Below are 55,108 nucleotides of genomic sequence, written 5' to 3' on the forward strand. Positions count from 1 at the left end.
TGGGCGAGCTGTTTGAGCAACTCGACATCATTGTCGACAACCCGCATGTGGCCGGGCAGGCAGCGTTGAGTGGCGGGCCGGTGCAGGCTGAGCAGGGTTTCGTGCTGCACGACGGTGGGCGTAACTGGGATAGTACCCTGCGCATTAGCGACGATCTGGCACTGACCTCCTCACGCGACATCCTGCAAGACATCGCGGATGGCAATGGGCCGCGCCATTTCCTGCTGGTACTGGGCTGCGCGGGCTGGAGCCCTGGCCAGCTGGAACATGAGATCAAGGAAAACACTTGGCTGACCTGCCCCTCTGTCACGCCGATCCTGTTCGACATGCCTTACGCCGAGCGTTGGCGGGGCGCTGCCATGACCCTCGGCATTGATGTCAACCTGCTGGGAATTGCAGCAGGCCACGCATGAGTAGCCTGACTGTTTTAGGGTTCGACTACGGCAAGGCGCGTATTGGCGTTGCGGTCATCAACACGCTGGCTGGCGTGGCCACCCCGCAGTCAACTATACAGGCACGCGATGGAACGCCGGATTGGGATGCCATCAGCCGCTGTCTTCAAGAGTGGAAACCCGCTCGTCTGGTGGTGGGGATGCCGCGCAAACTGGATGGTTCCGACAGCGCCATGCAGGAACCCATTGAACGCTTTATCCGCCAACTGCAAGGCCGTTACAACCTGCCGGTGGATGTGGTCAACGAACAACTTTCATCCCGCGAAGCCGAACAACGCCTCAAATTGGCACGGCAAGCGGGCCGCAAGCGCAAGATAAGCAAACAAGAGATCGACCAGATGGCCGCCGCCATCATTCTCGAAAGCTGGATGCAGGAATATGCCCATGGACAACAAGAACTACTATAATGTCAACGACTTGATCAGCCAACTTGAGCAGCAAACTCGCCAATGGATGCAGGACAAGGGCATTACCGAGCCGGTTATGGTCGGTATCCATACCTCTGGCGTGTGGATCGCGCAGGAGCTGCACAAACGCCTGCAACTGCCGGAGCCATTGGGCGAATTAAACGCCACTTTTTACCGTGATGATTTTGACCAGGTTGGCTTGCACCACCAAAACAAACCCTCCCATCTGCCGTTTGACATCAGGGGGCGTCATGTCCTGCTGGTAGATGATGTCATCTATACGGGGCGCACCATACGTGGTGCCATGAACGAACTGTTCGACTTTGGCCGCCCGGCTAGCATTACCTTGCTGGTGCTGATTGCACGTGGTGGGCGTGAGCTGCCTATTGAACCGCAAGTAGCTGTCCTGCACGAAGAGCCCGGCCCTGGGTTCCGCTATGAGCTTTCCGGCCCTGAACTCCTCACCCTGACACTGATGGCGCAGGCATAGCGGCCATACCTGATGCTGTTCAGGGAAGGCATTCAAATGGTGCTTTTCCCTTATCATCTATGGGGCTTTCGCCTTTTTATGGTGCACTGTCGTCTATCGTCAGGTTTGGCACGTCTATTGCTACAACTAATCCGACTCTAACCGGGCTTTCGCCAGCCCGTTTAGCCCGTTTAGTACGTTTTATCAATTGTTAGCGAATATAGAGGTGTCATATGCACAAGACCAATAAGATCCTTGCCAGCAGCCTTGCGACTGCTTTGTTCATGGCTCTGGCTGCTCCAGCCGTTCATGCCGAGGCAAAAGTGTCTGCTTCCGCTGCCGTTTCCAATATGTACCTGTGGCGTGGTTACAACCTCGGCGATGGTGACGCGGCCGTTTCAGCTGACTTGAAAGTGTCTGGTGACTCGGGCGCATACGCGGGTATCTGGGGTTCTTCCGGGGATGCGGCCAACGGGACTGAATACGATTTGTATGCGGGTTACGGCAAGCAAGTTGGCGACCTGACGCTGGACGCCAGCCTGTGGACGTATGCTTACCCCGAGTCTGGCACTTCACCGGGCGAACTGGCTGATCTGGTGCTGTCTGTTGGCTATGGCCCGGTCACAGGTACTTTGTACGAAGCCATCGAGGGCGACGATGACAACGAATACCGTTACTACACCCTGGGCTACAAAAAGGACAAGTTTTCTGCGCTTTATGGCCAGCACGACTATGAAACCGGCGACAACCCAGGCCATATCCAGCTGGGCTACCAATACAACGACAACCTGAGCTTCGCCGTCAGCAAGTTCGTCAAGGATACCGACGCGGTGGAAGACGATGCGCTGTTCCAGGCGACCTACAGCCTGGACATCAAGTAATCGACACATGACAGCGGGCGGGGCGCTTTGCGTTGCCCGCCTGCTTTCCCCTCGGTAGCAGTGTGTTCCGTTTTTCCCTATTGTGGTTCATTTGCAACAATTTTTGCGCCCATATGGTGCGAAAACGCAACAACCCAATGTTGGCATGAATCCTGCTCCCTCTCTGGCGATTTAACATCCCATTCCATAACTTCAAGGAGCAATCCGAATGTCGTTAACGAGCACTTTCAAACAAACCCTGCTGTCAGCCAGCGTAGCCCTGCTGCTGGGGCTGTCCAGCCTGAGCGCTTCCGCTGAAGAAACCAAGGATGCTGCCAAAGATGCCGCTGCATCCGGCGACACCATCAAGGTTGGTGTACTGCATTCCCTGTCCGGCACCATGGCGATTAGCGAAACCACGCTGAAAGACACCATGCTGATGCTGATCGACGAACAGAATAAGAAAGGCGGCCTGCTGGGCAAAAAGCTGGAAGCTGTTGTGGTTGACCCGGCCTCCGACTGGCCACTGTTTGCCGAAAAGGCACGTGAGCTGCTGGAAAAGGATAAGGTCGCGGCGACTTTTGGTTGCTGGACATCCGTTTCCCGCAAATCCGTGCTGCCGGTTTTCGAGGAAGACAATGGCCTGCTGTTCTACCCGGTACAGTACGAAGGTGAAGAATCTTCCAAGAACGTGTTCTATACCGGCGCTGCGCCGAACCAGCAGGCAATCCCGGCGGTTGACTACCTGATGAACGATCTGGGCGTGAAACGCTGGGTATTGGCAGGTACCGACTACGTGTACCCACGCACCACCAACAAGATTCTGGAAGCCTACTTGAAAGGCAAGGGTGTGGATGAAAAGGACATCATGATCAATTACACCCCGTTCGGCCATTCCGACTGGCAGTCCATCGTGGCCGACATCAAGAAGTTCGGTTCCGAAGGCAAGAAAACCGCCGTGGTTTCCACCATCAACGGCGATGCCAACGTGCCGTTCTACAAGGAACTGGGCAATCAGGGCATTTCTGCTGAAGACATTCCAGTGGTCGCTTTCTCCGTAGGTGAGGAAGAGCTTTCCGGCATCGACACCAAGCCACTGGTTGGCCATCTGGCAGCGTGGAACTACTTCATGAGCGTGGATACACCTGAAAACAAAGCATTCATTGACCAATGGCACAAGTTCATCAAGGATGACAAGCGTGTAACCAATGACCCGATGGAAGCACACGTCATTGGCTTCAACCTGTGGGCCAAAGCGGTTGAGAAAGCCGGTTCCACCGACACCGATAAGGTTGCTGAAGCCATCATCGGTCTGGAAACCCCCAACATGACCGGCGGCACGGCCAAAATGCTGCCTAACCACCACATCACCAAGCCGGTGCTGATCGGTGAAATCCAGGAAGACGGCCAGTTTGAAACAGTCTGGAAAACCGAGAAAGAAGTACCGGGTGACGCATGGTCTGACTTCCTGCCATCCTCCAAGGTGGTCGAAGCTGACTGGACGGGCGAGAAAACCGGCGGCACGCCGTGCGGCAACTACAACACTGAAACCAAGAAGTGTTCCGGCCAGAACTACGAGTAATCCGCTCGTGACAAGACCGGTTTAAAACACCGTTGGGTATCTGCCCACCACAGAACTAACCATGGGCAGATACCCCTTTCTTCACCAGAACAGACTGGTAACTTATGGCACTGAATATCAAGACAGGATTCACCGTTTTCCTGGCCAGCTTGCTGTTGATCATTGCATCAGCGGTGCAGGCTGATCAGGAAAGCCCCCCGCCCGCTGAACCCGCTGTTACCGAGCCTGTGGAAACAGCAGAAACAGCCCCTGCCGCCGCCTTGCCGCCGCTGGAACAGGCCGCTGTCTGGTTGCAGGATTCCGCTTTCACCCAGAAAGCCAAGGCGATTGATTTACTGGCCAGCAGTGGCAATGAACGTGCACAAGACTGGCTGCAAGGCTTGCTCGACGGTAAGCTGTATGCGCACAAGCAGGACGCTTTCCTCGCTTTCGTGAAGGGCAGCAAAATTACCAACGCACTGACCGGTGAAGACGTGGCTGACGCCAACAAGGCCGATTTCAGCAAAATCACCATCAACAACAGCCTGCGCAAACAGTTGCGTGCGGGCATCGCCAAATTGAGCCTTGCCAGCCCCGATGCCAAGGTGCGGTTGGAGGCGGTCAACACCATGCTGGATAGCATCGACCCCGACACCGCCGCCTTGTTGCAACAGCTTGCCGACAAGGAAACCGATGCCGAAGTCCGCGAAGCCATGCAACTGGGCGTGGCCATGTCAGCGCTGAAAAACGGTAGTGAGGCTGAGCAACTGGTGGCGATTGAAACCGTTTCCGGCAGTTTGCACCCCAAAGTCCGCAGCCGCCTGAATGACCTGACCGTCAACACAGACCCCAAAGTGGCAGAGGCTGCCAAAAATGCTTTGAAAAGCATTGAAGACCGTATTGCCCTGTACGGCCACGCCGAAACCCTGTTTTTCGGCCTCAGCCTCGGGTCGGTGCTGGTGCTGGCGGCGATTGGGCTGGCGATTACTTTCGGCGTCATGGGCGTGATCAACATGGCGCATGGCGAGCTGATCATGTTGGGGGCGTATACCACATGGATGATCCAGCAGTTGCTGCCAAAATACATTGATTACTCCCTGTTCATCGCTATTCCGGCTGCATTTATTGTCTCGGGCGCGGTTGGCATCCTGATTGAACGCACCGTGATCCGCCATTTGTATGGGCGTCCGCTGGAAACCCTGCTGGCTACCTTCGGCATCAGCCTAGTCCTGCAACAACTGGTGCGCACGGTGATTTCGCCGCAAAACGTGCCGGTTTCCAACCCTTCGTGGATGTCGGGTACGCTGGACATCAACAACGTGTTTTCCCTGACACTGAATCGGCTGTACATCATCCTGTTCTGCCTGATCGTGTTTGCGGCGCTGTTTGCCATTTTGCGCAAGACCAATCTCGGCTTGCAGGTACGCGCCGTGTCGCAGAACCGGGCGATGGCGCGGGCGATGGGGGTGCGTTCCGCACGGGTGGATGCGCTGACCTTCGGGCTAGGTTCCGGCATTGCGGGTGTGGCGGGTGTGGCGCTCAGCCAGCTGACCAACGTGGGGCCGAACCTGGGGCAGGCTTACATCATCGACTCTTTCATGGTGGTGGTGTTCGGCGGCGTCGGCAACCTGTGGGGAACGCTACTGGCAGGCATGTCGCTGGGCGTCATCAACAAGGTGTTGGAACCATGGGCGGGCGCGGTGCTGGCCAAGATACTGGTGCTGGTGTTCATTATCCTGTTTATCCAGAAACGGCCACGCGGGTTGTTCCCGCAGAAAGGCCGCGCAGCGGGGGATTAAGCGATGGGAATCCTGAACGTGTTACACAACGACCGGGGTGGCAAGGTCATGCTGGTGGTGCTGACTTTGGCGATGATTCTGGTTCCGGTGCTGAATTTACTGGTTCCGGAAGGCAGTTTCCTGCACATGCCGACCTATCTGGTGACGCTGATGGGCAAATACCTGACCTATGCGTTGCTGGCAGTGGCGGTGGATCTGGTTTGGGGGTATCTGGGCATCCTCAGTCTCGGCCATGGCGCTTTCTTCGCCCTTGGCGGTTACGCGATGGGCATGTACCTGATGCGCCAGATTGGCGACCGGGGCGTATACGGCAACCCGGAATTGCCGGATTTCATGGTGTTCCTCAACTGGACGGAGCTGCCGTGGTTCTGGCATGGCTTCGACATGTTCTGGTTTGCGATGCTGATGGTGGTGTTGGTGCCGGGGCTGCTGGCGTTTGTGTTCGGGTATCTGGCGTTCCGTTCGCGGGTGACGGGTGTGTACCTGTCGATCATTACCCAGGCGCTGACCTATGCGTTACTGCTGGCGTTTTTCCGCAATGAAATGGGTTTCGGTGGCAATAACGGGCTGACCGATTTCAAGGATATTCTCGGTTTCAGCCTGCAATCTGACGGCACGCGGGTGGCGTTATTCGTGTTGTCAGGGCTGGCGCTGGCGGGTGGGTATCTGCTGTGCCGTTACATCATCAACTCCAAGCTGGGGCGCATTGTGGTCGCTATCCGCGATGCGGAAAGCCGCGCGCGGTTCGTCGGCTACCGGGTTGAGCATTACAAGGTGTGGGTGTTTACGGTATCGGCCATGCTGGCTGGTGTCGCGGGGGCGCTGTACGTGCCGCAGGTGGGCATCATCAACCCCGGCGAATTTTCCCCGCTGAACTCGATTGAGGTGGTGATCTGGGTGGCCATTGGTGGGCGTGCTACCCTGTATGGTGCGATTATCGGCGCAATTCTGGTCAACTACGCCAAAACCGTGTTCACCGGGCTGATGCCGGATTCGTGGCTGTTCATGCTGGGGGCGCTATTCGTGCTGGTGACGCTGTATTTGCCGCAAGGTTTGGCCGGGCTGGCGCAAAATCTTAAATCAAACCGCTGGCTGAGCAGGAGGGCTGAAGCATGAGCGAAGGTGAAGGCGCACATCTGCGCACCCTCGAAGCCGGAAAGCCGGACGCCAGCCACACGGCGATCCTGTACCTGGAAGACCTCAACGTCAGTTTCGACGGTTTCAAGGCCATCAACAACCTGAGTCTGTACATCGACAAGGGCGAATTGCGTTGCATCATCGGCCCCAACGGCGCGGGCAAGACCACCATGATGGACATCATCACCGGCAAGACCCGCCCCAATAGCGGCAAGGCATTTTTCGGTCAGACCATCGACCTGTTGCGCATGTCTGAGCCGGAAATCGCCAACGCAGGCATAGGCCGCAAGTTCCAGAAACCCACCGTGTTTGAATCGCACAGCGTGGCCGAAAACCTGGAACTGGCCATGCACGGCAACAAAAAGGTCTGGCACAGCCTGTGGGCAAAACTGAGCGGCGAACAGCAGGATCTGATTGACGCAACCCTGCAAACCATCGGCCTGACCGACCAATACCACCAGCAGGCTGGGGCGCTTTCCCACGGCCAGAAACAATGGCTGGAAATCGGCATGTTGCTGGTGCAAAAGCCCTACCTACTGCTGGTCGATGAGCCGGTCGCAGGCATGACCCACCAGGAAATGGATCGTACCGCCGAACTGCTCACCTCGCTGGCGGGCAAGCATTCCGTAGTCGTGGTGGAACACGACATGGATTTCGTGCGCTCCATCGCCCGCAAGGTGACGGTGTTGCACCAGGGCAGCGTGCTGGCCGAAGGCAGCATGGACGAAGTGCAGAATGACCAGCGCGTGGTCGAAGTGTATCTGGGGGAATAAATGCTCAAGGTCGAACAACTCAACCAGTATTACGGCGAAAGCCACACCCTGTGGGATCTCAACATGCGGGTGCCGGAAGGGCAGTGCACTGTGCTGATGGGGCGCAACGGCGTCGGCAAGACCACGTTGCTCCAGTGCATCATGGGGCTGCTCAAGGCACGCGATGGCGCGATCCACTACCAGGGGCAAAACCTGTTGGGCGTGGACGCCGAAAAACGTGCCAACCTCGGCATTGGCTACGTGCCGCAAGGGCGGCAGATTTTCCCGTTGCTGACGGTGGAGGAAAACCTGCTGATCGGCTTGCCCGCGCGGCGTGACAAGGTGCGCAGCATTCCGCCGTTCATTTTCGAGCTATTCCCGGTGCTGAAGGAAATGTTGGGGCGGCGCGGCGGCGACCTCTCCGGCGGCCAGCAGCAGCAACTGGCGATAGGCCGCGCGCTGGTGCTCGACCCGAAACTACTGATTCTCGACGAGCCTACCGAAGGCATCCAACCCAATATCGTGGCAGAAATCGGCGACATCATCCGCAAGCTCAACAAGGAGATTGGATTGACCGTGCTGCTGGTGGAACAGAAACTGCCGTTTGCGCGCAGGGTTGGCGATCGGTTCTGCATCCTCGACCGGGGGCGGCAGGTGGCTGAAGGGGAGATGGGCAAGCTGGATGACGGGCTGGTGCAGCGGTATCTGACAGTGTGAGGATGAAGAGGGCGTATTGCATACGCCCTTGTGACAGCATGGCAAGATACCCCGCTGGTTTTCTGCGTCGTGCTAAACTCCTCTCATGAGCAGCAACCCGGCCAGCACCATGCAGCGTAAATCCTTGCCTATCGGCATCCAGACTTTCAGTGAAATCCGCTGCAACAACCACTATTACGTGGATAAAAGCCATTTGGCGGCGAAGTTGGCCAAGGAGGCCAAGCACTATTTCCTTTCCCGCCCACGCCGTTTCGGCAAAAGCCTGTTCCTCGACACCCTGAAAGAACTGTTTGAAGGCAATGAACCGTTATTTGCAGGGCTGGCGGCGCACGACCAATGGGACTGGTCTGTAAAATACCCAGTGTTGCGTTTCAGCTTCGGTGGCGAAAATTTCCGGGAAACCCAACGTCTCGCCGACACCCTGGATGCACAACTACGCTTGTTTGAAGAGCAGTACCAATTACCCCCGCAAGTGGACAGTATTAGCGGCCGTTTTGCTCACCTGATAGTGAAACTGCATCAGCAGGCCGGGCAGCCTGTCGTAGTCCTGATTGACGAATACGACAAGCCGATCCTGGACGCTTTGCTATACCCGGAAGTTGCCCGCGCCAACCGGGATTTCCTGCGCGGTTTCTACGGTAACATCAAGGATTACGACGCACATATCAAGTTCAGCTTCCTGACTGGGGTCAGCAATTTTTCCAAGGTCAGCCTGTTTTCCGGCTTGAACAACCTGAATGACATCACGTTGGACAAGCGTTATTCGACCGTGTGCGGTTACACCGACAATGATCTTGATAGTGTGTTTTCGCCAGAGTTGCAAGGGCTGGATCGGGATCAAATCCGCAGTTGGTACAACGGCTATCACTGGCTGGGAGAGGGAGTATATAACCCGTTCGACATCCTGCAATTGTTCGACAAACGTGAGTTCAAGAGCTATTGGTTTGAAACCGGTACGCCGACCTTTCTGCTGGATTTGTTGTTCCAGCGGCAAGTTCCCAGCCTGCAACTGGGGGAAATGATCAGCAGCAGCAGTATGTTGTCGAGTTTTGATGTGGACGACATCACCATCGAGGCGTTGTTGTTCCAGACCGGCTACCTGACCATCCACAAGGAGGAAAACCTCGGTGGGCAGTATTTCTACACGCTGGGCTACCCCAACCGCGAGGTTTACCAAAGCCTGAATGAATCGCTGCTGTCGGTGCTGGTGAAAGACAAGTCCAAGCAGGCAGTGCAAAGCCTGCAATTGTATCGTTTGCTGGAGGCCAATGATTTTGAGGGCTTGAAACGGCTTTTCCATGCTTTTTTCGCCAGTATTCCCTATCACTGGTACAGCAATAACGATATCCAGAATTACGAAGGCTATTACGCCTCGGTGTTTTATTCCTACTTCGCCTCACTGGGTCTGAAAGTCACGCTGGAAGACATCACCAATCTGGGGCGGATCGACATGACCCTGCAATTCAATGGGCAAGTCTATATCTTCGAGTTCAAGGTGGTGGAAATGGCTCCGGAAGGTAACGCGTTGCAGCAAATCAAGGACAGGGCATATGCCGACAAATACCAGGGTTTGCAGCAGCCCATCCATTTGCTGGGGGTCGAATTCAGCAAGGCATCGCGCAATATCGTCAGCTTTGAAGTGGAGCACCTGTGAATAACCTCCCCCCCAGTTGGCAGGCCGCCATCGGTACAGAATTCACCCAGACCTACATGCAATCACTGGCTACTTTCCTGCAAGCCGAAGAGGCGGCTGGCAAGCTGATCCTGCCACCGGCGGAAAAACGTTTCAACGCGCTGCAAAGTACGCCGCTGGATCAGGTGCGGGTGGTGGTTCTCGGTCAAGACCCCTACCCAACCCCCGGCCACGCGCATGGCTTATCCTTTTCAGTGCAGCCGGGAGTCAGCCCGCTGCCGCGTTCGCTGCTCAACATCAACCGCGAACTGCTGGATGACCTCAGCATCGACAACAGCCATACTGGCCACTTGCAAGCCTGGGCGGAGCAGGGCGTGTTGCTACTGAACACGGTACTGACAGTGGCGGCAGGCAACGCAGGCAGCCACCAGAAACGTGGCTGGGAAACCTTCACGGATAAGGTGATCCGCGCCATCAGTGCCCAATCACAGCCGGTGGTGTTCATCCTGTGGGGCAATCACGCGCAAAAGAAAGCGGAGTTGATCGACGGTCAGCGCCATCACGTTATTGCCAGCGCGCACCCTTCGCCCCTGTCAGCGCGGCGCGGCTTTTTTGGCAGCAAGCCATTTTCACGCGCCAATGCCTTCTTGCAGGCTAATGGTAGAAGCCCGGTTAACTGGTCGCTGCCTCGCCCATAATCCACACCTTGCTGACCACACGGTCATCGCCCAGCATCATCAGCACGAACAGCAATTCGGCAATATCCTGGCAGTGTTGGCTGCGCCGCTCCAGCAGTGGCGTAGCCTGCGGGTTGAGCAGCACAAAATCCGCTTCCTTGCCCGGCGTGAAGTTACCAATCTTGTCATCCAGATACAGCGCTTTTGCCCCGCCCAGCGTCGCCAGATACAGCAACTGGAAAGGCGACAGCTTGTCACCGCGCAACTGGCCGACCTTGTAGGCTTCATTGGCGGTCTGCAACAGGCTGAAACTACTGCCGCCGCCCACATCCGTGCCCATGCCTACCCGGATGCCGTGCCCATGCATCGCCATCAGGTCAAACAGGCCGCTGCCGATAAACAGGTTGGAAGTCGGGCAGAAGGAGGCCGCCGCGCCGCTTTCCGCCATGCATTGTCGGTCGGCCTCATCCAGATGGATACAATGCGCGAGCACCGAACGTGGTTTCAGTAAACCATGCTGATGATACACGTCCAGATAGCTACGGGTGTCGGGAAACAGTTCGTGTACCCAGGCGACTTCAGCACGGTTTTCTGCCACATGGGTGTGCAGGTAGACATCGGGGAATTCTTCCAGCAATTGCCCCGCTTTAGCCAACTGTTCAGGGGTGGAAGTCGGCGCGAAACGCGGTGTAACAGCGTAAGACAAACGCCCGCGTCCGTGCCACTTTTCGATCAGCGCCTTGCTCTCCCGGTAGCCGCTTTCCGGCGTATCCCGCAGGTATTCCGGGCAGTTACGATCCATCATCACCTTGCCCGCAATCATGCGCAGGTTGCGGGACTCGGCGGCGGCAAAGAAAGCTTCCACCGACTCCGGATGCACCGTGCCGAATACGCAGGCAGTGGTAGTGCCGTTGCGCAGCAGTTCATCCAGAAAGAATTCCGTCACCTCGCGCGCATGTTGCGGGTCGGAAAACTGCCGCTCGGTGGGGAAGGTATAAGTTTCCAGCCATTGCAGTAGTTGCTCGCCGTAGGCGGCGATCATGTCGGTTTGTGGGTAGTGGATGTGGGTGTCGATCATGCCGGGAATGATGAGCTGGCCGGGAAATTCCAGCAGCTCGCAATCATCCGGCAGGTTGGCCAGCATCTCGTCGGCAGGCCCAATTGCGGCAACATGGCCGTTTTCCACCACCAGCACGCCGTCGGCAAAATAGTCGACGGTGGTGGGGATGGGGCGAATGTCATGACCGGGATCATCCAGTAAATGAATGATCCCGGCGCGGAAGGCTTGTTTGCCCGTTGTTCCTGTCTGGTTCATTCGTATTTCCTACGGTTTGGGTATACTGCAAGGTTTCTATGCACGTTATGCTACAAGTAAATGGCCTGAAACCTGCATATCATTTGGTAGATCATCCTCAGGAGAATTGTATACATGCAACAGCGCCTCATTTTAGTGCTTTCCAGCCTGATCCTGCTGCTTTCCAACAACGCATTCGCCCACAATGGCCTGTTCGCCCATCCGCATACCGGCAATGAGATGCTGCATTTGTTCGTGCACATGCTGATGGTGTTGCCGGTAGCGGCTGGGGCATTTTTCCTGGGGCGTTGGCTGTTCCGCCGCAAGCTGCGGGAAGTAAGCATTCGTTCTGTCAGCAAGCGCTGAGTGCAGGAGCAGTGACGGCTCCCGTTCCAGTCATGGCGGCATCCGGTTGGCAGGCTGAATTGTCATTGGGGTTTGCCTGTCGTGGCGGTAAAACTGTGTTGGCCGAACGCCGTCAACGCGGCCCGTTGGCGGTGCAGCGCCCGTTTTATCCGGAAGGCGATGTGTGCCACGCCTACGTGCTGCATCCGCCCGGCGGCGTGGTGGGCGGCGATGCATTGCATCTGCATTTCAACGTGGATGCCGCCGCCCACGCCCTGCTGACCACCCCCGGCGCAACCAAATTCTACCGCTCTGCCGGGATGCAGGCCGCGCAGCACCAGCAATTCCACATCAGCGATGGTTGCCTGGAATGGTTGCCGCAGGAAAACATCTTTTTCCCCAGCGCCAATGCCTTGCTCAGTAGCGAAGTGCATCTGCACGGCACGGCGCAATACCTCGGCTGGGAAATACACTGTCTTGGCCGCCCGGTGATTGGCGAAACCTTCGCCGCAGGCAGGGCGTTATTCAAAACCGCCCTTTACCGTGATGGCAAACCGTTATTGCTGGATCGGCTACTGATCCAGGGCGAACGCGACCTGCAACTGGCCGCCGGACTGCGCGGCAACCCGGTCTTCGCTACCCTGCTGGCAACGCCGGCCACCCCGGAGCTGCTGGAACAGGCACGTTCCCTGTGCGCGGAAGCTGGCATGGGTACGGCAGGCGCAACCCTGTTCAACGGCGTGCTGGTGGTACGCTATCTGGGCGACAGCACCGCGCAGGCGCATCGCCTGTTCCGCAGCCTCTGGCAGGCCATCCGCCCGCTACTGACAGGCCGCGCCGCCACCCCGCCCCGCATCTGGAATACCTAGGAGGAGCAAACACACCATGGAACTGACCCCCCGCGAAAAAGACAAGCTGCTGCTGTTCACCGCCGGATTGCTGGCGGAACGGCGCAAGGCGCGCGGCCTGAAGCTCAACTACCCCGAAGCCATTGCCCTGATCAGTTGCGCCATCATGGAAGGCGCGCGCGATGGCAAATCCGTCGCCGAAATGATGGACTATGGCCGCACCCTGCTGACCCGCGACGACGTGATGGACGGCATCGCCGAGATGATCCACGAAGTGCAGGTGGAAGCGACTTTCCCCGACGGTACCAAGCTGGTGACTGTGCATGACCCGATTGTTTAAAAGAAACCCCTCCCCAACCCCTCCCCTTATCAGGGGAGGGGCTTTCTCTTCTCCTCCCCTGACAAGGGGAGGTTGGGAAGGGTTTCTTCTTCAGGAGCAAAACCCATGATTCCCGGACAACTCTTCCCCGCCGACGGCGAAATCGAACTCAATGCCGGTCGTGAAACCGTCACCGTTACGGTAGCCAACACCGGCGACCGCCCGATCCAGGTCGGTTCCCACTACCATTTCTTTGAAACCAACAACGCGCTGGATTTTGAACGCGACAAGAGCCGTGGTTTCCGCCTCAATATCCCGGCGGGCACGGCAGTACGTTTCGAGCCGGGGCAAACCCGCGAAGTGGAACTGGTGGCGTTGGCGGGCAACCGTGAAGTGTACGGTTTCCAGGGCAAAATCATGGGCAAACTGTAAGGAGGCAGGCAAATGGCGCGGATCAGCAGACAGGCATATGCGGAAATGTACGGCCCCACCACCGGCGACCGGGTGCGGCTGGGCGACACCGAACTGATTATCGAAGTGGAACACGACCACACCGTCTACGGCGATGAAGTCAAATTTGGCGGCGGCAAGGTTATCCGCGACGGCATGGGGCAATGCCAACGTCATGATACGGAAGTCGTCGATGTGGTGATTACCAACGCCCTGATCCTCGATCACTGGGGTATCGTCAAGGCAGACATCGGCATCAAACATGGGCGCATTACCGGCATCGGTAAAGCAGGTAACCCGGATACGCAGGCAGGTGTCAACATCCTGGTCGGCCCCGGCACCGAAGCCATCGCGGGCGAAGGCCACATCCTCACAGCGGGCGGGATCGATTCCCACATCCATTTCATCTGCCCGCAGCAAGTGGAAGACGCGCTGATGTCAGGCGTGACCACCATGCTAGGCGGCGGTACTGGTCCGGCGACCGGCACCAATGCCACCACTTGCACCCCCGGCATCTGGAATTTGCACCGGATGCTGGAAGCCGCCGACAGCCTGCCGATGAACCTCGGTTTCCTCGGCAAAGGCAACGCCAGCCTGCCCGACCCATTGCGCGAACAGGTCGCCGCTGGAGCCATCGGCCTGAAACTGCACGAAGACTGGGGAACCACCCCCGCCGCCATCGACAACTGCCTGACGGTGGCGGAGGAAATGGATGTGCAGGTCGCCATCCACACCGACACGCTCAACGAATCCGGTTTCGTCGAAGACACGCTGGCAGCAATGAAAGGCCGCGTGATCCACACCTACCACACCGAAGGCGCGGGCGGCGGCCATGCCCCCGACATTATCAAGGCGGCGGGGCAGGCCAATATCCTGCCATCCTCCACCAACCCGACCCGCCCTTACACCATCAATACGGTGGATGAGCATCTCGATATGCTGATGGTTTGCCACCATCTTTCCCCGGCGATTGCCGAGGATGTGGCGTTTGCTGAAAGCCGCATCCGCCGTGAAACCATTGCGGCGGAAGACATCCTGCACGATCTGGGCGCATTTTCGATGATTTCTTCCGACTCGCAGGCGATGGGGCGGGTGGGTGAAGTGATTACCCGTACTTGGCAGACCGCGCACAAGATGAAGGTGCAACGCGGCAGTCTGGCTTCCGACCCCGCTACACACGACAACTTCCGTGCCAAGCGTTATGTGGCGAAGTACACCATCAACCCGGCGATTACCCACGGCATTGCTCACGAAGTCGGCTCGGTGGAAGTCGGCAAGCTGGCCGATCTGGTGTTGTGGAAACCGGCCTTTTTCGGCGCAAAACCTGCCCTGATCATCAAGGGTGGCATGATTATCGCCGCGCCGATGGGCGACCCGAACGCCTCCATCCCGACCCCGCAGCCGGTGCATTACCGCAAAATGTTCGGCGGCTTCGGCAAGGCTTGCCACAGCACCACGCTGACCTTCCTGTCGCAGTCAGGTTTTGCGGCGGGCGTGCATGAACAGTTGGGGCTGCAAAGCGGCATTGGTGTGGTGAAAAACTGCCGTTCCATCAGCAAGGCCAGCATGATCCACAACGCCTACCAGCCCGTGATCGAAGTCGATTCGCAAACCTATCAGGTACGGGCGGATGGCGAATTGTTGGTGTGCGAACCAGCGAGCGAACTGCCACTGGCACAACGTTATTTCTTGTTCTGATTCTTTCCTCCTTGGGTGGTAGGCAGAATCATTGCCTATCACCTATTCACTACATCATTGGCGTTTACGCAAAAAAATATATTGCCGCATCTCCCTTGGCTTGCTATTGTTGCTACGTCATCATTGAGGATGTAGAAAATGTGGCTTAAAGACATTGCATCGGCGAAAGCGGGTTATCCGTTTCGAGGGGCAATCATGGCAATACCCAACGCAGCCGTGCGGGTGGTGCAAATGAAAGATACCTTTGTGGATCAAGTCATTGAGTGGTCGGCTTGTCTTTGCACAGAGTTGCCTAGTCAACGTTCAGCGGATTTTTTATCAGCAAACGATATTTTGTTTTCAGCACGCGGCACGAAAAACTATGCCGTGTTGGTCGATGAGGCTGTTAGCCACTATCAAGCTGTAGCAGCTCCCCATTTTTTCATCTTGCGCCTTGCGACACCTGATGTATTACCCGCGTTCTTGGTGTGGTGGCTCAACCAATACCCCTGTCAACAATACTTTCAGCGTGAAGCCGAAGGCAGTGTGACCAAAAGCATCCGTCGCAGTGTGCTGGAAAATACCCCTATCGTTGCACCACCGTTGAGTAAACAACACGCCATTATCCAACTTGCCAATACGCTTGCACGGGAACAACAAGTGCTTGCACAACTACAGCGTAACGGCGAACACCTGATGAATACCATTGCCAGTGACTTGTCACGTCATTAAGGAGGTTTAATTATGGATCAGGAACATCAACTGTTTGAACAGTATAAACACCTAGATAACGACGGTATTGAATACTGGTCTGCACGTGAACTTTCAAAGTTGATTGGATACTCAGAATATCGCCACTTTCTGCCAGTTCTCAGCAAAGCCCAAGAATCGTGCCTAAATAGTGGACATGCCATCAATGACCATTTCGAGGACATCCTCGTAATGGTCAAAATTGGATCAGGAGCACAACGTAAGCTCGATGATGTGAAGTTGTCCCGTTACGCCTGCTATTTGGTAGTACAAAATGGCGAGCCATCCAAGCCTGTCATCGCCGCAGGACAAACATACTTTGCGGTGCAAACACGGCGGCAAGAGCTAGCGGACGATGACGCATTCAAGCAGCTTAAGGAGGATGAAAAACGCCTGTTTTTACGCAATGAACTCAGGGAACATAATAAGCAATTAGTTGAAGCAGCCCAACAGGCAGGCGTTGCGACCAACTTGGACTTCGCCATTTTTCAGAATCACGGTTACAAAGGGCTGTACGGTGGGCTTGATCAAAAAGGTATTCATACCCGCAAAGGGCTGAAAAAAAGCCAAAAAATCCTTGATCACATGGGGTCAACCGAACTCGCAGCCAACCTGTTCAGAGCCACGCAAACAGAAGAAAAGCTCAAGCGTGACAATGTGCAAGGCAAGCATCAGGCTAACCAAACCCATTTTGCAGTGGGTCGGAAAGTCAGGCAAACCATTGAAGAACTGGGCGGAACAATGCCAGAAAACCTGCCTACGCCAGAGAAGGCGATTAAACAATTGGAAACTGGCACAAAAGTATTAGGCAAAAAGGATCAATAAGCGCATGACCGACACCATCAGCCAAGACAGCATCAACAAAGCCCTGTGGGCAGCTTGTGATACCTTTCGCGGCACGATCAGTGCTGATACCTACAAGGATTTCATCCTCACCATGCTGTTCCTCAAGTACATCTCGGATGTGTGGCAAGATCACTACGAACGCTATCAGGTGGAATACGGTGACGAGCCAGAACTGATTACCGAGATGATGAAAAGCGAACGCTTTGTGTTGCCGCCCATCGCCAGTTTCTATGCTTTGTATGAACGTCGCCATGAACCGGGCAACGGCGAGCGCATTGACCAAGCCTTGCACGCGATTGAGGAAGCCAACGGCACGAAACTCAAGGATGCGGGCAAAAGCGTGTTCCAAGACATTTCGTTTAACACCGACAAGCTGGGCGAGGAAAAGCAGAAAAACACCATCTTGCGCCACTTGCTGGAAGATTTCGCCAAGCCGGAACTCAACCTCAAACCCAGCCGCGTAGGGGCGCTGGATGTGATTGGCAACGCCTACGAGTACATGATCAAGAACTTTGCTGCCAGTGGCGGGCAAAAGGCGGGCGAGTTTTATACCCCGCCGGAAGTTTCCGATTTGATGGCGGAGCTATTAGAGCCACAACCGGGCGACAGCATTTGTGACCCGGCGTGTGGTTCGGGGTCATTGCTGATGAAGTGTGGGCGCAAGATCGTCGCCAACTTCGGCAGCAAGCAATACGCGCTGTACGGGCAGGAGGCGATTGGTTCTACCTGGTCGCTGGCGAAGATGAATATGTTCCTGCACGGCGAAGACAACCACAAGATCGAATGGGGCGACACCATCCGCAACCCCAAATTGCTGGATAAAAACGGCAACCTGATGCTGTTTGACATCGTGACTGCCAACCCGCCGTTTTCACTGGATAAATGGGGGCATGACGACGCGGAAAATGACAAGTTCAGCCGTTTCCGGCGCGGCATTCCGCCCAAAACCAAGGGTGACTATGCCTTCATCCTGCACATGATCGAAACGCTGAAGCCGGATACCGGGCGCATGGGTGTGGTGGTGCCGCATGGGGTGTTGTTTCGGGGGTCATCCGAGGGGCAAATCCGCCAGAAGCTGATTGAGGAAAACTTGCTGGATGCGGTGATTGGTTTGCCGGAAAAGCTGTTTTACGGCACGGGCATTCCAGCGGCGATCCTGATTTTCAGAAAGGGAAGAGACCCCACCCCAGCCCTCCCCTTGCCAGGGGAGGGAGTAAGAGAGAAGAAGGAAATTATTGACTCCTCCCCCTGGCAAGGGGGAGGCCGGGAGGGGGTCTTGTTCATTGATGCCAGCCGCGAGTGCAAGGCGGGCAAGAACCAGAACTTGCTGACGGCGGAGAATATCCGCAAAGTGCTGGAGACGTATCAGGCTGGCAAAAGCGTGGAGAAATACGCCCACCTCGCCAGCCTTGCCGAAATCCGCGAGAACGATTACAACCTCAACATTCCGCGCTATGTCGATACTTTCGAGGAAGAGGAGACCATTGATTTGATGGCGGTACGGCGCGAGCGGTTGCAACTGCAACAACAATTGGCGGCGTTGGAATCGGAAATGGCGGGGTATTTGCAGGAGTTGGGGTATGAGTGACACATTGCAAACCTTGGATACCCTCAAAGCCAAACTCGACAGTTACCGCCCCTTACCGCCTGCGGTGATTGCCAACCTGCATGAATCCTTGGTGTTGCAATGGACATACCACAGCAATGCTATCGAAGGGAACACCCTCACCCTCAAGGAAACCAAGGTTGCACTGGAAGGCATTACCGTTGGTGGCAAAACCTTGCGGGAACATTTTGAGGCCATCAATCACCGTGAAGCCATTTTGTTCATGGAAGAACTGGTACAGCAAAACGCGCCGCTGAATGAGTGGGGCATCAAGCAACTGCATCAACTGGTGCTGAAAAACATTGATAACGCCAATGCCGGACGCTATCGGCAAATCAACGTGCTGATTGCGGGTGCGGAACACAAACCTGTGGAAGCGGTGCATGTGCCTCAAGCAATGGCGGACTTTATCGGCTGGTATGAAACGCAGGCGATGCAATTGCATCCGGTGGAGCGGGCAGCGCGGGTACATGGTGAATTTGTGAAAATTCATCCGTTTGTTGATGGCAATGGGCGGACTTCACGCCTGCTCATGAATTTGGAATTGATGAAAGCGGGCTTTCCGGCGGCAGTGCTACCCGTTCAACGCCGTTTGGAATACTACGAAGCCTTGGATCGGGCGCATTGCCACGACAACTACGCCCCGTTTCTGACACTGATAGCGGCAGTGGTAGCGGAAAGTTTCGAGCCGTATTGGTGGGCGTTGGGAGTAAAAGAAGATGTAGCCAAGTATCGGGGTGGGGTATGAGGGAAATATTGAATGTTCGTATTGGAAGAAGCTTCATTCTACTCCTTTCCTTACGGGAAGATGACCCCACCCTAACCCTCCCCTTGCCAGGGGAGGGAGTAAGAGAGAGGTGCGTTCTTGTTCCTCCCCCTGGCAAGGGGGAGGTTAGGTGGGGGTCAATTCTGCGAAGCAGAATCTGGGCTATGCGTGAAATACGAAAAAGTGCTTACGGGCAAGCGTTGGGGGTGAAACCATGATTGAGTACCGTCTCGGCGATTTATTTAAATCAAGCCGTAAAAAAGGATGGAATGGACTGCCTTTATTCTCTGTTACCCTCAATGATGGGCTTGTTATCAGAAGCGAATTAGATCGGCGTACAGAAACAAATCTTGATTCAGATGAGCATCTGCTAGTGCAGAAAGGTTACATTGCCTACAACATGGTGCGGGTATGGAAAGGTGCACTCGGTCGAGCAAGTTGTGATGGAATGGTGAGTCCTGCATATGTTGTATTGAAGCCAACCCAAAATGCTGATTCACTCTATGCTGAGTATTTATTTAAAACTCCAAGAATAATTTATTTGTTTTGGGCATATTCTTATGGCTTAACGAAAGATAGACTGCGGCTTTATTATAACGATTTCGCCCGTGTTTCAGTTAAATTCCCACCTCCCACCGAACAACTGCTTGCCAGCAGTCAGCAGCAGAAAAAAGCCCTGATGCAGCAATTGCTGATGGGGAAAAAACGGTTGAAGGGGTTTGAGGGAGAGTGGAGAACTCACGATCTTTCAGAAATCGCAATTATTACTATGGGATCATCACCAAAATCCGAAGCATACAATGATTTGGGCATGGGATTGCCATTAATTCAAGGAAATGCTGATGTAAAAAATAGAAAATCAGTTCCTCGTGTTTTTACTTCTGAAATCACAAAAGAATGTCGCATAGGTGATATTCTTCTCAGTGTTAGAGCACCTGTCGGCACAATTGCATTGTCAAAACATAACGCTTGTATTGGACGTGGCATAGCAAGTATTAGAGCCATTCTCGGTGTTAGTCAAGATTACCTCTATCATTGGTTGTTTTGGTTTGAACCGATGTGGGTATCGTTATCACGGGGCAGCACTTTTGAATCAATTAACAGTGATGACATTAAAAAGTTAAAAATGAAACTTCCCGCTTTTGAAGAACAGCAGGCAATTGCGGCGGTGCTTTCAGCGGCTGATCGTGAAATTGAGCTTTTGCAGCAAAAGCTTGAGGGTTTGAAGCAGGAGAAGAAAGCCTTGATGCAGCAGTTGTTGACGGGGAAACGGCGGGTGAAAGCATGAAGAAAGACTCCACCCCAACCCTCCCCTTGCCAGGGGAGGGAGCAAGAACCCCACACACTCCTCTTACCTCCTCCCCCTGGCAAGGGGGAGGCCGGGAGGGGGTCTCTTCACAAGTGGCAGATATGGAATGGGTCAACTCCTACACCCAACCCTCCAGCCTCCACAATCACCCCCAATACAAAGAACGTCGTCAAGAGCTGCGCAGCCAACCCACGCCCGCCGAACACCACCTATGGCAACGCCTCCGCAAAAACCAGCTAGGCGTAAAATTCCGCCGTCAACACGGTATACACCACTACATTGTTGATTTTTACTGCCCAGAACGCGCCCTAGTCATTGAAGTCGATGGCGAAATCCACACCAACGAAGATGCCCGCCAATACGACCAAGAACGTGACAACCTGCTGAAAAGCTGCGGTCTGCAAGTCCTCCGCTTCACCAACCACCAAGTCCTACACGACACCCCAACCACCCTAACCCAAATCCAACGTAATTGCTCACACTCCCACTGCTTGCGGCAAGGGCGGGAGGGTAAGGTTCGCACGCGCAGCGGCAATCACACTGGCAAGATAAGCGAGCGCGGACTGCCCACGCTTGCGGCAAGTGCCGCTGATACTGGCCAGCAGGGCAAAGGCACGACTCCCCGTGGCGCTTTTGGTCCCATGGTTGGTTTTGCGCAGGATCACCCAATGGCGCAGCGCCCGCTCCGCCTCATTATTGGTCAAAGGAAGCCATGGATGGTCAAGGATGCGGAAGATGGCTTCCCAATCGTTGATGAATTCCTTCGCCAACGCCGCCGTCTTGTCATGGGCGGATTCGGCCTGGGTTAGGCACCGTGCCCTGAATTCTGCCAGTTTTGCCTGGTGGCGTTGGCGGATCACCCCGGTTGCGGTTCCCGGCGTGCCGTCTGCTTCCCGCCAAGCGTCAATGTCGGCCTGTAACGTACCCAACCAAGCCAGCGTGAAGTGGCCGAATGCCCGGCCATCCTGGTCCAGCGATTCCGCCAGCCCGCGGGCCTTACGGATCAGGTGCGCCCAGCAGCGCAGCCGTTTGGGGTGATGGCGGTAGGCGGTATAGCCATCGCTCATCAGCCAGCCGCCAAAGTGTCCGCCAATCACGTTGTCCAGCATCTCGATGGTGCGTTGCCCCACGTAAAAGCAGACGCTGAGAGTGGTGACAAACGTCCACAACCACAGGGCTTCGCCGCGCTCCTTCCAGGAGGTTTCATCCACATACAGTACCCCGCCATTGGCAGTGGCTTCCGCCAGCAGGTCTTCCACCAGGGCGTCTTCCAGGGGGATCGCGCTGGCGGCGGCTTCCTCGAAGCATTGCTGCAACACCCCGGTGCTCAGGGGGATGCCCAACACCTCCCGCAACAGTTCCTGCGTCAGCCGCAGCGACAAGCGCGAACGTAGCCGCAGGTGGACAATCAGCGCCGCCAGGTTGGCTCCGATCAGCCGCCATTCGCCCACTTCAACCCCAGGGTACAAACACGGGTCGGGGACTGCCCGGTGCGGGACATGGCGGCTACCGTGGCCGCAAGTGCAGGTGTTTTCGTACAGGTGATGGCGGGTGGTGATGACCGTCAGGCCGGGCTGTTCGGCGCTGCCAAAACGGATGTCCACACTGTCGTAGGCGCTGTAAACCCGGCAAGTGGCAGCCTCCAGTGGCCTGCCGCAGGCTTCGCAGTGGCTGGGGCAATGGTGTTCATCGGCATCCACCGGTGGATGCCAAACCCGCCCGTAACCCGGCGCTCCCGGCTGTTTGCCAGCCTTGCGTTTGGCCTTTGCCGCTGGCTTTGTGCTTGCCATGATTGCCGGGGACAGCCCCTCGTCTATCCTGGCCGTCGGTGCTTGGGGTTCAGGTTGTGCAGTGGCTGACGGTGGGCCTTCCCATGGGAAACGACTGCTGGGCGGACGGGATGAGTTGCTGGGATTCTGGTTGAGCTGTTCCCGCGTAAGCGCCGTTAAATCGCCCTACTTGCCCTTGTCAAAAAAAGGGACTTTTTTCGCACATTTCTCCAGCGGCACATTCCATGGCAGGAGGGCCTCCCATTTTTCCAGGGTGTCGGCCTGGGCGATATGCTCCAGCAGATAGCGGATATAGGCATACGGTTCGAGGCCGTTGGCCTTGGCGGTTTCAATCAGGGAATAACAGGCGGCGCTGGCGCGCGCGCCATGCGGGGTGTCGGCAAACAGCCAGGCTTTGCGGCCCACGGCAAAGGGACGGATGGCGTTCTCCGCCAGCACATTGCTGATATGCAGGTCGCCGCGTTGGCAGTAGCCACTCAGGTATTCCCACTGGTTGAGGCAGTATTCCATCGCCTTGCGGGTGAGGCCGCCTTTCATCACCTTGCCGACCTGCGTTTCCAGCCAGGTTTTCAGTTCGTTGAGCAGGGGCACGCTCAACTGCTGGCGCAGGCGGTATTTCTCCGCCGTGTCCAGGCCCTTGATGTTGTCCTCGATGCGGTAGAGCCTGCGGATCATGCCCAGGGCAATATCCGCCAGGGTGGGTTTGCCACGGGCCTGTTTGCCGCCCGCCGCCTTGACGGCCTCCACGAACTTGCGGCGGGCATGGTCCCAGCAGCCAATGCGGGTGATGGCGTTGTTGCGGCACACGGCGGCGTAACCGGAATAGCCGTCGGCCTGGAAAATGCCGTGGAAGTCCATCAGTAGGCGTTCGGGGACGCTCCCCGCCCGGCTGGGGTCGTATTCAAACAAGACCGCCACCTGGTTCGGCGGGCCGCCCCGCACCACCCACATCCATTTGTCGGCCTGGGCGGTTTTGCCGTCCTCCTTCAGCACCTGGATGCGGGTTTCATCGCCTTGCAGGTAAGCGCCGCTGTTCTGGGTTTCGCGCAGCAGGTTGAGCAGGGGTTTGAAGCTGTCCTCCAGACGGATGATCCAGTGGGCCATGCTGCTGCGGCTGAGTTCCGCGCCGTGGCGTTTGAAAATGCCCTCCAGGCGGTACAGGGGCAGGCCATCGGCGTATTTGGCGATGATGACCTGCGTCAGCAGGTTGAGGCTGGCATGGCATTTGCCCAACGGATGGGGCGGACGGGCGGCGGCGACCAGCGTTGGCCCGCCATCTGCCGTTGCCGGGGCGGGATCCTGGCTGGCCCCGGCGGCAAACACGGCTTTTTCCTGCCAGTATTCCAGCACCACCAGTTGCGCCGGGATGTAGTCCAGCTCTTCCTTGACCTTGGTGAAAAACGTGCGGGTCGCCCCGGCTTTTTCCGCATCACCCAACAACAGCTCCACCCGTTGGCGCTTCAGCCCGGGCGGGAAGCCGCGCTGGCGTTGGCTGGGGCGGGGCCTGGCGGGTTCCGCCTCCGGCAGTCGTCCGGCGATGTCCTCCAGCGCGGTTGCCAACTCGGCTTCATCAAACAGGTCAATCTGGAAGGGGAGCTTTTCAGACTGGGCGCTAAACCGCTGTATTTTGGCCAGGCGCAGCATTTCTTCCAGGAGCTGGATATGGTGGTCACGCTGTTTCAGGACGGCGGCAAATTCCGCCTCTTGCTGCGCCAGCAACTGGCGCAGGCGGGCAGCGTCCAGGTCGCTATGGGATGTGGTTTTGGGGGCTGGCGGCGGTGCTAAATCCATGGGTTAAATGATAACAAAATCATCAGGATAAGTCGCTAAAACAGCGCCCCGTAGCACAACTTTTTATGCCCTTTGAGCAGGCTGATGTCATAACCGTCCAGCAGCCAGTTGATCTGCTGGGCCGTCAGCGCCATCACCCCGCCATCCCCCGTTTGCGGCCAATGGAACTTCTCTTCCGCCAGGGCTTTGTAATACAGCACAAAGCCATTGTCTTCCCAATACAGGCATTTGATTTTCGTGCGCTGGCGGTTGGTGAAGGCGTACAGCGCCCCGGCAAACGGGTCGTGGCCCAATTCCTGCGCCACGATCGCCGCCAGCCCCTGGGCGGCCTTGCGGAAATCAATGGGCGGGCGGTAAAGGTAAATGTCCGGCATCTCCCCGGCGGGGCGGAAATAACGGGCCATTACAACTGCCCCAGCAACCGGCGCAGCAAGGCCACATTGCCGGGGTGGATATTCCTGATCACCAGGCCATTCGGCAGGGACAGCTCCAGGCCATCGCCCGTCCGGGCGTCTGTCCCCGGCTGCGCCGGGCGGACAGTCACGAAACCGGAAGGCTCTGGCAATACCGGGCGTTTGCCATCCCCGGGCGGCTTGCCCGCCGTACCGCATAATTTGCGCCGCCAGTAGACAAAGCCGTGGTAACTCAACTGTTCCTGTTCACAATACTGGACTCCGGAAAGGCCGGAGGACTGGAAGCGTTGGAGCTGGGCTTGCCAGTACGCCAGACGCCCATCTTGACCTGGATTCATCGTGTTCTCCCATGCAATCTGTTGCTGATGGGCTGAGTGTCCGGGATTACGTGGGGCGCTGAAAGGAGGGGGATTTAGAAGCGCTTACGTTCCCGCGCTTCCTTCAGGTCGTGCAGCAACTTCGTCGACAGGTGCAGCAGTTCCTCCGGCGTGAGCTTGGCAAGGTACTGGCTGTTAAGCTGTTTGAGGCTGTGGTCTTTCAGTTGCTGGGGCATCGCCGCAGTGTCGCAGATTTAGAAGATATTGGTAAGGGGGGAGTGATCAACTACAATCCAACAAGCACTCTCCAACAAGCACTCTCTCTTCCTCCTCCCCCTGGCAAGGGGGAGGCCGGGTGGGGGTCATCTTCAGATTGAGGAAAAACGTATGTTGACATACCCAATTAAAATCGAAGGGCTCAAAGGCGTAGGCAGCGTCGAGTTAAACCTACAGGAAAACCAGCGAGTTTATACCCTGATAGGTGCTAATGGTGTAGGCAAAACCAAGACACTCGAAGCGTTGTTTCAGGTTTTATTAGCAACCAATGAAGCGTTCGCTAACTATCAAACAGGTTGGGGAATAGCTTTATGTTTCCGTGAAATTCAGCATATACCTTTACCCACATCACTAACGGCAAATGGAATACGTGATCAGCTAACGGCACAATTTCCCTCACATCATCTGCCAATAGTATTTCTTGCTTCGCAGAACCGGGGATTTATCCAACACGACAACAAACCAGCTAAAGCTATCGGTACATTGGAACAACGCCGTAATGCCTATTTCCAACGTTTGATTCAAGGCATGAACAACAACTTCACCAGCCTGAATATGGATACGGGCATTGAAGAATGGTTTGTCACCCTAGCCCAATCTGCTAACCCTTACCAAAAGCAGGAAGATAACCGCGACATCGAAATTCGTGTAGTGCTGGAGTTGCTAAACAAAATCGACAGCCGTATCGACCCAAAATACATGCAAATCAGCGGTGATGGTCGGGTCAATCTGAAAATTGATGGTCAGCCGCGTGAGCTGTCCCACCTGAGCACTGGTTTTGCTTCCATCCTGAAAATGCTACAGGCGATTGTGTCCGGTTATGGCTATTTCACCAATGAAACCCGCTTGCAACAGGTGAAGGGTATCGTGCTGATTGATGAAATCGAAAGCCACCTGCATCTGTCTTGGCAAGCAAAGATCATCCCCTTGCTCAAACATTTATTCCCGAATACCACCTTTTATATCACCACCCATTCTTCTATCGTGCTGTCACAACTCAAGGCGGGTGAGGCCTACCGCCTGCAACGCGCTACCGATGGCGTGGTACGTACCCAAGCGATTACTTCACCCAGCACCACCTCGTTGATTGATGTGCTGCAAGAAGCCTTTGATATTGATTTGAATCGTCTGAAACTGGACAGCCTCGTTCCCGCTGATCAGCAACAAGCGAAACAACAGTTGCTCAACCTGATCAATGGACAGGGGGTGTAATGACAATGCGTAAGGTTTTATTAGACGCAAACTTATTGATCGCCGCCTTGGATGACGGTAGCACAACTTCCGAAGCCGAACGTGCCAAAGCCAAACAAACCTTGGCAGCCTTATTGAGCAATGCGGAGGTGACGCTGATTATCACCCCATTGATTCGCTACGAAGTGCTGCGCGGCATTGGCTGGCAAGATCAGGTACGTTTTGCCCAGTTGAAACAATCACTGGATGGTTTGACCGAACTGGATGTCAACCGCCATGTCTCCGAATTGGCAGCCAACTTATTCCGCTTTGACCGTGCAGAGATTCCAGACCAGCAACGCAATATTGAAAAGCGCAAGTTTGATGTGTTCCACCTTGCCAGTGCCAAGTGCCATGATTTGGAACTGGCATCACAAGATTCAGATATTGCGGGGTTGGAAGGGTTGCATGAGCGTTATACGCAGGCAATCTCATGAAACGATTACGAACTCAGCAAGCCACATCTTCTTTAGTGAGCCAGTCATGCTAATCTTCAACTGTACCAAAGCCGCCACCGAGTTTTTCCCCGCCACCTGCAAAGGCGTGAAGCAATCGCCCGTGTATGCGCCCAACCAGGACATCACCACCGCTAGCCAACGTATACAACATACTGATGGCAGTCAGACGTTACTGTTCCAGTGGGTACTGCACGCCATCACGCTCAAGCGCAAACATTGCCTGATAGCGATGGAGGTCAACACCCGTTTCAGCGTCATCCTCACCGCCATGCCTAAAGGCAATCCCGATGCGTTCATTGACCGCTTCAAACCCCGTCTGCTGGATCAATTATTCGGGTTTGCATTGCAATCTGGCATCTTGAAGGAAGAACAGTTCGCCATGTTCATTAACGAATTCATGGCGCAAACTGCTGATATTTTCTTGTGTCAACGTTCCGATCGCAGCGTACAAGCTCATATCAACGATGTGGTTTCGCAGTTCACCGAAACCGTGAATGCCAGCGGATACGTGCCGGATAACGAAGGCGAAATGCTGCATTTCAGCAGTTACATCAACCGTACATTGCGTAAAACCAAGCAAAGCAGGGACTATACCCAGCCAGATGAGCAAATGCTGTTGTTCTGGCTACAGCAATTTTGCGGTTTCACACCAGAACAGGCGGCGAGCATCAAGCAACATTTTGCTGACCTACACCGTCGCAGTTTTAGCGCATGGAATGACATACCCGATGATGTGAAGCCGCCGCCATACACGGATAAAATTGTGATATTGGAAGACTTCAAGGCACAAAAAGGGAATAAATAATGCCAGCCTTGCCACGCTTCCAAGAAGAATACAGCGCCAAACTCCCCGCATTGGCACTGTTGAGCCAATTGGGGTGGTCATTCCTCTCCCCGCAACAGGCCGTGATTGCCCGCCACGGCCATTACGATCAGGTGGTGTTGCGCGACATCTTGCGCAGCGAATTGCAAAAACGCCGTTTTACCTTCGCGGGTCGTGAATATGCCCTGTCGAGCCACGCGCTGGATAACCTGATTGCTGAAGTGTGCAGCCCCGCCCTCAACGAAGGTTTGCTGTCTGCCAACGAAAAGCTCTACAACCACCTGCTGTACGGCATTTCCATCACCGAATTTGTTGACGGCAAAAAAGCCAACCCGACCATTGCCCTGATCGACTGGCATAACCCCGCCAACAACCATTTCAGCTTTACCGAAGAATTTAGTATTACCCGCGCGGGCGGTGTCGATACACGCCGCCCTGACATCGTGTGTTTCGTCAATGGCATCCCGTTGGTAGTCATCGAAGCCAAACGCCCCAATGGTCACGCGAACAAAGCTCCCACCATCGACGAAGGCATTTCACAAAGTCTGCGCAATCAACGCCCCGACGAAATCCCGCACCTGTTCGCTTACAGCCAATTATTGCTCTCCATCAATGGTGCTGAAGGCCGTTACGCAACCTGTGCCACCCCCAGTAAATTCTGGTCAGCATGGCGCGAGGAAGACATCAGCCCTGCGGAAATGCACGCCATCAAAAACCGCCCGCTGACCGCACTACAAACCGAAATCCTGTTTGCCCACCGCACAGCCCAAGATTGGGCGTGGTATCAGGCTTGGAGTACCGCTGAATTGGCAGTGACAGGGCAAGATCATTTGCTGATTAGCCTGTTACAACCACAACGCTTATTGGAAATGGTGCGGTTTTACACCTTGTTCGATAAAAAGGTTGGCAAAATTGTTGCGCGTTATCAGCAGGTGTTTGCGATAAAACGGCTGATCGAGCGGTTGACGGGGAAAGACCCCCTCCCTGACTCCCCCTTGCCAGGGGGAGGAGATAAGAACATGGTGCGGGATTCTTGCTCCCTCCCCTGGCAAGGGGAGGGTTGGGGTGGGGTCTCTTCACGCGGCGGCGTGATCTGGCACACCACCGGCTCAGGCAAATCCTTCACAATGGTTTTCCTCAGCAAAGCCCTGATCCTGCACGACTCCCTCAAACACTGCCGTATTTTGGTTGTCACCGACAGGGTAGATTTAGAAAGTCAACTCAGTAAAACCTTCCTCTCCGGCGGCGAGTTAGCTAGCAAAAAAGACAAAGAAGCGGCAATGGCAACCTCCGGCAAACGCCTTGCCGAACAGATTGGTAAAGGCACGGAACGCATCCTATTTTCCCTGATCCAGAAGTTTAACAGTGCCACCAAACTGCCCGAATGCCGCAATGCCAGCCCGAATATGATTGTGCTGATCGACGCAGGTCATCGTAGCCAAGGCGGTGAAAACCACATCCGCATGAAACAGGCATTGCCCAAAGCCGCGTTTGTGGCGTTTACAGGCACGCCTTTGCTGAAAGACGACAAGACCGAAGGCAAATTCGGTAAGATCATTCACGCCTACACCATGCAACGCGCCGTGGATGATCAGACCGTTACACCGCTATTGTACGAAGAGCGCATCCCCGATTTAGATGTCAATGAACGCGCCATTGATAGCTGGTTTGAACGCATTACCGAAGGCTTGACCGCTGAACAAAAGACCGACCTGAAACGCAAGTTTGCCCGCAAAGGTGAAATCTACAGCGTGGATGACCGCATCCGCCTGATTGCGCTCGACATTGCCAACCACTTCGTGAAAAACATCGACGACGGTTTGAAAGGGCAACTGGCGTGCGACAGCAAAGCCTCCGCCATCAAGTACAAACAATACCTTGACGAAGCTGGGTTGTTTGGATCCGCCGTGGTCATGAGTCCGCCTGACACCCGCGAAGGCAATACCGATGTGGATGAAGAAGCACTGCCCGCTGTAGCCGCGTGGTGGAAAACCAACGTTGGCACGCAAGACGAAGCCGCCTATACCAAAGCCATTATTGAGCGTTTCGACAAAGACGAGGCGTTGAAGCTGTTGATTGTGGTCGACAAGCTGCTGACGGGTTTCGACGAACCGAAAAATACGGTGCTGTATATCGACAAACCCTTAAAGCAACACAACTTGATTCAAGCGATTGCGCGGGTCAACCGTTTGCACCCGCTGAAAAAGTTTGGCTTGCTGATCGACTATCGCGGCATTCTGGCGGAACTCGATACCACCCTTCAAAAATATCAGGATTTAGCAGCGCGTACCCAAGGCGGTTACGACATCAATGATATTGCGGGTTTGTATAGCCAGATGAGTACCGAATACAAACGCTTGCCACAACTTTACAAAACCTTGTGGGCGATTTTTGCTGGGGTTAAGAATAAGCACGATATTGAGCAATTGCGGCAGGTGCTTGTGCCGAAGATGGTTTATGTTGGGGGAGACCCCACCCCAACCCTCCCCTTGCCAGGGGAGGGGGCAAGAAACGCAGACTCCTCTCTTCACTCCTCCCCCTGGAAAGGGGGAGGTTGGGAGGGGGTCAACTCTTCGCAAGAATTAGTCGATGCCAACCTGAAAACCCGCGAAGACTTCTACGAAGCCCTGACCGCCTTCGCCAGTTGCCTGAAAGTTGCGTTGCAATCTGCCACCTTCTTTGCCGATACCAGTTTCAGCGATACTGACCGCCGCCATTACAAGGAAACCCTCAAGCAGTTTTCCAGCCTGCGTCAATTGGCAAAACAGGACGCAGGCGAAACCATCCAGTACGACCAATATGTCGCGCAGGTAAAAAAGCTGCTGGACAAGCATGTGGTCGGCGTTGACATCAAAGATGCGCAAGGTGTTTACGAAGTGAATAAAATGGGGCAAAAGCAAGCCCCCGAAGATTGGAGCGCGGACAAGACCCGCAACGAAACCGATATTATCAAAACCCGTGTGACACGCATGATCGAACAGGATTTGTGTGATGACCCTTACGCACAGGAAGCCTTTTCCAAATTGCTACGCCTAGCGATTGCCGAGGCTGAAAAGCTGTTCGATCACCCGCTCAAGCAATACCTGTTATTCCACGATTTCGCCGAGCAAGTGCAGCAACGGCGCGTGCCGGATATGCCGAATGTGTTTGCAGGCAACCACCACGCGCAGGCGTATTTCGGCGTGTTCAAACAAACCTTGCCGGAAGTATTCACGGCTGTTGATCAAGCCACGCAAGACCAATGGGTGCAACTCGCCTTCGTCTTGGATACGCATGTGGAACAATCTGTCGCGGAACATTCCATCAATCCGCAAAACATCGAAGCCGACATCCGCAAAAAACTGCTGCCGCTGCTGTTCAAGGAATGCAAAGCGATTGGTGGCGGTATGGATCAGGCTAAAGCGATGGTTGAGCGGGTAGTGCAGATTGTGCGCGTGGGTTTGAGTGGGGTGTAAGCGAATGCTTCGGTTCAGCTATGGCGATGAACAGATTAGCTTCGAGCGTTTGCCCCGCAACGAAGGCATTCAGCGGGTACTGATCAAGGTTCATCCTGATTGCCGGGTTGAAGTTGCTGCCCCCGCCCAAGCGGATGATAACGAAGTGCTGGCGGCGGTGAAAAAACGCGGTCGCTGGATTTATCAACAACTGCGTGATTTCCGCCAACAATCCGCTTACGTCACCCCACGGCAATACATCAGCGGCGAAAGCCATTACTACTTAGGCAAGCAATACCTGCTGAAAGTGCTGGAAGACCCTGACGCCACACCGCAAGTAAAGTTGTTACGCGGCAAACTGGAGGTCACGCTACGCCAGAAAAGTACGGCAAAGGTGGAGCAACTGTTGAGCAATTGGTACAAGGTTCGTGCCATAGAAGTGTTTGCCAAACGGCTGGATGCGCTGCTGGAACAAACCTTGTGGGTCACGGAACGTCCGCCGCTACGCATCCTCACCATGCACACCCAATGGGGCAGTTGCTCACCCCAAGGCAGGCTTACGCTGAACCCGCATTTAGTCAAAGCCCCACGCGAGTGCATTGACTACGTGATTCTGCATGAGCTGTGTCATCTTGCCGAACACAACCACAGCGAACGCTTTTACCGTTTGCTGCATCAAGTGATGCCTGAGTGGAAAGTGATAAAGGCTAAACTAGACGCAAGAGCAGGGTGGTATGTGTTGGCATGAAAACTGCTTGGTATAATGCGCAAATACGATTTTCCCCATTAGGTTGGATATGCTCAAAATCGAACAGATTCTCGACAAAAAAAATGTACCATTACGTCAGCCTTACCTGTCGCTGACCCTGCCGCATGAGCGCCGCATCATCAGCCGCCAGCGCGTGACGCTCGATGATGGCAGCGATGCCGGTTTGTTCCTGCCGCGTGGTTCCAGCCTACAACACGGTGACTACCTGCAAGGGGACAATGGCGCACTGATCCGCGTACAAGCTGCTGCTGAAACCGTTTCCACCCTGTATTGCGACGACCCGTTGCTGCTGGCGCGCGCCTGTTACCACCTCGGTAACCGCCATGTGCCGTTGCAAATCATGAAAGGCATGATCCGTTACCAGCATGACCATGTGCTGGATGAGATGCTGCACGGGCTGGGGCTGCATGTGGTGGTGGAACAGGCTCCGTTCGAGCCGGAAGCGGGCGCGTATGGCGGCGGGCATTCGCACAGCCACGGACATCATCACGACCATGATCACGCGCATTCCCATGATCACTGATCTTGCCCTGCTGCGCCTGCTGCACCTGGTCAGCCCCAGCTTGCCAATCGGCTCCTTCACCTATTCGCAAGGGATTGAATGGGCGGTCGAATGTGGCTGGATTGCCACACCAGATGATTTGCAGGCATGGCTGGCCAGCCAGTTGCACGGTGGTATGACGTATGTGGACATTCCCGGCCTGCAACGCCTGTACCACGCCGTGTTGGCTGATGATACGGATGCCCTTGAGCACTGGATCGGCATCCTCAACGCTAGCCGAGAAACCAGCGAACTGTTGCTGGAAGAAAAGAACCGGGGGCGCGCCTTGACTGATTTGCTGATTGTGCTGGAAATCCCCCGCGCCGCCCGCTGGAAACCGCTGCTCAGCCAAAATCAGGCGGCAGCCTTTGCGCTGGCAGCGGCCCACTGGCAGATTCCGCTGGAACAGGCTGCCTACGGCTACGCCTGGAGCTGGCTGGAAAACCTGGTGCTGGCGGCGGTAAAAATCATCCCGCTGGGGCAGACGCAGGGGCAGAAGCTGTTGCATCGGACGACTCCGCTGCTGCCGGAGGTGGTTACGCAAGGTTTGCAGGTGGATGATGACAGCATAGGTGCGTCTTCATTGGCGCTGGCAATTGCCAGCAGTCGGCATGAAACGCAATATACACGTTTATTTAGGTCGTGAAGAAACCCCTTCCCGACCCTCCCCTTATCAGGGGAGGGGTTTCTTCGACAAAGGAGCAAACAACCATGTCCAACCCCCTACGAGTCGGCGTCGGCGGCCCGGTCGGTTCCGGCAAGACCGCTCTGCTGGATGCCTTGTGCAAGGCCATGCGCGCTGACTACGACATTGCCGTTGTCACCAACGACATTTACACCCAGGAAGACGCCCAGTTCCTGACCCGCAGCGAAGCCTTGCCACCCGAACGCATTGTCGGCGTGGAAACTGGCGGCTGCCCGCATACCGCCATCCGCGAAGACGCCTCCATGAATCTGGCGGCGGTGGAAGACCTGCAAATCCGTTTCCCCGATCTTGACGTGATTTTCATCGAAAGCGGCGGCGACAACCTGTCAGCCACTTTCAGCCCGGAACTGGCCGACCTGACCGTTTACGTGATTGACGTGGCGGAAGGTGAAAAAATCCCGCGCAAAGGCGGCCCCGGCATTACCCGTTCCGACCTGCTGGTGATCAACAAGATCGACCTTGCGCCTTACGTGGGGGCGTCGCTGGAAGTGATGGAAAGCGACAGCAAACGGATGCGCGGCGAGCGTCCGTTCGTGTTTGCCAACCTGAAGGAACGGCAGGGCTTGCAGGCGATTATTGATTTCATCGTCCACAAGGGCATGTTGCGGGCGTAAATTTCAGTCGGCCTTGGCGGCGGTTTGCTGCGCTTCGATGGCGGCAAGCCGCTGTTCCAGCGCTTCCAGTTTCTCGCGGGTGCGCAGCAGCACTGCTGACTGGATGTCGAATTCTTCCCGTGTCACCAGGTTCATCTTTTGCAGGCTGCCTTCCATCACGCCGCGCAGGTTCTTTTCCATATCTTCCTGCAAATGGCGTACCGGCTCGGGCAGCGCCGCCGAAAAGCGTTTCACGATGTCTTCCAGATTTCCCAAACCAGCCATGTGCGGAGTCCTTCGATAACAATGAGGTGATGACAAGCATTGTAGCAAAGCCGGTGGCTAGCCGTGTATTTCCATCTGAGGGTGCATTACCAAACGTTAATGCACTTTAATAGTGCGATAGTATGAGCCAAAACAGTGAAAAGCCGTCAAAACTGCTGCTTTTTTACTACAGTGTGCCTGTTCGCAACGGTTTATGTCGCGAATTTATGGTTGGCACGCTGTTTGCAGTATGGCTGGCGTGAAAAATAAATTTTCTGATCTCAGGAGAATATCGAGATGAAAAAGAACATTCTGTTGACCGCAACGGTACTCGCTTCATTGATGGTTAGCGCGCAGGCAATGGCTGGCGCGAGTGGCAATATCGGTGTCACCAGCAACTACATTTGGCGTGGTGTTGAACAGAACAATGGTCAGGCGGCTGTTTCTGGTGGCTTGGATTTCGAGGCTCCGAATGGCGGTTACGTTGGCACCTGGGCTTCCCCGGTTGCTGGTGGTGATGATTACGAACTGGATCTTTACGGCGGTTATGCAGGCGAAAATGCTTCTGGCCTTGGCTATGACGTAGGTGTAATCACCTATATGTACCCAAAAGGTGGTACCAACGAGCATTTCGATGAAGTTTATGGCTCCCTCAACTATGGCGCTATCAATGGTGGTGTGGCTTATACCTTTGGTTCCGATGACGATACAACGCCGGAGTTCAGCAAAGGTGACATTTACTACCATGTCGGTGCGAGCAAGGAAATCAAAGGCGGCTTGGAACTGGGTGGTACGGTTGGCCACTATGATTTCGACGATGCTGCGGGTGAAGACTATACCCACTATCAGGTCAGCCTGAGCAAGGATGATTTCACTTTCGCAGTTGATGATTCTGACCTGACTGATAGCGACCCGCTGGTTTCAGTTTCCTGGTCCAAGTCTATTGATTTCTAAGACTGTCCTGTCAGCCTCGCCCGCAATGGGCGGGGCATTTAGCTTATAAGGAGCAAATTCTATGAAAATGGTTACGGCTATTATCAAGCCATTCAAACTTGACGATGTGCGTGATGCCTTGGGAGATATTGGCATCAAGGGCATTACGGTGACAGAGGTAAAAGGTTTTGGCCGTCAGAAAGGCCACACCGAGTTGTACCGTGGCGCGGAATATGTAGTTGATTTTCTGCCCAAGATCAAACTGGAAGCCGCCGTGGCCGAGTCCCAGGTGGATCAGGTGATCGAAGCGATCAGCAAAGCCGCCAATACCGGCAAGATTGGTGACGGCAAGATTTTCGTCACTTCAGTTGAACAGGTTGTCCGCATTCGCACTGGCGAAAGCGGTGAAGAAGCGCTGTAAGGGGGAAGTTTTCATGAATATGCGTTTAGGTTTGATGATGTTGGCCGCCCTGCTGGGCTTTTCCGGGGTGGCGATGGCGGAAGAGGTGGCGGCTGCCCCAGTGCCTGACAAGGGTGATACCACCTGGATGATGGTGTCCACCATTCTGGTTATCTTGATGACAATTCCGGGCTTGGCCTTGTTCTACGGCGGTCTGGTGCGGGTCAAGAACATGCTTTCCGTGTTGACCCAAGTATTCGCCATTTTCTGTTTGATTGCGGTTTTGTGGGTGGTTTACGGCTACTCGCTGGCTTTCGGTGATGCAGGTGGTAGCCTGGATGCGTTCATCGGTGGCTTTGGCAAGATGTTCCTGGCAGGTATTACGCCGGATTCTACTGCGGCTACCTTTACCGATGGTGTAGTTATCCCCGAGTTCGTGTTTGTTGCCTTCCAGATGACGTTCGCAGCCATCACTTGCGGTCTGATTGTGGGTGGTTTCGCTGAGCGTATCAAGTTCTCTACCCTGTTGGTGTTCAGTGCCCTGTGGTTCACGTTCTCTTACCTGCCAATCGCGCACATGGTGTGGGCTGGTGGCGGCTTCCTGTTTGAAATGGGCGCGCTGGACTTCGCGGGCGGCACCGTTGTGCACATCAACTCCGGTATCGCTGCACTGGTCGGCGCGCTGATTGTTGGTAAGCGGGTTGGGTTTGGCCGTGATTCTATGGCTCCACACAGCTTGGTCATGACCATGATCGGTGGCTGCCTGCTGTGGGTTGGCTGGTTCGGCTTCAATGCCGGTTCCAATCTGGAAGCGACTGGCCTGACTACCTTGGCTCTGCTGAATACTATTCTGGCAACGGCTGCCGCAGCGCTGGCGTGGATGTTCACTGAGTGGATGTTGAACGGCAAAGCCTCCATGCTGGGTGTTGTGTCTGGCGCGGTCGCGGGTCTGGTTGCGGTAACGCCTGCTGCCGGTCTGGCTGGCCCGATGGGTGCTCTGCTGTTGGGTGCTGTTGCTGGCGTAGTCTGCCTGTGGGGCGTGACTGGCTTGAAGCACAAGCTGGGCTATGATGATTCCCTCGACGTATTTGGTATCCACGGCCTGGGTGGTATCCTTGGCGCGATTGGTACTGGTGTCGTAGCTGCCCCTTCCCTGGGCGGCATGGGCGCGGAAGACTACAGCATCGGTTCCCAGGTTGTAACTCAGGCGATTGCGGTTGGTATTGCGATCCTGTGGTCTGGTAGTGTCAGCGCTGCCCTGTTCTTCATCCTCAAAGCAACCATGGGTCTGCGTGTTAGCCAAGAAGAAGAGCGCGAAGGTCTGGATACCATATCCCATGGCGAACGTGCTTACACCATGTAAGCCAGGTCGGGATACATTCCCGATCGTGTAGGTTTTTTCAGAGTCGATTGTTAGGCGGGAGCAACACTCCCGCTTTTTTTTATGGGTGTCATGACCCAGGTATCAATTGAAGGCTGGTAATTGCCCCTGCTCCTGTATCCGGTAGCCGCCATCCGTCTGCGGTGCGCCCAGGAAAGAATTGAGGAATTGCTTGCTACCCGCATCAATGCTGTTGCCCGGCGTCAGGGTTAGCTGGCTTTGGTACTGGCCATCCTGTTGGACTGTTACAGTGCCATCCACAGTGAATGCAGCACCTGGCGCGGAAGCCAGCGTAATGTTTAGCGCGCCCTGCTCCCCTGCGCTAATAACCGCTGTGTAAGCGCCGAAACGTTGCGGCAGCATCTGTATTCCTGCCTCTTGCCACTCACCATGCCCACTCAGGCGCGGGAGGGTTTGCTGACCCCATTCCAGGCTATGCAGACTGGCCTGGAAAACGCCGCTCAGGGGCGGGATCATGAAGCCTTGCAGGTAAGGGGCCAAAGCCTGGGCAGGAATGGCGGTCAGGTTGACGCCACTGCACGCCAGATTACCGCTAATGCTGATGGCGCAGTTGCCCTCGAATTGCCCACCTTGCACCAGATTGCCACGCAGGTCGGCGGCCAACTTGCCCGTGAGCAAGGCAGCGGGATGCAGATCCCATTGCAGGTTATTGATTTGCACACCTTGCCAGTTCACGCGGCTGACGCCACCTTGCCATAGCGAGCCATTGACGCCTTGCAAGGGAGCAGCAAGGTCGGCGGGCAGGGCTTTTATCAACAGGCTGGCGGGAAGCTGGCCAATGGAAGCCAGCAGGAAACTGCCCATGCCCGCGAGTATCAGGGTGCGTGTTTTCATCGTTCCAGTGTGATTTGCGCGTCAACTGTGCCGGGTTTGTCGGCGGGTTTCATGTCCATGCGGGTGGCGAGGGCGGCGTATTGCATTTCCATCCGTGCCAGGAATTGCGCCAGCGCGTCGAAGGGCTTGCCTTCCAGCTTCAGGCTGACGCTGTTTTTGTCTTTTTCCTCGGAAGTTGTGCCTTCGCCATCCAGCTGATACTGCTTGAGGGTATCAATCACAATGCTGTGTAAGCTACCGCCCGTTGCTGCCGGGGTGGAACCGCCGCGCAGGCTGAGAATTTCGCCACGCCGGGCTTGCATTTCCTGATTGACGGCCTGGGCGTCGGCCAGATCCTGTTGTAGCAGGCGGTGGTAACTGGCCAGCGGTTTCCACACCAACAGCCATAGCATCGTCAAACCGATCAGGATGACACCCGTCATGACCAGTTGGCGTTCGCGCGGGGTAAGGTTCTGCCACCAGGTTTTCATGAATTGCCTCCCAGGGTCAGGGTGGCCTTCACGCTGTCGGCGGTGCGGGAGGATTGCAGTTCCACCGGATTGCCAAGGGCTTGTTCCAGTGTGTCGCGCAGGGTTTCGATGGCCTGCTGGTTTTGTGCTTGCAGGTTGATAGTCAGCGTGCCGGTCTGGGCGCGGATGTCTTCCACCGTCAGCCCGCCCGTGGTATTGAGGGCGGCGGCAAACGAGGCAAGCTGGGGTAGGTGGCTGGGTGTAGTGCTGTCGGCCTGCTGGCCACCGAGGCGCGTCAGTTCGGAAGCCAACCGGTTTTTCAGCCCGCGCGGGTCAATGCCGCTGGCCTCGGGGAACAGTTCACTGAACAGCCGCAGGTTGGATTCATCCAGCGCATCCAGTTGCTGTTGCAGGCGGTAGCTTTCAGAGCCATAGATACCGACAGCCAGCAAGGCGGCACTGGCGGCCAGGGCAGCGGGCAGCCGCCAGCGTTGCCATTGCTGCCGCCAGTGGGCGCGGTTTTCGTCCTGCAAGCCGTTGAGCAGGTTGAGCTTCAAGGCCGGTTGCAGGCTGGCTGGCAACAGTTGCTCAGCCTGGGTTTCGGGCTGGATGCTAAAACGTGGGTCGGCTGCCCAGTCTGCTGTCTTGTCGGTGTACAGGCGTAGGCGCGGGGGGGCGGCTTGCCCTTCCGCCATGCCATCCAGCAGCAGCGGCAAGGCGCGGGCGCTGCTGGCGTAGCCGGAAAGCTCGCCAGTGCGCACCCAGACCTGCTCGCCCTGCTGCCACAGGGTGGTGCTATCGGCTTCCCACGGCAGCGCGAACAGGTCGGGCAGGATATAACGGGCGCGCAATTGCCGCTCATGCAGGGCGCTGCCCCAGGCACGCAGGCGGTCGCGCTGGATGATGGCGACATCCACCAGGGTGGAGGCTGGGCGGGTTTGCCAGACGATGTGCTGGTCTTCGAGATCGGCGGCGATGCTGTCTTCGAGCGCAAACGGGATGGCTTGCTGCAATTGGCGCTGGTTGCGGGTGTTGACGTTGGTCTGGGTCAGCAATACTTCCCGCGCGGGGATCAGCAACACCAATTCCTGCCCGCGTGCCAGTGGCAACAGGGTTTCCCAGGAACCGTGCGTCCAGTTGGTGGCAGTGTTGCCTAGGCTGGCCCAGGCCGGTTCGGGGTCATTCGGTGATTGCAGGCGTATTACTAGCATCGTCAGTCGTTGTTGGTTGTTCGTCCACCCGGTCGAATTGGCGCATTATGACACGAACCGGGCCGTTGGGGGCGCGAAATAACAGGCTGTTGACGAAAACCCGCGCGCGGTTGATATGCACTTCCCCGCTCAGGCGGAAGTATTGCGAGGTCACGTCGAAACTCTCCATCAACACATCATCATTACCGGGGGTGAATGCCATGTCGCGGCTAAACTCTTCTTTGCTTTTATAAGCCTGCTTTGTCTTGCGTTTATCGAGTATCTGACCGATTTGGTTGTCATTCAGGCCGCTGGCCTTGAGCACTTCCTTGCTGGCGGTGTTGGGGTTGAGGGTGGTGTAAAACGGCAGGGCCGTCACGGTTTGCAGGAAGCGTTGCAGCAGCTTGTCCTTCAATTCTGGTTCGGGTATATCCAGACGCAACAGGCGGACTTCGCTGAGATCGGCAAATGGCATGTCAGCGGCGAGGTAGGGAATAGCGCCGGACAAATAGTAGTCACGCTCAGCGCCGTTTACCCCGGTTGGCAGGTTATTGGCGTCAACCCAATCCACAATGGCCTCGGCAAAGCCGACGGGAAGCCCAGCAGCAGTGACGAATTTCTGCAACTGCCCGTAAACCGCGCCATTGTAGCCCTGTTGCTGCCGGGATTGGGTGGTCTGCGCCTGCTCCCCGGCCTGTTGTTGCTGGCCGCTTGCCTGCCCTTGTCCTTGCCCCTGCTCTTTCTGTAACACCAGGTTGTTGAGGTTGAAACGCCCTTGCATATCCTCCAGCTTGCCCTTGAATTGCACTACCGCACCGCTGTCTTCGCGCAAGGTCTGGGTGGGAAGCTCATAAGCCCAGCGGTCGGTGAAAGCGTCGTACTTGTTTTCCTGCGCGTCGAGTTGCAGTTGCAGCCCTGCGTATTGCTCCATGGTGAACACGTACTGCCAGGCACGTTCCAGCGACTGGAAATTGTCGCTCTGGCGCACCGCGCGGCTCTGGCGGGCGAACACGACCGCCGCCAGCGTCACGACCAGCACCGCAATTACCAGCACAGTAAGGATAGCGATGCCGCGTTGCCGTTGCGGTAGGTTAAGGTTGTTTCGCAGTGGCCTGGGCTTCATTGGGTGGCACCGGTGGCAAACGTTCAGAGAGGCGACGGCCTTTGCCGTTATTGAGCTTATAGTCGTAAATGGTAGTGTACGCCATCACCGCTTGCACGTAATCGCGGGTTTCGGTAAATGGGATGCTTTCCACCCACTGGTCGGCACTGGTGAGTTGCTCCGGTGCCCATTGCCGTGGCCGCCCCGGGCCTGCGTTGTAGGCGGCCGTGGCCATGGCGTAGTTGCCGGAAAACTTCCCCAGCATGTCGCGCAAATAGGCGCTGCCCAACTGGATATTGGTGGCCGGTTGCAGGATGTCATCCTTGCCATTGACGCGCAGGCCGAGTTTGCTGGCAACATGGCGGGCGGTAGGCGGAATCAGTTGCATCAGCCCCAGCGCTTTGGCACCGGATTCGGCGTTCGGGTCGAAAGCACTTTCGCGGCGCATCACGCCTAGAATCCAGGCAGGCTGGATGCCGTGGGTGCGCGCCTGTTCCAGCACCAGGTCGGTGTGCACCAGCGGGAAACGTAGGCTGGTTTCATCCCATTCCTTGGCGCGGGAAATCGTCCAGATTGCCAGATTGGGGTCGCCGGAGCGGGTAGCGAGGTCAGCGGCGGCCAACATGCCTTCCTTGTCCATCAGTTTGAGGGCTCGGAACCATTCCTTGCGCCCCTGCGCGCGCTCGCCCAGCGCAAACCACTCGAAAGCACGCTGGATGGCGGCAAGTTTTTGTAGCCCGGCCATGCGCTGGCTACGGTCAACCGGGGCAGCTTGCAGGCCGCTGTAATCCTGCCCCAGGCGGTCGGCGGCGAGGAAGCCGTAAAAGCTGGCTTGCGGGGCAATTTCAGCGTACAGGCTGGCGGCTTCGCGCTGTTTGCCGGTTTGTTCCAGCGCCCGCGCCTGCCAGTATTGCCAGCCTGCTGCGTCGCGAGGGTGATCGAATTTGAGCTGGCGGGTGGCATCCAGCAGTTTTTCCCAGTCGCCGTAGCGGGCGGCCATGCGTGCCTGCCACAGGTTGCCATCCTGGGTGCGGTGTTCGGCGGGGATTGCGGCCAGCCGTGCGAGGGCGGTGGAGTCGTGGCGCAATGCTTGGTACATGCCGAGGGCACTTTCTACCTGGCCGGATTCTTCCGGGGTGAATTTGAGTTTTTGGCGTGCCTGTAGCCATAGGGTTTCCGCCTGCTGGGGCTGTTTTTTGGCAAGGCGTTCCAGGCCGAAGGTGATGGCTTCCCTCAGGTAGGGGGTGTCGGTTTGCTGGAAAGCCGTTGGCAATGCTGTAGCCGGGTCTTGCCGGATCTGTACCCAGGTGGCAACCGTGGTGCGGATCTCCGGCGGCAGGTCAGCCGCCAGTTGGGTTGCCAGTGTGGTCTGGTTTTTGTCGATGGCCGCGCGGATGCGCTGCCAGTAGTCATCAGTAGACAGCGCCACATGGCGGCGCAACAGGTCAGTGACGGGCAGGCAAGCGTCGGAAATGGATTTTCCGATACCCATCCACGTCTGTTTGCCGACTTCTAGCGCAGCCTGTTTCTGGCCGACAGCCGCCAGTGCCTGGGTGCGGTAGCATTGCGTATCCGTGTCGTCTAGATCCGCCGGAATAGAGGTGAGAAGTTTCTGCCAGTCCTGCTTGTCCGCCAACCGTTTGGCGAGCAACCGCTGAAGGTTGTCAGCCATGACCGAGCCGGGGTTACGCTGGGTAAAATCCAGAATGCGGGCATCAGCAACTTCGTCAACGATTTGTCGCAGATACTCGTACTCCAGCCACGGGTAAAGGGGGTAGGTTTTCAGTTCAGCGGGCAGTGTGGTGAAGCTGTCAGTGTCGCCAGCTTGCAAGGTAGCGTAGGCTTGCCGGAACAGGGCGCGCTGGTTGTCAGGCGTATTGGCCTGGGCAGGCAGGATGCAGGACAGGGTGCAACAAACGGCAATCAGTAATAATCGGCTCATTAATAGGGGTCATGGTGTCGATAATGCGCCAAGAATCTCACAACTACGGCGGCGGATTCAAATAATGCCGCGCATGAAAGCGGACAAACGGCTGTCAGGCAGCCATGTCCAACATTTCAGAGGAAGCCAGGAAATTGCTTCTGAACAGTAAGTAGCCGTAATGTTTGACATTGCCATCCTTGCCGCAAGCGGTGAAACAGACACCCGCGTAAATCTGGCGGCCTTCGCTGCTTACCTGGCTTTCGATCATGATAATGTCACGCACGACGCCCTGGGATGGGTTGCCAGCACCAATGCTGCCGTAGGCGATGTCGCCAAATTCAATACCGTGGGTGGGGGCAAACTTGACGGCGGGGCTGCCGTTTTTCAGGTGGGCATTGGGGCTTGCGGACAGGAAGGCGATTTTGACGTGACGTAAGACCAGATCGGGCCAGGGGTTGGAGATTTCGATGCTCAGGCGCTCATCCGGCATTCCGGGGAGCTGTCTGCGGCGCATCCTTACCCTTGGCCAGTAGCGTGCCGTTTCAGGGTGGGAAGACGCCTCGCAGGGGATACACTCCTGAAGGCTGGCACGGATGTCATCCGGCGAGTGCAGTTGGTGGATATTCATGTGTGTTACCTCTCGATTGGCCTTAGGGTGATTCCTAGCATTACCAATTAATAAGTGCTTGACTTTATCGAAAAGCTCTGATTTAAAAAGTGACGAGGATCACCTTTAAGGCAATAATTTGGGAAATCAGCCGTTTTGTTTGCCTTATTTTTGATTTACACACCCCATTATAGTTCCGTTGCGGCCAAACAACAGGTGAATGCAGGCAAGCCCACCGATGGGCGGTAGACTTGCACAGGAGCAGTGGCAAAAATACGACAGGCGGTCGGTTGAAACAGGATAAGCGGGTTGGCAGGCGCAAGGAAAAAGACAACTGCCGAGCATGGTGGGAACTTGCATTCCGCCAGGGTGCACGCGAAAATCGCGCCGCAATACAAGCTTTAGGGTAAAACGACCATGAACGAAGTTTCTGTCGCCATCATTTCCGACACGCACGGGTACATCGACCCGCGCATCATCGACATCATCCGCGACTGTGATTATGCCATCCATGCCGGGGATATTTGCGGCGAAGACGTGCTGGCTTCCATGCAGCCCAAAAGCGCCATTGTGATTGCGGTGGCGGGCAATAACGAGCCACGTTGCATGGTGGATTTCCCGCTGCCGGAAAGCAGCGAGCTGGCATTGCCGGGCGGCAAAATCTGCATCGAACACGGGCATGAGCACGGCCATCATACGCCCTGCCATACTTCCCTGCGCGGCCGCCACCCGGATGCGCGGGTGATCGTTTACGGCCATACCCACAAGATGGTGCAGGACAAAAGCGCAATGCCCTGGGTCATTAACCCTGGCGCTGCTGGCCAGACCCGTACCCATGGCGGGCCGTCCTGCCTGGTGCTGACTGCAAATGACCGGGAATGGGATGTGCGGGAATACCGCTTCGACAGCCTTACTGGAAATTGATTGGCAGGTTGATTTCCTGCCCGTTGCGGGTGACGTTGAGATTGATTTGCGGGGCGGTGGCGGCTTCCTGCAACATGCGTGCGCCGGTAGCGGGGCTGTCGAGCGCCGTGCCATTGATGGCGGTTACAATATCACCCGCCTGTAAACCCAGCTGGTTGAACAGGGCAAGGTTGCTGCCAGGGCTAAGCTGGAAACCCATGAACTTGCCATCGCGGGTATACGGTTGCGGGCTGGCAACTTCCAGCAGGCGCATGTTGTTGTTGAGTACGGACTGGCGGAACTCGCTCAGGCTGTTGCCGGTGGCGTTGGGGGGCGCGCCTTCCGGCGGATCCAGCTCCGGCTGGGGGGGCGGAACCGCGCCGGGCGAATCGGGGGTGGACATTTCCGGGGTCGGCAGCACGTCAGGTAAGGGTATGTCGGCAGGTGGCTCCTCAACCGGTGGGGCGAACTCCATGCCGCCTGCGTCACCACCCCCATCCATGAAACCAGCGGAGGGCGTTCCACCGCCGCTGAGTTCGGGTTTGGGCAGCTCCAGCTTTTCCAGCAGGCCATTACGCCGTAACAGGATATGTTCAGCCAGGATTTGTTCCAGCACCGCGCCTGAGTTGCCAATGCTATCACCGGTGGCATAGGCTTTTTGCTGGCCATTTTCCTCAATGATGGCATAACCTTGGCGCTTGGCAGGGGCGTACACGCCTTGCAACTTGAGCGCCAGTTGGGTGGGCTGGATGTTGGTTTGGGCTGGTTTGGCGGCATCAGGTTGGTAATTGCCAAACAGGTGGAAACCGGCAATCTGTTCGCCTAGGTTTTGGGTGGGTGAAGCAGACTGAAGGCTGGTTGAGCTTGTCTGTGCAGCTGTCAATGCCGGGCGCGGCTCGGCGGGGAACAGCATCCAAGTCAGGCGCGCCAGCAGAAAGCCGCAAATGATGACCAAGCCGAAGCTGGCATAATCCGGCGCGTGTTCCAGCCAGCGGTTGAACAGCCGCGTATGTTGACTGCCTTGCATAATGGCCAAACCCCTCTTCGGTCTTAAACCTGATAATAATCCCGATACCACTGGATGAAACGGTGTACCCCTTCTTCCACCGGCGTGGCCGGGCGGTAACCGACATCTTGCACCAGTGCTTCCACGTCGGCATAAGTATCCGGCACGTCGCCCGCTTGCAGCGGCAGTAAATTCATTTCGGCCTTGACGCCCAGTTCCTTTTCAATCGCACCGATGTAATCCATCAGTTCGACCGGGTTCTGGTTTCCTATATTGTAGACCCGCCATGGCGCTTTGCTGGAAGCAGGGTCAGGGTTCATACCGCTCCACTCAGGGTTGGGCGTGGCAGTATGGTCAAGGGTGCGGATCACGCCTTCCACAATATCGTCGATATAGGTGAAATCACGACGATGCTTGCCGTAGTTGAATACGTCGATTGGCTGACCGGCCAGCATGGCTTTGGTGAACTTGAACAGTGCCATGTCCGGGCGACCCCAGGGGCCATAAACGGTAAAGAAGCGCAAGCCAGTCGTTGGCAGGTTGTACAGATGTGAATAGGTATGCGCCATCAGCTCGTTGGCTTTCTTGGATGCGGCATACAGCGACAGCGGGTGATCCACGTTGTCATGTACCGAAAATGGCATGGATTCGTTCGCGCCGTAGACAGAACTGGAGGATGCATACACCAGATGCTTTACGCCGTTGTGGCGGCAGCCTTCCAGAATATGCGCGAAACCCACCAGGTTGCTGTCGACGTAAGCCAGCGGGTTTTCGATGGAATAGCGCACCCCGGCTTGGGCAGCGAGGTTAACCACCGCATCCAGCCCCTCTTGCGCAAACAGTTTCGCCATGCCATCACGGTCGGCCAGATCGAGGCGGATGAACTTGAATTTGCCCGCTGTATCCGCGTCAATAATGCGCTGCAAGCGGCGCTCTTTCAGGCTGACATCGTAATAGTCGTTGAAATTGTCGATGCCGACGATTTCATCGCCGCGTTCCAGCAGTTTCATAGCCAGCGTCATGCCGATGAAACCGGCTACCCCCGTAATTAATGTGCGCATGTTTTCTCCTGTAAGAAACCCCTCCCGGCCTCCCCTTATCAGGGGAGACGTAGAGTGGTGCTGCCATCCGGTTCCTCCCCTGATAAGGGGGGGGTAGGATGGGCTTCTTCCATTATTTAGTTAACAAATCAGCCACTTCGCGATACTTTGCCGCTGTCTTTTCAACAATTTCCGGCGGCAGTTCCGGCCCTGGTGCTGTTTTCCCCCAGTCCAGCGTCTCTAGATAATCCCTGACGAATTGTTTGTCAAACGATGGCGGACTAATGCCCGGTTTGTACTGATCAGCAGGCCAGAAACGCGAGGAATCGGGGGTGAGGATTTCGTCGATCAGCACCAGATTGCCATCCACATCCAGCCCGAACTCGAACTTGGTGTCGGCGATGATGATGCCACGTTTGAGGGCATATTCGGCAGCACGGTTGTACAATTCCAGACTGACGCTGCGCACCTGTTCGGCCAGTTCTGCGCCGATCTGCTGCTGCATCTGCTCGAAACTGATGTTGATGTCATGCGTGCCCACTTCCGCCTTGGTGGAAGGGGTAAAAATCGTTTCCGGCAGGCGGTCGGCCATTTGCAAGCCAGCAGGCAGGCGGATGCCGCAGACTGCGCCGGTTTGTTGGTAATCCTTCCAGCCGGAACCGATCAGGTAGCCGCGCACAATGGCTTCCACCGGCAGCGGTTTCAGGCGCTTGACGATGATGCTGCGGCCTTGCAGTTGCGTCTTTTCTTCCGCCGTCACGGGTAAGTCATCCAGCGTTTTGCCGCTCAGATGGTTGGGGGTCACGTCTTGCAACAGGCTAAACCAGAAATTGGCAACCTGGGTGAGGATAACCCCTTTCTGCGGAATCGGTGTCGGCATGATGACATCGAACGCTGACAAGCGGTCAGTGGTAACGATCAGCATGTGTTCATTGTCAACCGCGTAAATATCGCGGACTTTGCCGCGCGCAATCAGGGGAAGGGAAGAAATCTGCGTCTCGAAAACAGTCGCCGGAATGCTGGATGTATTCATTGCTTGAGCTTAGTTAGTGCGAAAATGTAGATCGCGGTATAATATCAGATTTTGTGGAAAACAAGGGTAGCATCATGACTCAACCCGTCCCGCCGGTCGTAGGGGTTGTCATGGGCAGCAACAGCGACTGGAATGTGATGTCCAAAGCCGTTGAGCAGCTTGAAAACTTTGGCATTGCTCACGAATACCGCGTTGTTTCTGCCCACCGGACACCGGATTTACTGTTTGAATATGCAGAGAGCGCCCGTGCGCGCGGCTTGAAATGCATCATTGCAGGTGCAGGCGGCGCGGCACATCTGCCCGGTATGCTGGCGGCGAAAACCACGCTTCCCATCCTTGGTGTGCCTGTTACCAGCCGCGCCTTGAGTGGCGTTGATTCCCTGTATTCCATCGTGCAGATGCCCAGGGGCGTGCCGGTTGCAACCTTCGCGATTGGCGAAGCGGGCGCGGCCAATGCCGCCTTGTTTGCGGTGGCGATGCTGGCCAACGAAGACCCCGTGCTTGCAGAAAAACTGGCGCAATTCCGTGAGGAACAACGCCAACACGCGATGAATATGGCATTACCCCCAGACCCCTGACTGACCCTGTTTTATGACACTACTCCCCGGATCAACCATTGGTATGCTCGGCGGCGGGCAGCTTGGCCGTATGTTCACGGTCGCCGCCCGCACCCTTGGCTATCGCGTTATGGTGCTGGAACCCGACCAGCATAGCCCTGCCGCGCAACTTGCCGACGAGCACATTATTGCCCCGTATGACGATGCAGCTGCGCTGACCCTGTTTGGCACAGCTTGCGATGTCGTTACCACCGAGTTTGAGAACATTCCTGCTGCTACGCTGGACTTTCTGGCGCAATTCTGCCCGGTGCGGCCTTCCGCCCATGCGGTAAAAATGGCGCAGGATCGGCTTGTGGAAAAGGAATTCGTGCGTTCCTGCGGGTTGTCCCCAGTGCCGTTCGCAGCCATTCGCCAGCCGCAAGACATTGCCGCAGCGCAAGGCTCAGTGGCTTACCCTGCCATCCTCAAAACTGCCCGTTTCGGTTACGACGGTAAAGGTCAGGTGACGGTGAAGTCAGCAGCAGAAGCCGAAGCGGCCTTCGCCGAATTGGGTGAGGTGGATTGCGTATTGGAACAACGGGTGGATTTGCAGCGCGAAATCTCCGTCATCCTCGCCCGCAGCACCAACGGTGAGGCATGTTGTTTCCCGGTGGCGGAAAATGAGCACCGCAACGGTATCCTGCACCAGACTATTGTTCCGGCGCGGATTGAGACGCAACTGGCGGAAGCAGCCCAGGCAGCTGCCACCCGCATGGCGGAACAACTGGCATTCGTCGGCGTCATGGCAGTGGAATTTTTTGTCACCAAGCAGGGCGAGCTGCTGGTCAACGAAATGGCCCCGCGCACCCACAACAGCGGGCATTACACCCTGGATGCCTGCCTGACCTCTCAATTCGAGCAGCAGGTGCGCATGGTGTGCGGGCTGCCGTTCGGTGATACCCGCCTGCTTTCCCCGGTAGTGATGGTCAATCTGTTGGGTGATGTCTGGCATGATGCGCAACCAGACTGGCTGGCGTTGCTGCAAAGCGCGAATACCAAACTACACTTGTACGGCAAGCGCGAAGCCCGCGTGGGGCGCAAGATGGGTCATTACTGCACGCTTGCGCCCGAGCTTGATGCCGCCCTTGAAGAAGCGGGACACATTTTCCAAAAACTGCAATAAGGAAGCACCACATGGATACCAGCACACTCATTCTCAAGATTCACGCGATCATCGCCCTGTTATCGGTCGTCGTTTACCTGATTCGCGGCTTCTGGATGCTGACCGGCAACCCGGCGGTAACCGGCAAGGCGGCGCTGGCCAGCGCATCGCTTTCCATGCTGATTTTGTTGGGAACCGGCCTGTGGCTGGCGTTTATCAGCACGGAACATGGCGTTGACAACTTTGTGATCATCAAGGCAATTGGCCTGATTGTGTATGTGGTGCTGGGCGTGATTGCGCTGAAACCGGGGCTGGGCAAACCTGCCGCTATTGTGTTGTGGTTGCTGGGGCTGGCAGCCTTTGCTTATACCTACCTGTTCGCCAAAGGCATGGCTCCGGCGTTGTTGTAATGGCTGATATTCCTTATTCCAAGAATCTGCGCGATGACATCCGCTTTGAAACGGTGTTGTGCGGGCACAAGTTCACCTTCCTGTCGACGTGGGGTATTTTTTCCCCGCGTGAGATTGATGACGGTACTGATTTGCTGCTGAAATATTTGAAAATCAACCCGGCTGACGACTGTTTCGACCTCGGTTGCGGCTATGGCCCGGTCGGGCTGGCGATGGCGAAACTGGCTCCGCAAGGCCAGACGCTGATGGTGGACAAGGATTTCATGGCAGTGGAATACGCCAATAAGAATGCGCAACTGAACAAGCTGCCGAATGCCCGCGCCATGCTGAGCAACGGTTTCCAGCATATCGGCAAGGATTTGCGTTTCGACGTGATCGCTTCCAACATCCCGGCAAAAGTGGGCAAGGAAATGATGAGCATCCTGCTGCACGACATGAAACAGCACCTGAAGCCGGGCGGGCGGGTTTACCTGGTCACCATCAATGGTTTGCGTGAGTACATGAAGCGCAACCTGAAGGAAACCTTCGGCAATTTCGACAAGCTCAAGCAGGGGCAGGCGTATACGGTGTCGTATGCGGAGAAGGGGTAAAGAAACCCCTTCCCTTATCAGGGGAGGGAGCCTGCATCAGCGCGACTTCCTGTTCCTCCCCTGATAAGGGGAGGTTAGGAGGGGTTTCTTAAGCGTTATGATACCCCGTCACCAGTTCCACCTCATTGCGTGACCCCATCACTACCGGCACGCGTTGGTGCAGGTCGGTCGGCTGGATTTCCATGATGCGTGTGTAAGCGGTAGTCGCCATGCCGCCCGCCTGTTCAACGATGAAGCCCATCGGGTTGGCTTCGTACATCAGACGCAGTTTGCCGGTCTTGCCAGCCGCTTTCATCTTGGAATCCATCGGGTAGATGAAAATGCCGCCACGGGTGAGGATACGGTGGATTTCCGCTACCATGGACGCCACCCAGCGCATGTTGAAGTCTTTGCCGCGCGGGCCTTCCACACCAGCCAGACACTCGCTGATGTAACGCTGCATCGGCGGTTCCCAGTAACGCTGATTGGAAACGTTGATGGCGAACTCCTTGGTGTCGGCAGGAATTTTCACGTCTTCGCGGGTCAGCAGGAATTCACCGCAATCCTTGTCCAGCGTAAACATGTTCACGCCGTTGCCCGTTGTCAGTACCATGATGGCGGAAGGCCCGTACAGGCAGTAGCCTGCCGCGACCTGTTTGGTGCCTGGCTGCATAAAGTCGGCAGCGGTCGGGTTTTTGACGCCTTCAGGGGCTTTGATGATGGAAAAGATGGTGCCAACCGATACATTCACGTCCATATTGGAAGAGCCATCCAGCGGGTCGAACGTTACCAGGTAATGGCCACGCGGAATGTTGCCGGGCAGGTTGTAAACCTCGTCCATTTCCTCGGAAGCGAGTGCAGCGGCATGGCCACGGGAAAGGGCTTCGATCATCACGTCATTGGTGATGATGTCCATTTTCTTCTGCTCTTCGCCCTGCACGTTTTCGGAGCCAGCAGAACCGAGCACGCCGATCAGCGCGCCCTTGCTGGTAAGTGCGGCAATTTTTTTGCAGGCCAGCGCTATGTCGTTGAGTACACAGCTGAATTCGCCGGTTGCGCCTGCGTGTTTGCGTTGTTCTTCGAGGATAAATTGTGTCAGTGTGGTGCCGATTTGGTACATAACCCTGGTTCCAGAAAGTAAAAAAACTTAAAATTGAACGCGATACATAACCCTGATGGTTATGGCTGCAAGTATATAAGCTAATTATGATATTGTGATGTACTTGGCTTGTAAATAAAAAAAGGCGGATCCGAAGACCCGCCAGACTTGCGAGGGAGTATTATAACTTTTAAGAATTGCTAGTTGAGTGTGTAGTGTACTGGCTATGTCGCTGCCACTCATGAGCCGGTTCAAACAAAGTTGAAGATTTTTTCATTCGGATTTTTTTGCCAATTAATTGCTGATTGATTAGAACCAGATTGACATAAAGAGCGACACAGACGATGGAAGGCCATTCACCAGGCAGCAGACAGCAGGCAGAAGCAGCGGGCAAGCTCAGTGATGAAGTGCTGATGGAACTCATCAGTCACGGAAACCAGCAGGCATTCAGCCAATTGTACTTACGTTACCAGCCCCGCCTGGTTAAGTATTGCGCGCGCGTATTGCGTGACGACATTGCCCAGGCCGCTGATCTTGTGGATGAGGCCATGTTTGATGTTTGGCGGTCGGCAGAGAATTTCGCGGGCAGATCCAAGGTTTCGACATGGATCTACTCCATTGCCCGCAACAAGGTTGTGTCTTGGTTACGCAAGACCTCAGAGCTGACGCTGGAAGATGAGTCGGTGCTGGAGGCCATGATAGACCCAACCGCCAACCCTCACGAGGAATTGGCATTGGATGACATGAAACAGCAGTTGTTGCGCCTGATGGACCAGCTTACGGAAGAGCACCGTGAAGTCATCAGGTTGACTTACTTTGAGGACAAATCCGTCAAGGAAGTAGCCAATATTCTGGCCATTTCTGAAAATACCGTCAAAACCCGCATGTTTTACGCCCGCAAGCGCCTGGAACAGTTACTGGAAAAGGTAGGCATCGTCGGTTTTGACCTCTAAGGCATTCAGCAAAAAACTTGTAGTATGGACTTATACCCAAACGGTGACCCGGTAGAGGAGGCACGACTCCTGCTCCCCTGGTACATCACCGGTAAACTGACTGAAGCGGAACGCGCCCTGGTGGAGCGTATGTTGGAGCAGCACACTGACCTGAAGGAGGAATACCTCCGTGAGCTCATGCTGGTTGATATGATCCGCGCCAATGAAAGCCTGTTGAGGCTGACTGCGGTCGACACCACCCAGCAGCGCCTAGACAAACTGTTGAAACAGATTGGGCGCGAAGAGCGGGCTTTGGGGCAAACGTCCCGGGAACCGGCCATGCCAGCCGCACGCAAACCGGTTACTGATTGGTGGCAGTTCTTCCGCAACCTGTTTCCTGAGGATGGCTGGCTGAAGCCTGCCAATGCCGTGTTTGCCTTGCTATTATTGGTGCAGGCCGGTTTTCTGGGCTGGTTTGCCCACGCCCTGTCGACATCCGAAGACAGCATTTACGTGACCGCAGGTGTTGCCGACAACAAGGCGGAAGTGCCTGTCATCCGTGGCATGGTGTTGTTGATGGGGTTCAATGGCAACGCGCCGATGAGCCAGGTGCAGGACTTCCTGCTGAAGTGGGATGCCCGTATCCTGGATGGGCCGGACGCCAACAACCTGTTCAAGGTTGAATTCCGCGCTATTGACCCCGATGACCTGCTTTCTGGCCTGACCCTGCAACAAATCCAGCAGGATCAGGCGGTGGTTGATTTTGCCGGGAGGCCATTTCAACCCTGATTTTTCACGCGACTCCCATTATCCTTGTGTATTGACCTAACCCACTGCTCCGGAAATACCATGCAGCTTCCCAACCTCCCCTTGGCTTCCCTGTTGATTCCACTCCTGTCATTAGCGGCTTGTAGCAGCACGCCGGTTGAATACAAGGTGATTGGCATGGCTAAAGATTCCCCTGCCTGCCAGATCAGTGCTAGTGCTAGTGATAGTAACAACATATGCGTCGCCACCCATGTGTTTCGCCCGATCAATTATGAGAAGGATGAAATGCTGATTACCTACGACAGCCAGAAACCAGCGGAAACTGCCGATGAGGTGCTGAAGAAATACAAGTTGCGAGCCAAACGCAGCGATAATCTGGATTCGATCAAAACGACCATGATTACGGCAGCCACCAATGGGCAAGACCCCTACGATCTGGTTAACAGCATCAAGCACAATGAAAAGGCAGTGGACGCCAGCACCAGCAATTTCTACGCCACAGCGGCACTCCAGAGCGGCGGGGGCTTGCCCGCCTGGCCCTTGGGCATAACCGGCGCGGATACGACCCGTCAGCGCAGCGCAGGGAACGGGGTGGTGATCGGCATGATCGACACGCCGATCGACATTAACCATGACTCCCTGCATTCGTCGATTGAGCGCATCGACCTGATCCCGCAAGGCGATGAACGCAACCGCCTGCATGGCACCGAAGTGGCAGGGGTCATGATCAGCAGCAACCCGCGCGTTGGCATAGCCCCGAAGGCGCATCTGGTCGCCATCAGTGCGTTCAGCACCAACCCGCAAAATCCGGATGAACGCCGCAGCAATTCCGGCCTGGTTGCGCAGGCGCTGGAACAGGCTATCCAGAAAAACGTGCAGGTGCTAAACCTGAGTTTTGCTGGCGGCTCTGACCCAGTAGTGGACAAACTGGTGCAAGCGGCAGTCCAGCGTGGCATCCTGGTGGTCGCTTCTGCCGGTAATGGCGGCCCAGGGGCGCAAGCGGCCTACCCCGCCGCCTTACCCGGCGTGATTGCCGTGACAGCCGTTGACCAAGCCGAAAGCGTGTTCAGCCGCGCTAACCGGGGCGATTACATTGACTTGGCAGCTCCTGGTGTCAGCATCCTGACCACCGCGCCACGCGGGGCTTTTCATATTGCTACGGGTACTTCGCTGGCAACTGCGCATGTCAGCGGGCTGATTGCGTTGCTGAAATCGCTGAACCCCGCTTTCAACCCAGAACAGCTCAACCGCACCGCCATAGATCTTGGCAGGCCGGGGCGCGACAACGAGTATGGCTACGGTTTGGTCAATGCGGAACGGGCACTGGCTGGGCGCTAACGGATTTTTGCAAAAACTTGATCTGGAGCAAGGAAACGTTTTGCCGTCGGCAAAGTTTTGATTTCCCTCAAAGTGACGCCTGCCATGCAGCCTTACGATAGGCGCAGTTTTTCGTAAGGAGCATCATAATGGCACACTTCTTCTCCAGCGCTGAAGGCATTGTTTTCATGTCTGTGTTCACCATCGTTTTCATTCTCGGCTTTCTTGGCTATCTGGGGTGGAAGTTCTACAAGCTTTCCGGCCACAAGCCTCAACCGGGTGAAAAAACCTGGTAAGCCTCAGGCATTTTCCGCCAGCCAGTCGCGCGGGCGCAGAAAATCGCTATACAGCCGGGCTTCTTCCGTACCGGCTGCGGGCTGCCAGTTGTAACGCCATTTTACCAGAGGTGGCAGGGACATGAGGATGGATTCGGTACGCCCGCCGGATTGCAGGCCAAACAGCGTGCCCCGATCATACACCAGGTTGAACTCCACGTAGCGACCCCGGCGGTACAGCTGGAAATCACGCTGCGTATCGGTGAAGGGCAGCCCCTTGCGCTTGCTGACAATGGGTCGGTAAGCCTTGATGTAGCTGTCACCGACGCTACGCATGAAGGCAAACGTTTTCTCAAACCCCCATGTGTTCAGGTCATCGAAAAACAACCCGCCCACGCCGCGTGGCTCATTGCGGTGCTTGAGAAAGAAATAATCATCACACCACTGCTTGTAACGGGCGTATACATCTTCCCCAAACGGGTCGCAGGCCGCTTTGGCAGCTTGATGCCAGCCGATGCAATCCTCCTCAAAGCCGTAGTACGGCGTCAGGTCAAAGCCGCCACCAAACCACCAGACCGGCTCCTCACCTGCCTTTTCCGCGACGAAAAAGCGCACATTGGCATGGGAAGTCGGGATCATCGGGTTGTGCGGGTGGATTACCAGCGACACGCCCATGGCCTGGAAGCTGCGCCCAGCCAGTTCCGGGCGTTGCGCCGTGGCGGAAGGCGGCAACTTGTCGCCAAAGACGTGGGAAAAGTTGACGCCACCTTGCTCGAAGACAGCGCCGTTAGTGATTACTCGGGTGCGCCCGCCACCGCCGCCGGGGCGCTCCCAGGCATCTTCCGCAAAGCTTGCGCCACCGTCTTCGGTTGCCAACTGGTTGCAAATATCGTCCTGCAAACTCAGCAGGTAATTCTTGACGGCGGCAATATCCACTTGCGGCATGGGGCATCCTTCATCAATACACAGTCGGAAAACAGCGTATTGTACTTGGAATCAGGCGCTTGGTCAGTATGGCTTGACGCCAATATAATTACCGGGGGGGCTGTAATTACAGACCCAGATTTGACCATTATCGGGGCAAATACTACGGGCACATCCTACGTTGAGGGTGGTATTCCAGACCATTTGGGTGTAA

Annotated in this window: 60 protein-coding genes and 1 pseudogene (2 of these 61 only partly in view); 42 read left to right on the top strand and 19 right to left on the bottom strand. The window is 56.0% G+C overall.

The genetic code is table 11. The features are described 5' to 3' along the window. The 11 genes from THINI_RS13185 to ung all read left to right on the top strand — a co-directional run. A protein-coding gene (locus tag THINI_RS13185; RefSeq protein WP_002709067.1) for a YqgE/AlgH family protein crosses the window boundary here: on the top strand, positions 1 to 413 show its 3' portion. Its footprint begins 154 nt before the window's first position; the window shows 413 of its 567 coding nt (coding positions 155–567); its start codon lies beyond the left edge, outside the window; the stop codon is at positions 411 to 413. Then, on the top strand, positions 410 to 859 hold the full coding sequence (gene ruvX / locus THINI_RS13190; RefSeq protein ID WP_002709068.1) for a Holliday junction resolvase RuvX: 450 nt from the start codon (positions 410 to 412) through the stop codon (positions 857 to 859). Before THINI_RS13185 ends, ruvX begins: the two co-directional genes overlap by 4 nt. Further along, a complete protein-coding gene (gene pyrR / locus THINI_RS13195; protein ID WP_002709069.1) occupies positions 837 to 1,349 on the top strand; it encodes a bifunctional pyr operon transcriptional regulator/uracil phosphoribosyltransferase PyrR in 513 nt (170 codons plus the stop codon). Before ruvX ends, pyrR begins: the two co-directional genes overlap by 23 nt. Positions 1,350 to 1,561: 212 nt before the next feature. Next, positions 1,562 to 2,209 carry a TorF family putative porin gene (locus THINI_RS13200; protein WP_002709070.1) on the top strand — a complete coding sequence of 216 codons (648 nt, stop codon included), beginning with the start codon at positions 1,562 to 1,564 and terminating at the stop codon, positions 2,207 to 2,209. A gap of 208 nt (positions 2,210 to 2,417) precedes the next feature. Continuing rightward, positions 2,418 to 3,770 carry an urea ABC transporter substrate-binding protein gene (gene urtA / locus THINI_RS13205; protein ID WP_002709071.1) on the top strand — a complete coding sequence of 451 codons (1,353 nt, stop codon included), beginning with the start codon at positions 2,418 to 2,420 and terminating at the stop codon, positions 3,768 to 3,770. A gap of 104 nt (positions 3,771 to 3,874) precedes the next feature. Then, a complete protein-coding gene (gene urtB / locus THINI_RS13210; protein ID WP_002709072.1) occupies positions 3,875 to 5,548 on the top strand; it encodes an urea ABC transporter permease subunit UrtB in 1,674 nt (557 codons plus the stop codon). Between the two features lie 3 nt (positions 5,549 to 5,551). Next, positions 5,552 to 6,664, top strand: a complete 1,113-nt coding sequence (gene urtC, locus THINI_RS13215) for an urea ABC transporter permease subunit UrtC (RefSeq protein WP_002709073.1) — start codon at positions 5,552 to 5,554, stop codon at positions 6,662 to 6,664. Further along, positions 6,661 to 7,458: an urea ABC transporter ATP-binding protein UrtD gene (urtD, locus tag THINI_RS13220; protein ID WP_002709074.1), complete on the top strand. Its 798-nt coding sequence runs from the start codon at positions 6,661 to 6,663 to the stop codon at positions 7,456 to 7,458. The genes urtC and urtD overlap by 4 nt, the downstream gene beginning before the upstream one ends. Next, entirely contained in the window at positions 7,459 to 8,154 is a 696-nt protein-coding gene (urtE, locus tag THINI_RS13225) for an urea ABC transporter ATP-binding subunit UrtE (RefSeq protein WP_002709075.1), read from the top strand. An 85-nt stretch (positions 8,155 to 8,239) separates the two neighbouring features. Then, a complete protein-coding gene (locus THINI_RS13230; RefSeq protein ID WP_002709076.1) occupies positions 8,240 to 9,808 on the top strand; it encodes an ATP-binding protein in 1,569 nt (522 codons plus the stop codon). Then, positions 9,805 to 10,485 (top strand): uracil-DNA glycosylase, encoded by a 681-nt coding sequence (ung, locus tag THINI_RS13235; protein ID WP_002709077.1) that lies wholly within the window; start codon positions 9,805 to 9,807, stop codon positions 10,483 to 10,485. The genes THINI_RS13230 and ung overlap by 4 nt, the downstream gene beginning before the upstream one ends. Here ung and guaD read toward each other — a convergent pair. Then, positions 10,460 to 11,779: a guanine deaminase gene (gene guaD / locus THINI_RS13240; protein WP_002709078.1), complete on the bottom strand. Its 1,320-nt coding sequence runs from the start codon at positions 11,777 to 11,779 to the stop codon at positions 10,460 to 10,462. The two genes, ung and guaD, sit on opposite strands and share 26 nt — an antisense overlap. 114 nt (positions 11,780 to 11,893) lie before the next feature. Here guaD and THINI_RS13245 point away from each other — a divergent pair, with 114 nt between their 5' ends. From THINI_RS13245 to THINI_RS24375, 11 genes and pseudogenes are all read left to right on the top strand, one after another. Continuing rightward, the gene (locus tag THINI_RS13245; RefSeq protein ID WP_002709079.1) at positions 11,894 to 12,124 is read left to right on the top strand and encodes a hypothetical protein; all 231 of its coding nucleotides are present in this window, start codon (positions 11,894 to 11,896) and stop codon (positions 12,122 to 12,124) included. Positions 12,125 to 12,135: 11 nt separating this feature from the next. Beyond that, complete coding sequence (locus THINI_RS13250) at positions 12,136 to 12,972, top strand: urease accessory protein UreD (RefSeq protein WP_245536625.1); 837 nt, start codon at positions 12,136 to 12,138, stop codon at positions 12,970 to 12,972. Between the two features lie 16 nt (positions 12,973 to 12,988). Further along, positions 12,989 to 13,291, top strand: coding sequence for an urease subunit gamma (ureA, locus tag THINI_RS13255; protein ID WP_002709081.1), 303 nt, complete (start codon positions 12,989 to 12,991; stop codon positions 13,289 to 13,291). A 105-nt stretch (positions 13,292 to 13,396) separates the two neighbouring features. Beyond that, positions 13,397 to 13,702: an urease subunit beta gene (locus THINI_RS13260; protein WP_002709082.1), complete on the top strand. Its 306-nt coding sequence runs from the start codon at positions 13,397 to 13,399 to the stop codon at positions 13,700 to 13,702. Positions 13,703 to 13,714: 12 nt separating this feature from the next. Beyond that, a complete protein-coding gene (gene ureC / locus THINI_RS13265; protein ID WP_002709083.1) occupies positions 13,715 to 15,418 on the top strand; it encodes an urease subunit alpha in 1,704 nt (567 codons plus the stop codon). A 138-nt stretch (positions 15,419 to 15,556) separates the two neighbouring features. Continuing rightward, complete coding sequence (locus THINI_RS13270) at positions 15,557 to 16,129, top strand: restriction endonuclease subunit S domain-containing protein (RefSeq protein WP_002709084.1); 573 nt, start codon at positions 15,557 to 15,559, stop codon at positions 16,127 to 16,129. A gap of 12 nt (positions 16,130 to 16,141) precedes the next feature. Further along, positions 16,142 to 16,972 (top strand): DNA damage-inducible protein D, encoded by an 831-nt coding sequence (gene dinD, locus THINI_RS13275; RefSeq protein WP_002709085.1) that lies wholly within the window; start codon positions 16,142 to 16,144, stop codon positions 16,970 to 16,972. A gap of 4 nt (positions 16,973 to 16,976) precedes the next feature. Next, a complete protein-coding gene (locus tag THINI_RS13280) occupies positions 16,977 to 18,581 on the top strand; it encodes a type I restriction-modification system subunit M (RefSeq protein WP_002709086.1) in 1,605 nt (534 codons plus the stop codon). Further along, positions 18,574 to 19,347, top strand: a complete 774-nt coding sequence (locus tag THINI_RS13285) for a Fic family protein (RefSeq protein WP_002709087.1) — start codon at positions 18,574 to 18,576, stop codon at positions 19,345 to 19,347. Before THINI_RS13280 ends, THINI_RS13285 begins: the two co-directional genes overlap by 8 nt. 232 nt (positions 19,348 to 19,579) lie before the next feature. Then, a complete protein-coding gene (locus THINI_RS24370) occupies positions 19,580 to 20,653 on the top strand; it encodes a restriction endonuclease subunit S (RefSeq protein ID WP_002709088.1) in 1,074 nt (357 codons plus the stop codon). 122 nt (positions 20,654 to 20,775) lie between these two features. Further along, positions 20,776 to 21,090 (top strand): annotated as a pseudogene (locus tag THINI_RS24375) (endonuclease domain-containing protein); the annotation flags it as partial. Between the two features lie 60 nt (positions 21,091 to 21,150). Here the strand turns inward: THINI_RS24375 and tnpC (THINI_RS13295) are convergent. From tnpC (THINI_RS13295) to THINI_RS25270, 5 genes are all read right to left on the bottom strand, one after another. Then, entirely contained in the window at positions 21,151 to 22,464 is a 1,314-nt protein-coding gene (gene tnpC / locus THINI_RS13295; protein WP_002709089.1) for an IS66 family transposase, read from the bottom strand. A 165-nt stretch (positions 22,465 to 22,629) separates the two neighbouring features. After that, positions 22,630 to 24,255 (bottom strand): IS66 family transposase, encoded by a 1,626-nt coding sequence (gene tnpC, locus THINI_RS13300; protein WP_002707094.1) that lies wholly within the window; start codon positions 24,253 to 24,255, stop codon positions 22,630 to 22,632. 35 nt (positions 24,256 to 24,290) lie between these two features. Then, complete coding sequence (gene tnpB / locus THINI_RS25725; RefSeq protein WP_002706841.1) at positions 24,291 to 24,659, bottom strand: IS66 family insertion sequence element accessory protein TnpB; 369 nt, start codon at positions 24,657 to 24,659, stop codon at positions 24,291 to 24,293. Beyond that, positions 24,659 to 25,006, bottom strand: coding sequence for an IS66 family insertion sequence element accessory protein TnpA (gene tnpA, locus THINI_RS25730; protein WP_002706643.1), 348 nt, complete (start codon positions 25,004 to 25,006; stop codon positions 24,659 to 24,661). Before tnpA ends, tnpB begins: the two co-directional genes overlap by 1 nt. Positions 25,007 to 25,080: 74 nt before the next feature. After that, positions 25,081 to 25,221 (bottom strand): hypothetical protein, encoded by a 141-nt coding sequence (locus tag THINI_RS25270; RefSeq protein WP_154724416.1) that lies wholly within the window; start codon positions 25,219 to 25,221, stop codon positions 25,081 to 25,083. Between the two features lie 151 nt (positions 25,222 to 25,372). Between THINI_RS25270 and THINI_RS24380 the strand changes: the two genes are divergently transcribed. From THINI_RS24380 to ureG, 8 genes are all read left to right on the top strand, one after another. Next, positions 25,373 to 26,473 carry an AAA family ATPase gene (locus THINI_RS24380; RefSeq protein ID WP_002709090.1) on the top strand — a complete coding sequence of 367 codons (1,101 nt, stop codon included), beginning with the start codon at positions 25,373 to 25,375 and terminating at the stop codon, positions 26,471 to 26,473. 5 nt (positions 26,474 to 26,478) lie between these two features. Further along, entirely contained in the window at positions 26,479 to 26,928 is a 450-nt protein-coding gene (locus THINI_RS13320; RefSeq protein ID WP_081485972.1) for a type II toxin-antitoxin system VapC family toxin, read from the top strand. Between the two features lie 46 nt (positions 26,929 to 26,974). Then, complete coding sequence (locus THINI_RS13325) at positions 26,975 to 27,754, top strand: DUF6933 domain-containing protein (protein WP_002709092.1); 780 nt, start codon at positions 26,975 to 26,977, stop codon at positions 27,752 to 27,754. Beyond that, positions 27,754 to 31,227 carry a type I restriction endonuclease subunit R gene (locus tag THINI_RS13330; protein ID WP_002709093.1) on the top strand — a complete coding sequence of 1,158 codons (3,474 nt, stop codon included), beginning with the start codon at positions 27,754 to 27,756 and terminating at the stop codon, positions 31,225 to 31,227. Before THINI_RS13325 ends, THINI_RS13330 begins: the two co-directional genes overlap by 1 nt. Before the next feature lie 4 nt (positions 31,228 to 31,231). After that, positions 31,232 to 31,954 (top strand): M48 family metallopeptidase, encoded by a 723-nt coding sequence (locus THINI_RS13335; RefSeq protein ID WP_002709094.1) that lies wholly within the window; start codon positions 31,232 to 31,234, stop codon positions 31,952 to 31,954. A gap of 49 nt (positions 31,955 to 32,003) precedes the next feature. Continuing rightward, positions 32,004 to 32,498, top strand: coding sequence for an urease accessory protein UreE (gene ureE, locus THINI_RS13340; RefSeq protein WP_002709095.1), 495 nt, complete (start codon positions 32,004 to 32,006; stop codon positions 32,496 to 32,498). Further along, on the top strand, positions 32,470 to 33,162 hold the full coding sequence (locus tag THINI_RS13345) for an urease accessory protein UreF (protein ID WP_002709096.1): 693 nt from the start codon (positions 32,470 to 32,472) through the stop codon (positions 33,160 to 33,162). The genes ureE and THINI_RS13345 overlap by 29 nt, the downstream gene beginning before the upstream one ends. A 65-nt stretch (positions 33,163 to 33,227) precedes the next feature. Beyond that, positions 33,228 to 33,836, top strand: coding sequence for an urease accessory protein UreG (gene ureG / locus THINI_RS13350; protein WP_002709097.1), 609 nt, complete (start codon positions 33,228 to 33,230; stop codon positions 33,834 to 33,836). A gap of 3 nt (positions 33,837 to 33,839) precedes the next feature. On the opposite strand, the gene THINI_RS13355 is transcribed toward ureG, so the two are convergent. Next, on the bottom strand, positions 33,840 to 34,100 hold the full coding sequence (locus THINI_RS13355; RefSeq protein ID WP_002709098.1) for an accessory factor UbiK family protein: 261 nt from the start codon (positions 34,098 to 34,100) through the stop codon (positions 33,840 to 33,842). A 276-nt stretch (positions 34,101 to 34,376) separates the two neighbouring features. On the opposite strand from THINI_RS13355, the gene THINI_RS13360 reads away from it, so the two are divergent. The 3 genes from THINI_RS13360 (at position 34,377) to THINI_RS13370 (ending at position 36,775) form a co-directional block, all read left to right on the top strand. Further along, on the top strand, positions 34,377 to 35,033 hold the full coding sequence (locus THINI_RS13360; RefSeq protein ID WP_002709099.1) for a TorF family putative porin: 657 nt from the start codon (positions 34,377 to 34,379) through the stop codon (positions 35,031 to 35,033). A gap of 61 nt (positions 35,034 to 35,094) precedes the next feature. Then, a complete protein-coding gene (gene glnK / locus THINI_RS13365) occupies positions 35,095 to 35,433 on the top strand; it encodes a P-II family nitrogen regulator (RefSeq protein WP_002709100.1) in 339 nt (112 codons plus the stop codon). 13 nt (positions 35,434 to 35,446) lie between these two features. After that, positions 35,447 to 36,775, top strand: a complete 1,329-nt coding sequence (locus THINI_RS13370; protein ID WP_002709101.1) for an ammonium transporter — start codon at positions 35,447 to 35,449, stop codon at positions 36,773 to 36,775. Between the two features lie 102 nt (positions 36,776 to 36,877). On the opposite strand, the gene THINI_RS23505 is transcribed toward THINI_RS13370, so the two are convergent. The 6 genes from THINI_RS23505 to THINI_RS13400 all read right to left on the bottom strand — a co-directional run bounded on the left by THINI_RS23505 (position 36,878) and on the right by THINI_RS13400 (position 42,941). Next, on the bottom strand, positions 36,878 to 37,648 hold the full coding sequence (locus THINI_RS23505) for a type II secretion system protein N (RefSeq protein WP_002709102.1): 771 nt from the start codon (positions 37,646 to 37,648) through the stop codon (positions 36,878 to 36,880). Beyond that, complete coding sequence (gene gspM / locus THINI_RS13380; RefSeq protein ID WP_002709103.1) at positions 37,645 to 38,118, bottom strand: type II secretion system protein GspM; 474 nt, start codon at positions 38,116 to 38,118, stop codon at positions 37,645 to 37,647. The genes THINI_RS23505 and gspM overlap by 4 nt, the downstream gene beginning before the upstream one ends. Then, positions 38,115 to 39,308 carry a type II secretion system protein GspL gene (gene gspL / locus THINI_RS13385; RefSeq protein ID WP_002709104.1) on the bottom strand — a complete coding sequence of 398 codons (1,194 nt, stop codon included), beginning with the start codon at positions 39,306 to 39,308 and terminating at the stop codon, positions 38,115 to 38,117. The genes gspM and gspL overlap by 4 nt, the downstream gene beginning before the upstream one ends. Next, entirely contained in the window at positions 39,277 to 40,410 is a 1,134-nt protein-coding gene (gspK, locus tag THINI_RS13390) for a type II secretion system minor pseudopilin GspK (RefSeq protein ID WP_002709105.1), read from the bottom strand. Before gspK ends, gspL begins: the two co-directional genes overlap by 32 nt. Next, positions 40,379 to 42,331 (bottom strand): transglycosylase SLT domain-containing protein, encoded by a 1,953-nt coding sequence (locus THINI_RS13395; RefSeq protein WP_002709106.1) that lies wholly within the window; start codon positions 42,329 to 42,331, stop codon positions 40,379 to 40,381. Before THINI_RS13395 ends, gspK begins: the two co-directional genes overlap by 32 nt. Before the next feature lie 94 nt (positions 42,332 to 42,425). Further along, a complete protein-coding gene (locus THINI_RS13400) occupies positions 42,426 to 42,941 on the bottom strand; it encodes a hypothetical protein (RefSeq protein WP_002709107.1) in 516 nt (171 codons plus the stop codon). Positions 42,942 to 43,337: 396 nt separating this feature from the next. Here THINI_RS13400 and THINI_RS13405 point away from each other — a divergent pair, with 396 nt between their 5' ends. Then, positions 43,338 to 43,844, top strand: a complete 507-nt coding sequence (locus THINI_RS13405) for a metallophosphoesterase family protein (RefSeq protein ID WP_002709108.1) — start codon at positions 43,338 to 43,340, stop codon at positions 43,842 to 43,844. On the opposite strand, the gene gspC is transcribed toward THINI_RS13405, so the two are convergent. The 3 genes from gspC to THINI_RS13420 all read right to left on the bottom strand — a co-directional run bounded on the left by gspC (position 43,831) and on the right by THINI_RS13420 (position 46,902). Then, a complete protein-coding gene (gspC, locus tag THINI_RS23510; RefSeq protein WP_002709109.1) occupies positions 43,831 to 44,850 on the bottom strand; it encodes a type II secretion system protein GspC in 1,020 nt (339 codons plus the stop codon). The genes THINI_RS13405 and gspC overlap by 14 nt on opposite strands. 23 nt (positions 44,851 to 44,873) lie before the next feature. Then, entirely contained in the window at positions 44,874 to 45,890 is a 1,017-nt protein-coding gene (locus tag THINI_RS13415) for an NAD-dependent epimerase (protein ID WP_002709110.1), read from the bottom strand. Positions 45,891 to 46,002: 112 nt separating this feature from the next. Then, positions 46,003 to 46,902 (bottom strand): phosphoribosylaminoimidazolesuccinocarboxamide synthase, encoded by a 900-nt coding sequence (locus THINI_RS13420; protein ID WP_002709111.1) that lies wholly within the window; start codon positions 46,900 to 46,902, stop codon positions 46,003 to 46,005. Positions 46,903 to 46,976: 74 nt separating this feature from the next. Between THINI_RS13420 and purE the strand changes: the two genes are divergently transcribed. The 4 genes from purE to THINI_RS13440 are packed head-to-tail and all read left to right on the top strand — an operon-like array spanning position 46,977 to position 49,600. Next, positions 46,977 to 47,480 (top strand): 5-(carboxyamino)imidazole ribonucleotide mutase, encoded by a 504-nt coding sequence (gene purE / locus THINI_RS13425; protein ID WP_002709112.1) that lies wholly within the window; start codon positions 46,977 to 46,979, stop codon positions 47,478 to 47,480. Between the two features lie 13 nt (positions 47,481 to 47,493). Beyond that, complete coding sequence (locus THINI_RS13430; RefSeq protein WP_040839451.1) at positions 47,494 to 48,621, top strand: 5-(carboxyamino)imidazole ribonucleotide synthase; 1,128 nt, start codon at positions 47,494 to 47,496, stop codon at positions 48,619 to 48,621. A gap of 11 nt (positions 48,622 to 48,632) precedes the next feature. After that, on the top strand, positions 48,633 to 49,010 hold the full coding sequence (locus THINI_RS13435; RefSeq protein WP_002709114.1) for a SirB2 family protein: 378 nt from the start codon (positions 48,633 to 48,635) through the stop codon (positions 49,008 to 49,010). Continuing rightward, positions 49,010 to 49,600: a class I SAM-dependent methyltransferase gene (locus THINI_RS13440; RefSeq protein ID WP_002709115.1), complete on the top strand. Its 591-nt coding sequence runs from the start codon at positions 49,010 to 49,012 to the stop codon at positions 49,598 to 49,600. Before THINI_RS13435 ends, THINI_RS13440 begins: the two co-directional genes overlap by 1 nt. Before the next feature lie 88 nt (positions 49,601 to 49,688). Here the strand turns inward: THINI_RS13440 and THINI_RS13445 are convergent, their stop codons facing one another. Beyond that, on the bottom strand, positions 49,689 to 50,699 hold the full coding sequence (locus THINI_RS13445) for a class 1 fructose-bisphosphatase (protein WP_002709116.1): 1,011 nt from the start codon (positions 50,697 to 50,699) through the stop codon (positions 49,689 to 49,691). 323 nt (positions 50,700 to 51,022) lie between these two features. Between THINI_RS13445 and THINI_RS13450 the strand changes: the two genes are divergently transcribed. The 4 genes from THINI_RS13450 to THINI_RS25735 all read left to right on the top strand — a co-directional run bounded on the left by THINI_RS13450 (position 51,023) and on the right by THINI_RS25735 (position 53,991). Further along, positions 51,023 to 51,631 (top strand): sigma-70 family RNA polymerase sigma factor, encoded by a 609-nt coding sequence (locus tag THINI_RS13450; protein ID WP_002709117.1) that lies wholly within the window; start codon positions 51,023 to 51,025, stop codon positions 51,629 to 51,631. Positions 51,632 to 51,655: 24 nt separating this feature from the next. Next, positions 51,656 to 52,399: a hypothetical protein gene (locus tag THINI_RS13455; protein ID WP_002709118.1), complete on the top strand. Its 744-nt coding sequence runs from the start codon at positions 51,656 to 51,658 to the stop codon at positions 52,397 to 52,399. A 60-nt stretch (positions 52,400 to 52,459) separates the two neighbouring features. Next, positions 52,460 to 53,716, top strand: a complete 1,257-nt coding sequence (locus THINI_RS13460) for a S8 family serine peptidase (protein WP_002709119.1) — start codon at positions 52,460 to 52,462, stop codon at positions 53,714 to 53,716. Between the two features lie 128 nt (positions 53,717 to 53,844). Next, on the top strand, positions 53,845 to 53,991 hold the full coding sequence (locus THINI_RS25735; protein WP_002709120.1) for a hypothetical protein: 147 nt from the start codon (positions 53,845 to 53,847) through the stop codon (positions 53,989 to 53,991). Positions 53,992 to 53,994: 3 nt separating this feature from the next. Here the strand turns inward: THINI_RS25735 and hemF are convergent, their stop codons facing one another. Continuing rightward, positions 53,995 to 54,915 carry an oxygen-dependent coproporphyrinogen oxidase gene (gene hemF, locus THINI_RS13465; protein ID WP_002709121.1) on the bottom strand — a complete coding sequence of 307 codons (921 nt, stop codon included), beginning with the start codon at positions 54,913 to 54,915 and terminating at the stop codon, positions 53,995 to 53,997. A 63-nt stretch (positions 54,916 to 54,978) separates the two neighbouring features. Beyond that, positions 54,979 to 55,108: the 3' end of a CAP domain-containing protein gene (locus tag THINI_RS24385; RefSeq protein WP_002709122.1), read on the bottom strand. Its footprint extends 437 nt past the window's final position; only the last 130 of its 567 coding nucleotides appear in the window; its start codon lies off the right edge, out of view; the stop codon is at positions 54,979 to 54,981.

It is taken from the genome of Thiothrix nivea DSM 5205 (assembly GCF_000260135.1).
Classification (GTDB): Bacteria; Pseudomonadota; Gammaproteobacteria; order Thiotrichales; family Thiotrichaceae; genus Thiothrix; species Thiothrix nivea.

What these genes read in the sequence shown, in the direction of transcription:
- ureE (WP_002709095.1), top strand. Translation starts at nt 32,004, where the DNA reads ATGCTCAAAATCGAACAGATTCTCGACAAAAAAAATGTACCATTACGT.
- THINI_RS13405 (WP_002709108.1), top strand. Translation starts at nt 43,338, where the DNA reads ATGAACGAAGTTTCTGTCGCCATCATTTCCGACACGCACGGGTACATC.
- pyrR (WP_002709069.1), top strand. Translation starts at nt 837, where the DNA reads ATGGACAACAAGAACTACTATAATGTCAACGACTTGATCAGCCAACTT.
- THINI_RS25270 (WP_154724416.1), bottom strand. Translation starts at nt 25,221, where the DNA reads ATGCCCCAGCAACTGAAAGACCACAGCCTCAAACAGCTTAACAGCCAG.
- gspL (WP_002709104.1), bottom strand. Translation starts at nt 39,308, where the DNA reads ATGCTAGTAATACGCCTGCAATCACCGAATGACCCCGAACCGGCCTGG.
- THINI_RS23505 (WP_002709102.1), bottom strand. Translation starts at nt 37,648, where the DNA reads ATGAAAACACGCACCCTGATACTCGCGGGCATGGGCAGTTTCCTGCTG.
- urtD (WP_002709074.1), top strand. Translation starts at nt 6,661, where the DNA reads ATGAGCGAAGGTGAAGGCGCACATCTGCGCACCCTCGAAGCCGGAAAG.
- THINI_RS13445 (WP_002709116.1), bottom strand. Translation starts at nt 50,699, where the DNA reads ATGTACCAAATCGGCACCACACTGACACAATTTATCCTCGAAGAACAA.
- tnpC (WP_002707094.1), bottom strand. Translation starts at nt 24,255, where the DNA reads ATGGATTTAGCACCGCCGCCAGCCCCCAAAACCACATCCCATAGCGAC.
- tnpA (WP_002706643.1), bottom strand. Translation starts at nt 25,006, where the DNA reads ATGAATCCAGGTCAAGATGGGCGTCTGGCGTACTGGCAAGCCCAGCTC.
- ureG (WP_002709097.1), top strand. Translation starts at nt 33,228, where the DNA reads ATGTCCAACCCCCTACGAGTCGGCGTCGGCGGCCCGGTCGGTTCCGGC.
- THINI_RS13430 (WP_040839451.1), top strand. Translation starts at nt 47,494, where the DNA reads ATGACACTACTCCCCGGATCAACCATTGGTATGCTCGGCGGCGGGCAG.
- hemF (WP_002709121.1), bottom strand. Translation starts at nt 54,915, where the DNA reads ATGCCGCAAGTGGATATTGCCGCCGTCAAGAATTACCTGCTGAGTTTG.
- THINI_RS13360 (WP_002709099.1), top strand. Translation starts at nt 34,377, where the DNA reads ATGAAAAAGAACATTCTGTTGACCGCAACGGTACTCGCTTCATTGATG.
- ureC (WP_002709083.1), top strand. Translation starts at nt 13,715, where the DNA reads ATGGCGCGGATCAGCAGACAGGCATATGCGGAAATGTACGGCCCCACC.
- gspM (WP_002709103.1), bottom strand. Translation starts at nt 38,118, where the DNA reads ATGAAAACCTGGTGGCAGAACCTTACCCCGCGCGAACGCCAACTGGTC.
- urtB (WP_002709072.1), top strand. Translation starts at nt 3,875, where the DNA reads ATGGCACTGAATATCAAGACAGGATTCACCGTTTTCCTGGCCAGCTTG.
- THINI_RS24380 (WP_002709090.1), top strand. Translation starts at nt 25,373, where the DNA reads ATGTTGACATACCCAATTAAAATCGAAGGGCTCAAAGGCGTAGGCAGC.
- THINI_RS13200 (WP_002709070.1), top strand. Translation starts at nt 1,562, where the DNA reads ATGCACAAGACCAATAAGATCCTTGCCAGCAGCCTTGCGACTGCTTTG.
- THINI_RS13415 (WP_002709110.1), bottom strand. Translation starts at nt 45,890, where the DNA reads ATGCGCACATTAATTACGGGGGTAGCCGGTTTCATCGGCATGACGCTG.
- THINI_RS13370 (WP_002709101.1), top strand. Translation starts at nt 35,447, where the DNA reads ATGAATATGCGTTTAGGTTTGATGATGTTGGCCGCCCTGCTGGGCTTT.
- THINI_RS13260 (WP_002709082.1), top strand. Translation starts at nt 13,397, where the DNA reads ATGATTCCCGGACAACTCTTCCCCGCCGACGGCGAAATCGAACTCAAT.
- THINI_RS13435 (WP_002709114.1), top strand. Translation starts at nt 48,633, where the DNA reads ATGGATACCAGCACACTCATTCTCAAGATTCACGCGATCATCGCCCTG.
- THINI_RS13285 (WP_002709087.1), top strand. Translation starts at nt 18,574, where the DNA reads ATGAGTGACACATTGCAAACCTTGGATACCCTCAAAGCCAAACTCGAC.
- ruvX (WP_002709068.1), top strand. Translation starts at nt 410, where the DNA reads ATGAGTAGCCTGACTGTTTTAGGGTTCGACTACGGCAAGGCGCGTATT.
- THINI_RS13230 (WP_002709076.1), top strand. Translation starts at nt 8,240, where the DNA reads ATGAGCAGCAACCCGGCCAGCACCATGCAGCGTAAATCCTTGCCTATC.
- THINI_RS13400 (WP_002709107.1), bottom strand. Translation starts at nt 42,941, where the DNA reads ATGAATATCCACCAACTGCACTCGCCGGATGACATCCGTGCCAGCCTT.
- gspC (WP_002709109.1), bottom strand. Translation starts at nt 44,850, where the DNA reads ATGCAAGGCAGTCAACATACGCGGCTGTTCAACCGCTGGCTGGAACAC.
- urtC (WP_002709073.1), top strand. Translation starts at nt 5,552, where the DNA reads ATGGGAATCCTGAACGTGTTACACAACGACCGGGGTGGCAAGGTCATG.
- THINI_RS25735 (WP_002709120.1), top strand. Translation starts at nt 53,845, where the DNA reads ATGGCACACTTCTTCTCCAGCGCTGAAGGCATTGTTTTCATGTCTGTG.
- THINI_RS13325 (WP_002709092.1), top strand. Translation starts at nt 26,975, where the DNA reads ATGCTAATCTTCAACTGTACCAAAGCCGCCACCGAGTTTTTCCCCGCC.
- THINI_RS13395 (WP_002709106.1), bottom strand. Translation starts at nt 42,331, where the DNA reads ATGAGCCGATTATTACTGATTGCCGTTTGTTGCACCCTGTCCTGCATC.
- urtA (WP_002709071.1), top strand. Translation starts at nt 2,418, where the DNA reads ATGTCGTTAACGAGCACTTTCAAACAAACCCTGCTGTCAGCCAGCGTA.
- gspK (WP_002709105.1), bottom strand. Translation starts at nt 40,410, where the DNA reads ATGAAGCCCAGGCCACTGCGAAACAACCTTAACCTACCGCAACGGCAA.
- THINI_RS13345 (WP_002709096.1), top strand. Translation starts at nt 32,470, where the DNA reads ATGATCACGCGCATTCCCATGATCACTGATCTTGCCCTGCTGCGCCTG.
- THINI_RS13320 (WP_081485972.1), top strand. Translation starts at nt 26,479, where the DNA reads ATGCGTAAGGTTTTATTAGACGCAAACTTATTGATCGCCGCCTTGGAT.
- THINI_RS24370 (WP_002709088.1), top strand. Translation starts at nt 19,580, where the DNA reads ATGATTGAGTACCGTCTCGGCGATTTATTTAAATCAAGCCGTAAAAAA.
- THINI_RS13335 (WP_002709094.1), top strand. Translation starts at nt 31,232, where the DNA reads ATGCTTCGGTTCAGCTATGGCGATGAACAGATTAGCTTCGAGCGTTTG.
- THINI_RS13280 (WP_002709086.1), top strand. Translation starts at nt 16,977, where the DNA reads ATGACCGACACCATCAGCCAAGACAGCATCAACAAAGCCCTGTGGGCA.
- THINI_RS13270 (WP_002709084.1), top strand. Translation starts at nt 15,557, where the DNA reads ATGTGGCTTAAAGACATTGCATCGGCGAAAGCGGGTTATCCGTTTCGA.
- dinD (WP_002709085.1), top strand. Translation starts at nt 16,142, where the DNA reads ATGGATCAGGAACATCAACTGTTTGAACAGTATAAACACCTAGATAAC.
- purE (WP_002709112.1), top strand. Translation starts at nt 46,977, where the DNA reads ATGACTCAACCCGTCCCGCCGGTCGTAGGGGTTGTCATGGGCAGCAAC.
- guaD (WP_002709078.1), bottom strand. Translation starts at nt 11,779, where the DNA reads ATGAACCAGACAGGAACAACGGGCAAACAAGCCTTCCGCGCCGGGATC.
- urtE (WP_002709075.1), top strand. Translation starts at nt 7,459, where the DNA reads ATGCTCAAGGTCGAACAACTCAACCAGTATTACGGCGAAAGCCACACC.
- THINI_RS13460 (WP_002709119.1), top strand. Translation starts at nt 52,460, where the DNA reads ATGCAGCTTCCCAACCTCCCCTTGGCTTCCCTGTTGATTCCACTCCTG.
- THINI_RS13330 (WP_002709093.1), top strand. Translation starts at nt 27,754, where the DNA reads ATGCCAGCCTTGCCACGCTTCCAAGAAGAATACAGCGCCAAACTCCCC.
- tnpC (WP_002709089.1), bottom strand. Translation starts at nt 22,464, where the DNA reads ATGGCAAGCACAAAGCCAGCGGCAAAGGCCAAACGCAAGGCTGGCAAA.
- THINI_RS13420 (WP_002709111.1), bottom strand. Translation starts at nt 46,902, where the DNA reads ATGAATACATCCAGCATTCCGGCGACTGTTTTCGAGACGCAGATTTCT.
- glnK (WP_002709100.1), top strand. Translation starts at nt 35,095, where the DNA reads ATGAAAATGGTTACGGCTATTATCAAGCCATTCAAACTTGACGATGTG.
- THINI_RS13440 (WP_002709115.1), top strand. Translation starts at nt 49,010, where the DNA reads ATGGCTGATATTCCTTATTCCAAGAATCTGCGCGATGACATCCGCTTT.
- THINI_RS13245 (WP_002709079.1), top strand. Translation starts at nt 11,894, where the DNA reads ATGCAACAGCGCCTCATTTTAGTGCTTTCCAGCCTGATCCTGCTGCTT.
- THINI_RS13455 (WP_002709118.1), top strand. Translation starts at nt 51,656, where the DNA reads ATGGACTTATACCCAAACGGTGACCCGGTAGAGGAGGCACGACTCCTG.
- tnpB (WP_002706841.1), bottom strand. Translation starts at nt 24,659, where the DNA reads ATGGCCCGTTATTTCCGCCCCGCCGGGGAGATGCCGGACATTTACCTT.
- THINI_RS13450 (WP_002709117.1), top strand. Translation starts at nt 51,023, where the DNA reads ATGGAAGGCCATTCACCAGGCAGCAGACAGCAGGCAGAAGCAGCGGGC.
- THINI_RS13355 (WP_002709098.1), bottom strand. Translation starts at nt 34,100, where the DNA reads ATGGCTGGTTTGGGAAATCTGGAAGACATCGTGAAACGCTTTTCGGCG.
- ureA (WP_002709081.1), top strand. Translation starts at nt 12,989, where the DNA reads ATGGAACTGACCCCCCGCGAAAAAGACAAGCTGCTGCTGTTCACCGCC.